Origin of the sequence: Pseudomonas sp. NFX224 (genome assembly GCF_048565165.1) — a bacterium.
In the GTDB taxonomy this organism is placed as follows: Bacteria; Pseudomonadota; Gammaproteobacteria; order Pseudomonadales; family Pseudomonadaceae; genus Aquipseudomonas.
Genome location: NZ_CP183416.1, coordinates 5875451 through 5932966 on the forward strand (window position 1 = coordinate 5875451; position 57516 = coordinate 5932966).

Sequence of the window (57516 nt, forward strand, 5' to 3'; positions counted from 1 at the left end):
CTGGGTACCGCCGCTCCCGAGCGTGGCGGCAAGGCCTTCGAACCGACCGAGGGCCAGCAATACGAAGTGGGCGTGAAGTACCAGCCGTTCGAGAAAACCCTGATTACCGCGTCGGTGTATGAGATCAAGCAGAAGAACGTACTCACCGGCGACGATGACTATCCGGAGTACATGTCCCAAGGCGGCGAAATGCGTTCGCGCGGCGTCGAACTGGAAGTCAAATCCAGTATCGACAACGTCGATATCCTCGCTGCCGCCAGCTACATGGACTCGTTCTACACCAAGGACACCTGGGGCAACGAGGACAACCGCAACGAAGCGCAGTCACCAGTGTCGGCGTCGTTGTGGGTCGACTATCACTTCACCCAGGCCACCCTCAATGGCCTGACCTTCGGTGCCGGCGCGCGCTACACCGGACGCAAACCGGGTGATGCCGCCAACTCGTTCGACGTGCCGTCGTGGGTCGTCTACGACGCTACCGTCAGCTACGACATGGGCAAACTCGACCCGAACCTGCGCGGTTTGCAGACCCGCCTGAACGTGCAGAACATCTTCGATCGCGAGTACGTGTCGGACTGCAACTACTCGTTCGGTTGCTATTACGGGCAGGAGCGGGTGGCGTCGGTCGAGATGACTTACGACTTCTGATTTTCGCCATTGCGACGGACGCCATCGCGAGCGGGCTCGCTCCTACAGTGCATTTCCTGTGGGAGCGAGCCCGCTCGCGAAGAGGCCGGTACATTCAGCACCCATGTGCCGTTATGATACGCAGGCCCGCAACAAACCCGCCTCCGGAGCCAACCCCCGCAATGCCCCAGATCACGCACTTCAAAACCCCGTGCCCAGAGCACATCAACAGCCAGATCCTGCAGATGGTGGTCGACAACCTGACCGACATCAGCATGGTCGCTATTCCTCCGAGCAACCTGCTGTACAACGTCTACCAGTACGCGATCGGCTACGAGGTGCACCTGTATCTGGAAGCGCTGAACGGGGCGAAAGGGATTGATGTGGAGTTGATCGTCGCCACCGATCTGGATGATCCGGAACACGTCATCGGTTTCTTGCTGTACCTGCCGGTCAAGGACGATCCCGAGGCCTGCGGCGTGGCGTACATGGCGGTTCGGGCTGAGCATCGACGCCAGGGCGTTGCACGCCGGATGCTGCGCGAGATGGTTGGCCGTTACCCGCACGCTGAACTGACCTGCGCTGTGGCCAAGGTGCCGTATTTCGAGGCGATGGGTTTCCAGGTGGTGGGTGCGCGCGCGACCCAGGTGCTGATGAACACCCGCGATCACGGCAGCGACGGCTTGACGGCGCTACTGGATGTGGCGCCGATCTACAGCTCGCTGGAGGTGCGACAGATTCACACGTACTTGCTGCAAAAACATGGCAAGCGGGCGATGGTCGATGCGGAGAAACAGCGGGACCGACACCTGGATCAGTTGACGCACAAGGCCAACGAGTTTGTGCGTGGTCGGTTGGTTTGACCACGATCAATTCAACGCAGCAAGCCCCCTGTGGGAGCGAGCAAGCTCGCGATAGCGGTGAATCAGTCAACATCGATACTGACTGATACACCGTCATCGCGAGCTTGCTCACGTTTGCGTTGGTGTTCAACCCGCCAGCGTAAACACCAACGCCTTCAACCCACACTCCACATCGGCATCCGGAAACTCCGGCGGATTCTCCAGCCGCTGTTCAAAGCGCAGGCTCGGCGCCTCGCGGGTGACGCCGTCGATCAGGAAGTCGGCACCGAACGCCGGGTCGTTCATGCAGGCCAGCACGGTGCCGTTTTCGGCGAGCAATTCCGGCAAGCGGCGCAGCACGCGCTGGTAGTCCTTGGTCAGCAAAAAACTGCCTTTCTGGAATGACGGCGGGTCGATGATCACCAGGTCGTACGGGCCTTTGCCGATCACCTTGCCCCAGGACTTGAACAGGTCGTGGCCGAGGAAAGTGACCTTGCCCAAGTCATGTCCATTAAGTCGATGATTGTCGCGACCACGGCTCAGGGCGGGGCTGGACATGTCGAGGTTGACCACGTGCGTCGCGCCACCTTCGATGGCCGCCACCGAGAAACCGCAGGTGTAGGCGAACAGGTTCAGCACCCGTTTCCCCTCGGCGTTGGCCCGCACCCAATCGCGACCGTAACGCATGTCGAGGAACAGCCCGGTGTTCTGCTTGCGACCCAGATCCACGCGATATTGCAGCCCGCCTTCGGTGATGGTCATTTCTTCTATGACGTCGCCGAGCAGCCATTCGGTGGTGCTTTGCAGCAGGTAGCGATGTTGCAGCAACAGCGTATGCGCACCGGATTGTGCCCACTGCGGCGATTGGGTGATCGTCATCAGCAACTGCTTCAAATCCTCCAGTTGCGCGGCTTCCGGCTCCTTGAACAACGCCACCAGCACCACACCTTGCAGCCAGTCCACGGTCACTTGCTCCAGCCCCGGCCAGCAGCGGCCACGGCCGTGGAACAGGCGACGGGTTTCGGCGGGCGGTGTTGCCAGTGCCGTCAGCAGGTGGTCGTGAAGGGTGGAGAGGGCATTTGTGTTCATGGGTCTGGGTCGGCAATGTGCGGGGGGCGGCATTTAACCATAGTTGCGCGTTTGGCGGGCCACCACCGACCCCTGTAGGAGTGAGCCTGCTCGCGATAGCGGTTTCACATTCAACATCAATGTCGGCTGACTTGACGCCATCGCGAGCAGGCTCGCTCCTACAGGGTTCCGGGTGGCCATGAATGAGCAGTTATCACATTTAATTTAACTTTACGTGAGGATTTGGCGATCTTCCGGCTCCCATACTCGGCTCCAACGAATAACAACAACCGGAGCCGGACATGTCGCAGCCAACTGCTTCACCCAAGGCCAGCCACCCACGCTGGCTGCGGCTCACCCACTGGCTGAACGCATTGGCGGTGCTGGTGATGGTCACCAGCGGCTGGCGCATCTACAACGCCTCGCCGATTTACGATTTCAGCTTCCCCAAATCGATCACCCTCGGCGGTTGGCTCGGCGGCGCATTGCAATGGCACTTCGCGGCGATGTGGTTCCTGGCGATCAACGGCCTGATCTACCTGGCCTTCAACCTGTTCAGCGGACGCCTGAAGCGGCGTTTCTTCCCGGTTTCGCCCAAAGGCGTACTGCATGACCTGTGGGCCGCGTTGCGCGGAAAGCTCGACCACGCCGACCTCAGTCATTACAACCAGGTGCAGCGCGTGGCGTACCTGTTCGTGATCGTCGACATCACCCTGCTGGTGCTTTCCGGGCTGGTGTTGTGGAAGTCGGTGCAGTTCCCGATTTTGCGCGAATTGATGTGGGGTTATGAAGGCGCGCGCCGTGTGCACTTCTTCGCGATGGCGCTGTTGGTGGCCTTTGTGGCGGTGCATTTACTGATGGTCGCGCTGGTTCCCAAAACGCTGTTGGCCATGATCGTCGGCCGCAAGGAGCACGTATGAAAAAGCCCATTCTAGGTTCCGAGCTGGACGAGTCTTCCATCCTGACCGACGCCCGGAAAATCCTCGCGCCGCAAATCGAAGACCGCTCACGCCGCTCGTTCCTGTTGCGCGGCCTGACCCTCGGCGGCGTGGCCATGCTGTCCGGCTGCAACATCACCGACAACGACAGCGTCGAGACCGCGTTGTCTTCCATGTCGCGCTTCAACGACCGGGTGCAAGGCTGGCTGTTCAACCCCAACGCCATGGCGCCCACCTATCCGGCGTCGATGATCACCCGGCCGTTTCCCTTCAATGCCTTCTACGGCATCGACGAAGCGCCGACGGTGGAGGAGGAGAGTTATCGCCTGGAAGTCACCGGCCTGGTCGCCGACAAACGCAGCTGGCGCCTTGAAGAACTGCGCGCCATGGCGCAGGTCGAGCAGATCACCCGGCACATCTGCGTGGAAGGCTGGAGCGCGATCGGCCGCTGGGGCGGTGTGCGTTTCAGCGATTTTCTCAAGCGCATTGGCGCCGACACCGATGCCAAATACGTCGGTTTCAAATGCGCCGATGACTACTACACCAGCATCGACATGGCCACCGCACTGCACGCGCAAACCCAGTTGACGCTGACCTACGACGGTGCGGTGCTGCCACGCGAATACGGCTTCCCGATGAAGCTGCGCATGCCCACCAAGCTTGGCTACAAGAACCCCAAACACATTCAGGCGATTTTCGTCAGCAACACCTACAGCGGTGGCTACTGGGAAGACCAGGGCTACAACTGGTTCGGTGGCAGCTGATCAATCCCCGGAAAATTCACCCGCCCGCAACCTGAGCTTCAAGGAGTTTCATCATGAAAAAGTTGACCACCGTTGTTCTGTCCATGTGCCTGGCCGTTGGTGCTGCTAGCGTGTTCGCGGCTGACACCATGAGCAACGACAGCATGAGCAAGGATTCGATGTCCAAGGATGCGATGTCCAAAGACGCCATGAAGAAAGATGCAATGTCCAAGGATTCCATGAGCAAGGACGGCATGAAAAAAGATGCCATGTCCAAGGACGCGATGAAGAAAGACGAGATGAAGAAAGACTCGATGTCCAAGGACGGCATGAAAAAGGACGCCATGTCGCAGTAATTACAAGCGACCCGATACCTGTGGGAGCAAGCTTGCTCCCACAGGTTTTTTGCAAGTCTTGAAAGGGTATGACTTGAAGTCATGCCCCCATGATTTTTTATGGTTACAGCCCCGCCAACCCCCAGTGTTAAAAAATCGCAAACCAGCTCATCAACAACAAAAAAGAGCGTTTGCAACCATGATCAATCATCACTGCCGCGTCTTCGCCAGCCTCCCGCTGCGCTCTTCGAACCCCGACATTTGCCACGTCAAACCCTGTATTTGCGTGCGTTTCTGATCAACCCAAACTCCCTGAAGAGTAACGACTCATGAAAGAACTCGACCTGTACATCGGTGAAGGCTTCGAAGGCCCGGGCGTGAACGCCGCGCACATCAACATCCTGATCGGCCCACGCAACGGCCCGGCCGGGCAAGCGTTCGCCAACAGCCTGGCCTCGCCAAGCCAGGGCCATTGCCCGTTCATGGTGATCGCCCAGCCGAACATCCCGGTCAAGCCGATGACCCTGTATGTGAACAAGGCCGCGATCAGCAGCGACCTGCACGGCAATGCCACCTGGGGCGCGTCCCAGGCCGGTATCGCCAAGGCGGTTCTGGAAGCGCTGCTCGACGGCACCCTGCCGCCGGAAGCCGAAGACGAGTGGGCCATCGTCACCGCCAACTGGGTCAACCCGGCCTGCGACGACCTCGATGCCGTGTACCTGAACAACTACAACGCCTGCCGCACCGCTATCCGCGCCGCCCTGACCGGTAAGCCGGAAACCGCGCAGCTCAAAGATGTGGTCAACCACATCAGCAACCCTTTCTACACGCCAAAAGCCTGAGGTCCACGCCATGCAATACATCCGTTTGGGCAACTCCGGTCTCGAAGTTTCTCGCCTGTGCCTGGGCACCATGAACATGGGCACCCCGGACTGGAAACCGTGGATCTTTGACGAGAAGAAAAGCGAGCCGATCGTCAAGCATGCGCTGGACAACGGCGTGAACTTCATCGACTTGGCCGACTTCTATTCCGCCGGTGTCGGCGAAGAAGTGGTCGGTCGCATCGTCAAGCGCCTGGCCCGTCGCGAAGACCTGGTGATCACTACCAAGGTTGGCTACGGCACCCGCAGCGGTATCAACGCCAGCGGTCACTCGCGCAAGCACATCATGGACAGCATCGATGCTTCGCTCAAACGTCTGGACATGGATTACGTCGACGTCTTCATGCTGCATTACTTCGATGTGAATACCCCGGTCGAAGAAACCATGAGCGCCATGAATGACATCGTACGTTCCGGCAAGGCCCGCTACATCGGCGTGTCGACCATGCTGACCGGGCAACTGGCAAAAATCCTCATGGCCTGCGAGCGCAACTCCTGGGTCAAGCCGATCAACATGCAGCTGCAACTGAACTGCGCCTACCGCGAAGAAGAACGCGAGATGATTCCGTTCTGCCGCGATCAGGGCCTTGGCGTTTCGGTGTTCAGCCCGCTGGCTCGCGGCTTGCTGACCGGCGATGCAAAGTCCACCCGCAACCAGACCGACTTCTTCACCCAGCAGATGTACAGCGACGAAGCGTCCTTCGAGATCGCCCATTCGGTGCAGCGAGTTGCCCGTGCGCGTGGTGTGTCCAACGCGCAGATCGCTCAAGCGTGGGTGGCCAACCATCCGGGCGTGGATTGCATGCTGGTCGGCGCCGACACCACCGAGCAATTCGACAGCGCCCTGGCAGCCCTGGAGACCAAACTCGACGCCGAAGAGCTGCATGAACTGGAGCGCAACTACACCCCGTGCGATGTCATCAACGATTACACCGCCGGCAAACGAATCCTGCGTTCGGCCCGCCCGGGTCTGGAACGTTTCAACCTGATCGAGGCTGTGGCATGAGCGCGTTGATCCGTCACGGCAATTTCATCGATGGGCACTGGTTTACCGGCGAGGGGGCCAGCGGTGGCGCCACTTATCCGGTGCTGAACCCGGCCACCGGCGAGCTGATCGCCGACGTCCAGAAGGCCGGCGCCGAAGAAACCAACCTGGCCATTGCAGCCGCCAACCGCGCGTTGCCGGCGTGGCGCAAGTTGACCGCCAAGGAACGCAGCCAGCGCATCAAGCGCTGGGGCGAATTGATGCTGAGCAACCAGAAGGATCTGGCGACGTTGCTCAGCCGCGAACAGGGCAAACCGCTGGCCGAAGCCATGGGCGAAGTGGTCTACGCCGCGAGCTTTCTGGAGTGGTTCGCCGAAGAAGCCAAGCGCGCCTATGGCGACGTGATCCCGAGCCATAAGGCCGATGCGCGGATCATCGTGGTCAAGGAAGCGATCGGTGTGGTTGCCGCGATCACGCCTTGGAACTTCCCGCTGGCGATGGTCACCCGCAAAGTCGGCCCGGCGCTGGCGGCGGGATGCACGATGATTCTCAAGCCTTCGGAAGAAACCCCGCTGTCGGCCTTCGCTTTGGCGGTGTTGGCTGAACAGGCCGGGATTCCGGCCGGTGTGTTCAACGTGGTTTCCGGCGACGCCGTGGCGATTGGCGGTGCACTGCAAGCCTCCGGCATCGTGCGCAAACTGTCGTTCACCGGCTCAACCCGAACCGGCAAATTACTGATGCGCCAGGCCGCCGACACGTTGAAAAAGGTCTCGCTGGAACTGGGTGGCAACGCGCCGTTCATTGTCTTCGATGACGCCGATATCGATGCCGCAGTGAAAGGCGCAATGGCCTCGAAATTCCGCAACACCGGGCAGACCTGCGTCTGCGTAAACCGCTTCTTCATTCAGGACGGCGTCTACGAAGCTTTCACCGGCAAACTCGCCGAAGCGGTGGCGGCGATGCGTGTGGGCAATGCGCTGGAAGGCGAAACCGAGCAAGGGCCGCTGATCAACGCCGCGGCGCTGGCCAAGGTCGAACTGCATGTGAGCGACGCACTGGAGAAGGGCGCCAAGGTACTGTGCGGCGGGCGCCGTCATGCGCTGGGCGGCACGTTTTACGAGCCTACCATCCTCGCCGAGGCCAGCAGCGAAATGCTGATCGCCCAGGACGAAACCTTCGGCCCGGTGGCCGCGTGCTTCCGCTTCACGGACGAAGCTGAAGTGCTGCAGCGGGCCAACGACACGCCCTACGGTTTGTCGGCTTACTTCTACAGTCGCGACATCGGCCGCGTGTGGCGCATGGCCGAAGGGCTGGAAGCAGGCATGGTCGGGATTAACGAAGGGATCATTTCCACGGAAGTGGCACCGTTCGGTGGCATCAAGGAATCGGGCCTGGGTCGCGAAGGTTCGAAGTACGGCCTGGATGACTACCTGGAAATCAAATACCTGTTGATGGGGGGTCTCTAACCCCACCCAAAACCCTGTGGAAGCGAGCCTGCTCGCTCCCACAGGTAAAGCATCGGTTTCTCCTTAAATAACAACAATTGGAGACTTACATGTCCGTACAACCGGTAAAAATCGACGACCTGCCCATCGGGCGCTTTCACATCAAGATCGCCGGCCTGACCTTCGGCGCGCATTTCACCGACGGCTACATCCTCGGCCTGATCGGTATCGCTTTCACACTGCTGAGCCCGCAGATGCAACTGGATGCCTTCTGGCAGGGCCTGATCGGGGCTTCGGCGCTGATTGGCCTGTTCCTCGGCAGCCTGTTTTTCGGCTGGATCTCCGATAAGGTCGGCCGGCAGAAAATCTTTCTCGTCAGTTTCATCCTGATTACCATCGCCTCGGTGATGCAGTTCTATGTCGAGTCGGCCATGGCGCTGTTCCTCTGTCGGGTGCTGATCGGTATCGGTCTGGGGGGTGACTTCAGTGTCGGCCACGCCATGCTCGCCGAGTTCGCCCCGAAGAAACATCGCGGTGTATTGCTCGGTTCCTTCAGCGTGATCTGGACCTTCGGTTACGTCGCCGCGACTTTCGTCGGCACCGCGATGCTCAGCCTCGGTGACGATGCCTGGCGCTGGATGCTGGCGTCGTCGGCGATCCCGGCGGCGTTGATTCTGATCGCCCGCATCGGTACGCCGGAATCACCGCGCTGGCTGGTCAATCAGGGGCGCATTGCCGAAGCCCGAGCGATCGTCAAAAAGTTTTTGGGCGACAACGTCGAACTCGACGAAACCCGCTCCACCGAAACCCGCTCCGGTTACGCGGTACTGTTCAGCCCTGAGTACCGCAAGCGCACGGCATTCAACTGCCTGTTCTTCGTCTGCATCGTGATGCCGTACTTCGCCATCTACACCTTTTTGCCGTCGATCCTGCAGAAGATGGGGTTGGCCGAGGGCTTCGGCACTGAGCTGATGCTGAACATGCTGTTGATTCTCGGCGCGCTGATCGGCATCTGGTGCACGATCAAGTTCACCCGGCGCGGGTTCCTGATCAACTCGTTCATCATCCTCGCGGTGGCGTTGTTCCTGCTCGCGGTGTTGCCGAGCAGTGCGGCGTGGCTGATGGTGTTGGTGTTCGGCTTGTTCACGTTGGTGTTGTCGGCGGTGAGCAATCTGGTGGGTGTGTTCCCGGCAGAAAGCTTCCCGACCGAAGTGCGCGCCAGCGGCATTGGTTTGGCCACGGCGGTGAGTCGATTGGGCTCGGCGGTCAGCACTTTCCTGCTGCCGGTGAGCGTGGCCGGCATCGGCCTGAGCCCGACCATGGGGATTCTCGCGGCGATCCTGGCGATTGGCGCGTTGCTGTCCTGGGCCTGGGCGCCGGAAACCAAATCCCTGACCTTGAGCCAGGCGTGCAAGGCGCAGAGTCCGGTGGAGGGGGGAGCCGTGGTCGGCGTGAAAACCGCCGCACCGATCTGATCAACCAAAACGTGTAGCAGCTGCCACGCAGGCTCAGCAGCTGCTACGGCACGGGTGGGTCAGGGATTGCTGACCAATCCCAGCCACTCGGTGAACAACCGCACCTTCGACAACCCCCACTTGTCGTTCGCCACATCCAGCCAATAGCCATACGGCCCGATCACCTCGACAGGTGTGATCGGCAACAGGCTGCCATTGGCCAGTTCCTTTTCGATCATTTGCCGGTCGATCACCGCCAGGCCGCCACCGGCCAGCGCGGTGTGGATCACCTGGTCCAGGGTGCTGAATTCCAGACCTTGCCCGGCGTCGACATCCTCGCGGCCCATCGCCGCCAGCCAGTTTTCCCAGACCTTCAGGCGCTTGCCGTTGTGCAGGATGTGCAGCAACGGTAAATGCTGCAGGTCCGGTGGCTGACCGTCGATGAACAGCTCGGGGCTGGCCACCGCGATGTGCCGTTCCATCACCAGCAACTGACTGTGGCAATGGCTGTCCGCTTCGAGGCCGAAGCGAATGTGGCAGTCGATCTCGGCGAGGCTGTCGTGACTGGCCTGGTGGGTCACGCTCAGGCTGATGTCGGGGTAACGCTGGCAGAACGCGCGCAAGTGCGCCGACAGCCAGCGCGTGGCCCAGGTCGGCGGTGCGACGATGCGTAAGCGCTGACGCAGGTTGGGCACGCGCACGGCTTGCAGGGCACGCTCGATATGGTCGAAAGCATCGCTCAAGTGCGGGGAGAGGGCGGTGCCGGCTTCAGTCAATGACAAGCCCTGAGGGGTACGGATAAAGAGCGCCACGCCGAGGTAATCTTCGAGCTGCTTGATCTGCCGGCTCACCGCGCCCTGGGTCACATTCAACCCCAGGGCTGCCTGGCTGAAACTGCGATGCCGCGCGACCTCTTCGAAGACGCGCAGCATGTTGAGCGAGGGCAGTTGACGCATGGATAAAGCTCGTTTTTGTGTGTTGTGGTGCCTATCTGACTATTGGTAAAGGGCCGATGCAAGTGTTGTTTGGGCTGATGCTTTCGCGAGCAAGCCCGTTCCCGCCATTATTCGAGTTTTGCTAAATCGGCTGGTGGTGGCTGCTGCCATCAACCAACCGTGCAATCCCCAGCGGATTTCCATTCTTCAGCGCGTCGGGCAACAGGTCGTCCGGGCAGTTCTGGTAGCACACCGGGCGCAGGAAACGCTCGATGGCCAGGCTGCCGACCGACGTCCCACGCGCATCTGAGGTGGCGGGATACGGGCCGCCATGGACCATGGCATCGCAGACTTCTACCCCGGTGGGGTAACCGTTGAACAGCACCCGGCCAACCTTTTGTTCCAGCAGCACCAGCAGATCAGCGTGGGTGTGCAAGTCTCGCGCCTCGCCGATCAAGGTGGCGGTGAGCTGCCCGTGCAGGCTGTCCAGTGCCTGGCGTAGCTCAACCTTGTCGGCCACTTCGACGACAATCGTGGTCGGACCGAACACTTCTTCCTGCAACAACGGATCGTCTTCGAGCAGCAGGCTGACGTCGGCCTTGAACAGTTGCGGCTGCGCTTGCTTGCCGTGCTGTTCCTGACCTGCCAGGCGCGTCACGCCCGGATGTTCGAGCAAGGCCCGCACGCCCTTTTCGTAGCTGGCGAGGGTGCCAGAGTTGAGCATGGTTTGCGCCGGTTGTTCGGCCATCAGCTGGTTGAGCCGGGCAATGAATGCCGCTGATTCAGGAGAGCGAACAGCAATCACCAATCCCGGATTCGTGCAGAACTGACCGCAGCCTTGCACTACCGACGCCAGCAGTTCGGCGGCGATTTTCTCTCCACGCACGCGCAAGGCTTCAGGCAAGAGCAGCACCGGGTTGATGCTGCTCATTTCGGCGAACACCGGGATCGGTTGCGGCCGTGCGGCGGCCATGTCGCACAACGCGCGTCCGCCCTTGAGCGAGCCGGTGAACCCCACCGCCTGAATTGCCGGATGCCTGACCAGCGCTTCGCCCACGCCGGCACCGTAGATCATGTTGAACACACCCTTGGGCATATCGGTCTGTTCGGCGGCGCGGATGATTGCATCGGCCACCCGCTCGGCGGTCGCCATGTGCCCACTGTGAGCCTTGAACACCACCGGGCAACCGGCAGCCAGGGCGGCTGCGGTATCGCCGCCGGCCGTGGAGAACGCCAACGGAAAATTGCTCGCGCCGAACACCGCTACCGGCCCGACGCCGATCCGGTACTGACGCAGATCGACCCGCGGCATTGGCTGGCGCTCGGGCATGGCGCGATCGATGCGCGCGGCGTAGAAATCGCCGCGCCGCAGGACCTGGGCGAACAGGCGCATCTGGCCGCTGGTGCGAGCACGTTCGCCCTGAATGCGCGCGGCGGGCAGGGCGGTTTCCCGGCAAACCAGGGCGACGAATTCGTCATCCAGAGCATCCAGTTGTGCGGCGATCGCCTCAAGAAATTCTGCGCGGTGGGTTGCCGGCAAGTTGCGAAAGGTCGGGTAGGCGGTCGCGGCAGCCAGAGCCGCGGCGTCCACTTCATCGACAGTGGCTTGCACGAACGAAAAGGGCAGCGCCTCACCGGTGCTGGCGTCGTGGCTGTGTAAGACGATGCTGCCGGCAGCACTGCGCGTGCCGCCGATGTAGTTATGGCCGAGCATGAAAAAGCTCCTGTCGAGAAAGTGGAATAGAACCCCTGTAGAAACGAGCAAGCTTGCTCCTGCAGGTCATGGGTTCACGCCAGTGAGTCCCGGGGCGGCAGGTGAGGCGTTATCGTTGGCCGCCACCCGCGCCGCCGCTTCGGCATCCACCTGGCGCAACGACTTGCCACGGGTCTCGCGGGTCAGGCCGACGGCCACGATCGAGATCAGGGCGGCGCCAACCAGGTACCAGGCGATCGGTGTCGAGCTGTTGTACTTGTTGAGCAAAGTGATGGCGATCAGCGGTGCGAGGGAACCGGCGAAAATCGGCGCGACCTGGTAGCACAGCGACAATGCGGTGTAGCGCACGTGGGTCGGGAACAGCTCGGCCATCAGCGCCGAGTACGGCGCGTAGGTCATCGACTCGATGGCCAGGCCCAGGGTAATCGCGGCCATGATCAGCCAGTTGTTGCCGGTGTCCATCATCGGGAAGCCGATGAAGCCCCAGAACGCGGTGAGCACTGCGCCGGTCAGGTACACCGGTTTGCGCCCGACGATGTCGGACAGATAGCCCATCAACGGGATCAGGAAGAAGTGCAGCAGGTGCGCACCGAACATCAGCAGCAGAATCTGCGACGTGTCCTTGTGCACCACCAGTTTCAGGTAAGTGATCGAGAACGTGACCACGGTGTAGTAGAGGATGTTCTCGGCGAACCGCGCGCCAATCCCCACCAGCACCGCACGCCAGTGATGACGCAGCACTTCCACCACGCCCAGTTGTTGCTGGCGGGTCTGCGCCTGGCGTGCCTGGCTTTCCTTGAAGATCGGTGCGTCATCGACACTGGTGCGAATCCAGTAGCCGATCAGTACCACCACGGCCGAGAACCAGAATGCCACGCGCCAGCCCCAGGCGAGGAACTGCTCCTCGGACAGGTTCGACGACAACAGTAACAGGGCGACCGTGGCCACCAAATTACCGGCCGGTACGCCGGCTTGTGGCCAACTGGCCCAGAAACCGCGGCGATTGTCCGGGCAGTGCTCGGACACCAGCAAAATCGCGCCGCCCCATTCTCCGCCAAAGGCAAACCCCTGGATCAGCCGCAGCAGCACCAGCAATAGCGGCGCCGCATATCCGATCTGGTCGAAGCCGGGCAGGCAGCCCATCAGGAAGGTGGTGATGCCGACCACCACGAGGCTCAGTTGCAGCAGGCGCTTGCGGCCGAATTTGTCACCGTAGTGACCGAACACCAGGCCGCCCAGCGGGCGGGCCAGAAAGCCCACGGCGTAGAGGGCGAAGGCGGCGATGATGCCGTCGACCGGGCTGTCGGTCTGGCGAAAGAACAACTGGCCGAAGACCAGTGCCGAGGCGGTGCCGTAGAGAAAGAATTCATACCATTCGGCGACGGTGCCGGCCATGGCGGCGGCGACGACGCGTTTGAGTCCCGAGGGGGTGGTTGCGCTTGAACTGTGTTGAGGATTGGGCATGCTGGCGTTTCCTGTAGGGGCGCAAAAAAACAGGCAGCCGGGCCGGACCCGCAAGGGCCCGCCCGGCAATCACTCAGAGACCGACGTCCGGCAACTGCGGACGGTTGGCCAGGGCCTTGGCCATGATCTGCTCGACGAACAGGCGATCGGCATCCGGCAGGGCCAGGCGCGGTGGACGGGTCAGCGCGCTGCCGCGACCGGCGATGGCTTCACAGAGCTTGATGCACTGCACCAGGTCGGCGCGGGCGTCCAGGTGCAGGATCGGCATCAGCCATTCGTAGATCGGCATGGCTTCGGCAAAACGGCCGGCATTGGCCAGGCGGAAGATGGTTTCGCCTTCTTTCGGGAACACGTTGGACATGCCCGAGACCCAGCCTTCGGCACCCACGGCGATGCTTTCCAGCACCACGTCGTCGAGACCTGCGAACAGCACGAAACGGTCGCCGACTTCGTTGCGCACATCGATGAAGCGACGGGTGTCGCCGGAAGAGTCCTTGAAGCACACCACGTTGTCGCAATCAGCCAGGGAAATCAGGATGTCCGGGGTGACGTCGTTCTTATAGATGGGCGGGTTGTTGTAGACCATCAGCGGCACGTCGGCATTTTTCGCCACGTAGCGGTAGTGCTCGGCTGTCTCGAACGGCTTGGAGCCGTAGACCAGCGCCGGCATCAACATCACACCGTCCACGCCAACCTTGCGCACTGCGTTGGCCACCTTGGCCGCTTGCACGCTGGTGAACTCGGCCACGCCGCAGATCACCGGTACGCGGCCGCGCGAGGCATCGACTGCGACTTCGGTCACGGCGATTTTCTCTTCAGCGGTGAGCGAGGTGTTTTCACCCACCGAGCCGCACACCACCAGGCCCGAGACGCCATCGCGGATCACGTTGGAAATCACCTGATGGGTCTTGTCCAGGTTGATGGTGAAGTCGTCGTTGAATTGCGTGGTCACCGCAGGGAATACGCCACTCCAGTTAATGCGCTTGCTCATTTGTTATCTCCAGTTCGTCTAGTATTTCGTATACGATATTTAAAATGACAATGTTCGGCTAGTGCTTTTTTCGGTTTCAGGGGGTTATTTGTGCCCGTTGGTCCGGTGCTCAGGCGCCGGGCCAGGTGTCGGACAGGCGATAGCCTTGTGGCCATGGGTCGCTCGGGTCGAGCAGCAGCTGGTGGGTGCCGGTGATCCAGGCCCGGCCGGAAATGCACGGGTAAATGGCGGCGCGACCGGCCACTTCGGTCACTGAATCGATGCGGCAGTGGAATTCGGAACCGATGATCGAGCGCCCGACAAAGCGCTCCCCGACCTGCATCAAGCCTTTTGCGTGCAGCACGGCCATGCGCGCCGAACAACCGGTGCCGGTGGGGGAGCGGTCGATCTTGCCCGGCTGGATCACCACGGCGTTGGCGCCGGTGGCAATGCCGTTCTCATGGACGAGGGGCGCGGCAATCTGGCAGAAGGAAATGTGCGACCACTCGGGATTCAGCGGATGGACGAAGCCCAGTTGCTCGTTGGCGGCACGGGTGATTCTCAACCCGGTCGCCACCAGGTCGGCGGCCTCGTCGGGACGGATGGCAAAACCCAGGCCCTTCGCATCGGCAATCACGAAACTGTCGCCACCGTAGGCCGTATCGACCTTGAGCGAGCCGATGCCTTCGACTTCGATCCAGGCGTCGAGACGGTCGGCGAACGACGGCACGTTCTTGATTTCTACCCGCTCGACCTTGCCGTCGCGGCAGTCGGCCACGGCTTCGATCAAGCCTCCGGGCGCTTCCAGCACGAGGCGGGTTTGCGGCTCGGTCATCGGCAGGATGCCGCTGTCGAGCAGCACGGTGGCCACGCACAACGAGTTGGAGCCGGACATCGGCGGGGTGTCGGCCGGTTCCATGATGATCCAGGCCATCTGCGCCCGAGGGTCCTTGGCCGGCACCAGCAGGTTGACGTGACGGAACACGCCGCCACGGGGTTCGTTGAGGACGAAGTTGCGCAGGGTTTCGTCTTTGGCGATCCAGCGCGACTGTTCCCACACGGTGGCGCCGGGCGGCGGGGCGACACCACCGACGATCACGTCGCCGACTTCGCCTTCGGCGTGGCAGCTGACGACATGGATGACTTTTGATGAGCGCATGGTTTGCTCCTTGTGTTGTCTGTCAGGGCCCCATCGCCAGCAGGCTGGCTCCCACAGTGGTTTTGGGTTGATTGAAATTTCAAGAACAACCCATACCCCTGTGGGAGCCAGCCTGCTGGCGATGGGGCCATCGTTTATTTCACTGATTTGAGAAACGCCGCGGTCTCCGCATGAACCGGATTGCCAATCACCTGATCCGGCGAACCAATTTCATGCACCAACCCATTGCGGAAGAACGCCACGCGGTCGGACACGTCGCGGGCAAAGCGGATCTCGTGGGTCACCAGGACCATGGTCATGCCGTCTTCGGCGAGCATGCGCATGGTGTCCAGTACCTCGCCGACCAGTTGCGGATCGAGGGCCGAGGTGGCTTCGTCGAACAGCATGTAGTCCGGCGACATGGCCAGGGCGCGGGCGATGGCCATGCGTTGCTGCTGGCCGCCGGACAGTTTGCCGGGGAACGTCTTGAGCTTGTCGCCCAGGCCAACGTGGGTCAGTTGTTGTACCGCCAGTTCCTCGGCTTCGCGCTTGCTTTTGCCGAGCACTTTGCGCGGTGCGAGCATGACGTTTTCCAGTACCGTCAGATGGGGGAAGGCGTTCCATTGCTGGAACACGATGCCGATTTTCTGCCGCAGGCGATTGAGGTCGGTGGCGCTGTGATGGACTTCCACACCGTCAACGCGGATGTTGCCTTTCTGGATCGGTTCCAGGCCATTGATGCACATCAGCAGGGTCGACTTGCCGGAGCCGGAGCCGCCGATGATCGACACCACTTCGCCCTTGTTCACCGTCAGGTTGACGCCCTTGACCACTTCGAGGTTGCCGAAGGATTTGTGTACGTTGTCGATCTCAATCATTTTCTTGCCACCTTCTTTCCAGACGAGCGCCGAGGCGTGCGACCACCAGGCTCATGACGTAGTAGATAAGGCCCGCGATGCACAGCACCAGCAGCGGTTCCTGAATGCGCGTGACGATGGTTTGCGAGGCGCGCAGCAGTTCGACAATGCCGATCCACATCACCAGCGCGGTGTCTTTCATCACCCCGAGCACCAGGTTCAGCCAGCCGGGGAACGCCACCCGTGTGGCCATCGGCAGGACGATCCAGCGTAGGTCCTGGAAGAAGCTCAGCCCCAGCGAACGACTGGCCCGGCGCACGCTGAACGGCACCGCCAGCACACCGCCACGGACGATCTCGGTGAAGTACGCGGCGGTGTACACCCCCAGCACGATGCAGCCGACACTGAAGGCGCTGATGTTTAGGCCAACGATGCTCTTGAGCGAATTGAACAGCACGAACTGGATCAACAACGGCACGCTGCGAAACACATCCAGCACCCAGGCCAGCGGCAGGCTGGTGCGCGGCAGCAACGCTCGCAGCAGGCCGAACAGCAAACCGGCCAGGGAGCCGAGCATGATCGACCAGAAGGTCAGTTGCAGCGTGACCCACGCGCCGTCGAGCAGGAACAGCAGGTCATTCGAGGAAAAATCAGTGGAAAACATGCACAGCTCCTCAGTAACGGAACAACCGCCAGGCCATCAGCCGGGCTGCCGCGACGATCGCCTTGGCGATCAGGTAATACAGCACCGCAGCGAGGGCGAAGTACTCGAAGGTGCGGAACGTCTTGACGTTGTATTCCTGGGTCACGCCGGTCAGGTCATTGTTCAACCCGACGATCACCCCCAGCGAGGTCATCAGCACCGCCCAGACCATCTGGTTGGTCAGCGGGTAGAAGACGATGCGCAGCAGTTGCGGGACGATGATCATGCGGTAGGCCTGGAAGGCACTCATGCCCAGCGAACGCGCCGCGCGAACCTGCGTGTGAGGCACCGCCTTGAGGCCGCCGCGAAAGTTTTCCGCCAGGTAACCGGCATTGTTGAAGGTGATGCCCGCAAGCAGGGCGAACCATGAACTGACGTGCAGGCCCAACGAGCCGAGGCCGAAGTAGAGGATGTAGATCTGGAACAGCGACGGCGTGTTGCGCGCGATCGACACCCAGCCATTGCCGATACCGCGCAGCAGCGGGTGCTTGGCCTCGCGCATCACGGTCAGTGCGAGGGCGATCAGCACACCGAAGATCATCGACAGCGCGGCGGTTTCGAAGGTGACGAGGGCGCCGGCGAGCATGTCCGGCAGGGCGCGCAGGGCTGAGCGCCATTGGAAGCTGTAGTCAAACATGCGCGGGGCTCTCCAGTTGGACGGCAGGTTGAAGCCAGACCGGCAGACGGCCGCTGGCCGTGGCGGAGCAGGCGGCGTCGACGCATTCCTTGAGGCTGGCGAAGTGCACCTTGCGACCGACCAGGCCGGGTGCGTAGTGGGCGAACTTGCCCGAGTTGGTCATCAGGTTTTTTGCTGCCGGCGGAATAACCGGCTCGCCGAGCATGCACCAGCAGGTGTCGGTCACCAGTGTCGCGCCGAAGGCTTCGATCACGGCGATATGCCCCACGCTGTGGGCTTGCTCCAGCACCGCACGGCCGCAGGTGATGGCGAGTACCACGTGCGGATGTTTGTGGCGACCCAGGCACAGCGTTGCCAACTGTGCGAATTCACTGAGGGAGAAGTGCGGGTTACCCAGCGAGACCACATCCACCCGGTTGTTCCGGGCACTGTTGAGTTCGCGCCAGCTAAGCAATAAGTCTTCGAGGCGGATTTTCTCCACGGGGATGCAGGTGTCCGGTTCCAGTACCTGCAACGGATCGATGGCCTCCGGGGTGACGCCGGCGATATGGAACAGCGGTGCGGCGGAGGTCGTGGCGAAGGCCGCGCCAAAGGACTTGAGGTCATCAAGGCTTGGCGAGTATTGCTCCAGCCCGTACACCAGCGGAATCCGGCTGCCGGCCAGCGCACCGATGTGGTAACCCAGCAGCGGATAGAAGGCATCGTCCAGTGCACCGAGGGCAGGCAACTCGATCTGCAGCCGGGCCTTGCGCTGTGTATCCAGGTGGCAACCGATCAGTGGGGCGCGGCCGGTGAGGGCGATGCAGATGTCGAGGTAATCCGGATACTTCAGGGTCCGTGCACCGAGCACGCTGTTGGCGTAGACCACGGCGTTGGACTCGGCCCAGACGATCTGCTCTCCAGCCTTCGGCGCACTGTCGAGCAGGTACGGCGCGCAGGTAAAACTGAGCTGCGCGCCCATGGCCATGTAGGCATCGCCCAAGGCACTGGCCGGTTCGCCGAGCGCCGGATCGACACCCAGTTCCCGCCAGCGGCGCTGGTCCACGGAAATCGAATTGAGGGTGGTGGGCACACTGACGTTCGCCCCCCATTGCACCAGTTGTTCGGCAAAGCGCAGGCTCGCCGGGCCGGTGTAGATGCAGCCATCGATGTGCGCCTGGGTGACATCGACCAGATTGCGCGCACCCTGCAGTTCGGCCATGCGCAGGACAATCTGCATGGCCATTTGCGCGGCCTTGCCATGTCGGCCGTCGAGCAGCGCCCGATCGTGCTCGGTGAGTTCGATCGAGGCGCTGGCGACGGTGTCGGGCAAAGGATTGTCGAGTGGTTGCCAGGCATCGTCGGGCAACTGTTTGAACAAACTCAGCGCTGCATTTTCAACCCGTGCGAAGGCCTGGCCACGCAAGGCGGCAAAGGCCTCCCGACCGATGCAGAGTACCGGCAGGGAACGTTGAAAAATGGTTTGCGCCACCAGCACGCCCAGGGTCAGAATCTCGTCGGGTTCGACCAGCACCAGAGCCGCCGGTGCATGCCCGTTGCTGATCAACTCCATCAACACGCTGCTGCCGGTGCACGAGCCGCGACCGCTGGGAATGGCCAGCACCCGGCCGGACAGATATTCACCGCTGAGGGGATGGTGGCGATCGATGACCTCGCCGGTGCCGGGCTCGACCCCGCCCCAGAAACTCAGCCCGACATCGGCGAACAGCAGGGGGCCTTGCGCGGCGCCCCCGACCAGGCTGCGACCGCTCAGAGAAATGGACCTGGGCATGCCGGACACCTTAGTAGTAGACCTGTGGCACGGTCAGGTTGGCTGGCTGGATATCGGTGCCGACCCATTTGACGAACAGCTCGTTGTAACGCCCGGTGCGCACCTGCTGGTTGACGAACAGATTGAGGTAGTTGAGCAGGCCGTACTCGTTGCGCTTGGCGCCCAGCGACACGTAGTCGATGACATACGGAGCGTTGCCGGCGACTTTCAGGTTTTTGTACTTGCCCGACTTGAGGGTGGCGGCGGCCACGGTGTTGGTGACGACGGTGGCGTCGATATGGCCCTGGGCGACTGCCAGCAGGGTGTCGTTCTGCGATTGATAGGCGCGGAAGCTGCCGGTGCCCCAGTTCTTCACGTCTTTTTCCAGGGCAATGGCCTCATAGGTGCCGCTGGTGTTGCCCACCGGTTTGCCCTTGAGGTCATCGAAGTTGTTGATGCCGGTGTTGTCGCGGGTCAGCACCACCATCTGGAAGGCGAAGTAGGGCACGGTGAGGCCGACGGTCTTGGCCCGTTCGAGGGTGTCGGAGGTGGAGGCGACAATCACATCGGCGCGCCCGGAGACCAGCGCCGGAATGCGGTCCGGGAACGGCGTTTCCACGACTTCGGCTTCGACGCCGAGGATCTTTGCCAGGTCATGGCAGTAGTCCACGTCGAACCCGGCCGGGCTGTTGCTGCCATCGCGAAAACCCATGGGCGGGAAGTCGAGGGTCACGGCGCAGCGCAGTTTGCCGGAACCGATGATGTCGTCGAGTTTGTCGGCTTGGGCGGTGGCGATGAAGGAGGTGCTTAGAACAGCGCTGAGGGCTACGGCAAATGCTGGGTTTTTCATAGATGCCTCGTTGGTGGGTGGCTGTTGGATATTGTATTGAGGATTTCGTATACGATATTAACTGTAGCAAGCAGTGTGCCTGTTTCCAGTTTTTTTGAAGATTTAGGAGGTGGGGCCTGAGTTAGAGGTACTGGGGTTGGGGATCGTCGTATTCGGCGGTGTTGCAGCTATTACGGTGGTGTTACATATAGGAGCATTTGATGTGTGGGCGCGCCTTTTCGGAACACCGGGGACATATCCGTTTCTTCGGTAACGGCGGCTTATGGTTTCGCCCTTACGGCGAGTCACTTTTTTTACAAGCGCCTAAAAAAAGTAACCAAAAAAACGCTCGCCCCGAGCGTCCGGCCCCTCGCTGAGGCTCGGCGTTCCTTCGCTCCGGCATTCATCCGGGGACACTGCCCTCCGGTCTGCTTCGCGACGACCTACATGCAGCGTGTTCGACTGCGTCGAACGGCGCTGCGCGCCACTCCCCGGATGAACGCCTCCACTCAGCCTCCCGAAGGGGCGGGTAGATCAAAAACAACCGAGGCGGTCTACCGGCCGGCCTGTTTGTTTGGTTCGTACGCATTTCAAACTGTGGGAGCCAGCCTGCTGGCGATGGCGGCCTGACAGCCGACCTGATGTCGTGGCTATACAGCGCCCAATGTAGGAGTTGCCGCAGGCTGCGATCTTTTGATCTCGCTTGTAAAAAACAAAATCAAAAGATCGCAGCCTCGTTGCACTCGACAGCTCCTACAGAGAAACGCGCACGAACCAAACAAACAGGCCGGCCGGTAGGCCGCCTCGCTTTTGCTTTTGATCTTTTGCCCCTTCGGCAGGCCGAGCGTAGGTGTTCATCAGGGGGTTAGGCGCGTAGCGCCGTGCGGCGAAGCCGCACACATCGAGAGGAGGTCGTCGCGAAGCAGACCGTAGGCGATGCCCCCTGATGGACACCGTAGCGAGGGAACACCGAGCCCCAGCGAGGTGCCGTACGCCGGGGCAAAGCCTTTTGGTTCCTTTTTGGCGTTTGAAAAAGGGACTCGCTGTAAGAGCGAAACCGCCAGCCGCCGTTACCGCAGCAACGGATATGTACCCCGACCAAAACCCCCCAAAAAAAAGGTTCTCCACGGAATCCCGGGAAACACAGAAACAAGAACGCCGATTTGATTGATGATGTTCGTGCGAGCAAACACATCTAACAAACCGGCGTTCTTATGCGCGATATTAATACTTTCCTTCCGTTTTGGGAGGGCTTTTCTGTCGTCACGATCAAGCCTGAGGGTGATGCCCTACGGATCGAACTGACTCCTCACGCCACCCGATTTCCTTCCTGTGGCGGCTGCCAAAAGCCTTGTTCAACCACTCATGAGTATTGCGAGCGAACCGTTCGCGATTTGCCCATTCTCGGCCGCGCGGTACGCCTCAGCGTGCTGCTCAGGCGCGTTGGCTGCCGCGACTGTGGCAAACGCATGGAGGCCGTGAGTTGGCTGGATCGCTATGCGCGCATGACACGCCGCTTGGCTGATGCGGTTATTCAGGCCAGCGAACGCCTTCCCACCCTGCACGTGGCCCAGATGTTTGGGCTGCATTGGGACACCGTGCGGTTGCTGGAGCGTCGGGCCTTGCAAGCGGCATTGAGCGAGTTGCCGACGGCTCAACCACGACGCCTGGTGATGGATGAATTCGCGCTGTTTAAAGGGCATCGCTACGCCAGTGTTGTGTTGGATGCCGATACGCGACGAGTGCTATGGATCGGCGAAGGTCGCAGCCGGGCGGCAGTTCGGCCCTTTTTCGAAGAGCTTGGGCCAGAGGGATGTGCTCGAATCGAAGCGGTGGCAATGGACATGAACACTGCGTTTGACCTGGAGGTTCGTCAGCACTGCCCGAAAGCGCGTGTGGTCTACGACCTCTTTCATGTGGTGGCCAAATATGGCCGAGAGGTCATTGACCGGGTCCGCGTCGACGAAGCTAACCGATTGCGTCATGACAAGCCGGCTCGCAAGGTCATCAAGCAGGCGCGATGGCTATTGCTGCGCAATCCACAGAATCTGAAAACGCCGGAACAGCAGGTTCGCTTGCAAGATTTGTTGGCGGCCAACCAATCGCTGATGACGGTGTATTTGATGAAGGCTGAGCTCAAAACACTCTGGACACCGAGTGCTGCCTGGGCTTGGCGATCGGCCTGGAAGCAATGGCTGCGCCATGCTCATGAAAGCGAACTACCGGCACTGATCCAGTTCGCCAATCGGCTGAAGGCTTACTGGCGAGGCATCGTCAGTCGGGTTCGCTGGCCGATGCACACAGGGCAGTTGGAAGGTATAAACAATCGAATAAAGGTCATCAAACGGATGGCGTACGGTTACCGGGATAGCGAATTCTTTTTCATGAAGATCAAGAGCGTCTTTCCCGGTAATCCGTGAAGAACCAAAAAAAACCTACCCCCGATTCCCCCGATACTCACTCGGCGAAACACTGGTCAACGCCCGAAACTGCCGGCTGAACGCACTATGGTCGGTATACCCACAGAGCAAAGCAATCTCGGTAATCGGCAAATCGCTATGCAACAACAACCGCGATCCCTCTTCGAGCCGCGCCTTGTGAATCATCTGCCGCGGCGTGAGCTGAAACACCCGCTTGCAGTGCCGCTCCAGTTGCGCCACGGAATACCCGGCAATCGCTGTCAGTTCGGCGAGGCTGATGGGACGGGCAAAGTGACGGCGAATATGCGCATCCACCGCCGCCAGTTTCTGAAACGCCGGATGATTCGACTGCGGTGATTGCAGGTCACGGGAGATACCGGCCAGACCAACGATCCGGCCTTGTTCATCGTGCAGGGCGAGTTTGTGGGTCAGGCACCAGATCGGCTGATTGCCGTAATACAGGTGCAGTTCCAGTTGATCGGCCAGTTCCCGGCCGCTGGCCAGCACGCGTCGGTCCTGCTCGGTGTACAGCGGGCCGAAACGTTCCGGGAAGACCATTTCGGCGGTGCGCCCGAGCAGCTCGGCACTCTGTTTGAAACCGCAGCGCCGGGCCAGGGTCTGGTTGACGAAGGCGTAGCGGGCATCAACGTCCTTGATAAAAAACACCACGTCCGACAGGGTATCGAGCAGCGGCGCAATCGGTTGCAGACTGCTTAGCAGCGTCGGCAAATCGCATGGCTTAAAAGAAGTGAGCGAGGGATACATGGCGCCGCAGGTCTGAGGGGGACCCTCGGGATCATAGTGACTTGGCTGCATCGCCGAAACCCCCGCCGCGCGCGTCACGCTGGCGGGGTGTCGTCGAGGCTCATCAAGGTTTCGATTCGCGCCGGGCTGTACGGTGGGCGCGGTGTCGAGGGTTGCCAGCCGAACAGGTGCTGCGTCGCACCACCACACACGCGCCCCTGACAGGCGCCCATGCCACAGCGGCTGGCGAGCTTGGCTTCGCGCCAGTCGGCATGGCTGGCCAGTGCCGCGTAAGGCACATCTTCGCAACGGCAGACCAGGGTATCGGGGCGGGCCAGGGACTTGAGTCGCGGGTCGAGGGCGAACGCCTGATTCAATACCCTGGCGAAACCCTGCCAACGTGCCCGTTGCGGCCACCACCGACGAGCGGCTTGCAGATCGCCGACCGCCGCGTGTCCGGCAATGGTGCCTTCCACGAGGGCCAGTTCACTGCCGCCGAACCCAGTGCATTCGCCAGCGGCAAAGTGATCGGCGCGGCTGCTGGCCTGCCAGGCATCCACCGCCAGCGCCTGCTTTTCGACGGCACAACCCAGCGCCTGACCCAACTGCGTATTGGGGATCAGGCCGAAACCGCAGGCCAGGCGATCACATTCCAGTTCGACGATCTTGCCGTTGTGTTGCAGGCGCACGCCTTCCAGTCGGTCGCTGCCGAAGGCAGCCAGCACGTGGCTATCAGTGCGGTAGTGGCGGTCGAACAGGCTGAACGATTGCAACCATTTGCCGGGCCAGCGCGGCAGTTGTGCGGCGAAACCGGCGACGGCCGAGAGGGATGCCTGTTCGGCGATACGCATGACCTTGGCACCGTGTTTTTTCGCGGTGGCGGCGCTGGCGAGCAGCAGTGGTCCGCTGCCGGCGATGACCACGCGCTCATTCTGCACCGGCAGCCCGGCCTTGATCAGCGCCTGCAATCCACCGGCCCCGGTCACGCCGGGCTGGGTCCAGCCAGGGAAGGGCAGCAGCAATTCGCGGGCACCGGTGCACAGGATCAGTTTGTCGTAGCGGATCAGCCAACCGTGTTCATCGTCTTCGACCAGCAATTGTTTTGGCGCAGGGTTGGCGATCACCCGGGTGCCGGGATGGTGGTGGATGTTGCTGTACGAGGCCAGACGTTCGCGCAGCCGTCGTGCCTGATCGGGCACGTTCGCTTGCGGACCGTCTCGCCAGATTTGCCCGCCCGGCAGCGGGTTGTCGTCGAGCAAGACGATGCGTGCACCGCTGGGAGCGGCGGCGACAGCTGCCGCCATGCCGGCGGGGCCGGCACCGATGATCAGCAGATCGGCGTATTGATTCATCGGCGGGTCTCCACGTGCATGCCGTCACGGCAGAGGGTCTGGCAGGCCAGCCGTCGGCGGCCATCGATGGTCACCCGGCATTCCTGGCAGATGCCCATTCCGCACAGGGGTGCACGGCGCTGGCCACTCACCGAGGTGCGGCTGCAGCCGTCGCTGCCCAGGGTCAGGGCGGCGGCGACGCTGGTGCCCTCGGCGACTTTCAGGGCGTGACCGTCCAGGAACAATTCAGGCATGGGCGGGTTCTCCGAGGAAACGCTGGGGCAGATAAGGTTGTGCAGCCAGTGGCGGGGTTTCGTTGAACAGTTGGGCGACCAACAGGTCGGCGGTGCCGGGCGCGGTGGTCACGCCCAGTCCTTCGTGACCGACCGCCAGCCACAAGCCCTGGCGTTGCGGATGCTGGCCCACCAGCGGCAGGCCATCGGGGCTGGCGGCGCGAAAGCCGGTCCAGGCACGGATGCCGTTGAGCCGGCTCAATCCCGGCATGTAACGGGCGGCGCGCTTGAGCATTTTGGCGAGCATCCAGCCTTCGACCTGCGGGTCGGTGGTGCCGAATTGCCGCGAGGCGCCGATGAACAATTGCCCTGTGGGGCGTGGCTGGATATTGCAGGCTGTGGACGGTCCGGTGGCATTGTGGGCGCTGGTGACATAACCCAATTCCACCAGTGTATGGGTGACGGTGCCGGGGTAGCGGTCGGTGATCAGCAAGTGGCCTTTCTTCGGCTCGATGGGTAGTTCCGGGCATAACTCGTTGGCCTGGATGCCGTTGGCCAGCACCACGGCGGCGGCGCTCAGCCAGTGGCCGTCATCGAGACGCACGCGGTTGCCGTCGACTTCGCAAACCCGTGCCCGGCGCTGGCGGATGTTCGGCGTCTCGAGCATCCAGTTGGCCGTCGCCGGGGCGTACAGAATGCCGTCACCGTTGATCAGCAGGCCGCCCTCCAGACCCTCACACAACTCCGGTTCGCGCTCGCGCAGGGCATGGGCGCCAATCAGTTCGCAGGCCACACCCTGGGCTTGCAGGTTGAGGTATTTGCTCTGCGCCACGGCCATTTCCTCGGCGTTGGCCGCCAGCCACAGCGTGCCGTTGCAGCGATAGGCACAGGCATCGGGCAAGTCCGCAGACTGTTCGCGCCAACGTTGCAATGAATATTGACTGAGGGCCAGTTCCGCCGGGTTGTCGTCGAGCACCAGCAGATGACCCATGCCCGCTGCCGTCGCGCCGTGCAGGCCGGCGTCCAGCACCAATACCTGCAAACCGCGTCGAGCCAGGGCCTGGGCGCAGGCAGCGCCAATGATGCCGGCGCCGATCACGATCACATCGGCCACCTGGCCCTGGTTCACGGGCGGATGCCCCAGGCGAAAGGATCGTCCTGTTCGATAATCAGGCTGGCTTCGGCGCTGATATGGGCACGGCCGCGAATGGTTGGCACAATGCGCTCGCCCTGCCATTCGAAAGAGCCTTCGAACTCGCTGCCGATGACGCTGGCCTGGCGCCAGATCTGCCCCGGTTGCAGTTTGTCGTCCGCCGCCAGGCACGCCAGTTTGGCGCTGGTGCCAGTGCCGCAGGGCGAGCGGTCATAGGCCTTGCCGGGGCACAAAACAAAGTTGCGGCTGTCGGCGTGATCGTCATCGGAGAACAGCTCGACATGGTCGATCAGGCCGTCGTCTTCACCGCGAATACCCTGGACTTCCAGCGCTTGCTGCACGGCGTAGGTGTAGGCGGTCAGAGCGTCAAGATTGTCACCGGCGACCCGCAGGCCATGGTCGGCGATCAGGAAAAACCAGTTGCCGCCCCAGGCGATATCGCCGCTGACCTGGCCGATTCCCGGCACCTGCAATTGCAGCGCCTTGCGATAACGGTAGGCCGGCACATTGCGCACGCTCACCGAGTGGTCGTCGTGCAGAGTGGCCTGCACCGTGCCGACCGGCGTCTCGATGCTGTGCACGCCGGGCCCGATCTTGCCCAGGTGCGCCAACGACGCCACCAGGCCGATGGTGCCGTGGCCGCACATGCCCAGATAACCGCTGTTGTTGAAGAAAATCACACCGGCGCAGGCATTGGGGTCCACGGGTGTGCAGAGCAGGGCCCCCACCAGCACGTCGCTGCCCCGTGGCTCCAGCACGCAGGCGGCGCGCCATTGATCATGCTGCTGCGCGAGGATCTTGCGTCGTTCGGCCATGCTGCCGTCACCCAGATCGGGAAAACCGGCGGTCACCAGGCGGGTCGGTTCGCCGCCGGTGTGAGAGTCGATCACGGAGATGCGTTTCATCGGAGGGCCACGTCCATTCGGTTGAGTGAACGCAAGAGTGGCCCGGATGGCGAGATGTCGGCTTGATGGATTTAACCTGCACCGATGACGAAATCGGCACAGTAGACGTTGCGTCAGTGGGCGTGGGGCAGGTGTTCGAACAGCGTCTTGCACACCCCGGCAATGTGCTCGTCCAGCAGCGTCACCGCCCGGTCGACATCCCCGGCGCGACAGGCCTTGATGATCTCGCGGTGTTCGTGATCGGCGCGTTCCTTGCCGGCCGACAGGCTCATCTGCATGCGCAGGTAACGCTCCAGCTTGTCGTTGACCGAACGGATCAGGCTCACCAAAAACGGCCGTTGCGCCGGCTCATAGAGGCAGGCGTGCAGCTCCCAGTTGAGTTCGGCCCAGCGCCCAACGTCGTCTTCGCCGATGAACTCCTCGCAGATGCGCTCTGCACGGGCGAAGGTTTCTTCGGTCATGTTGGGGATGGCCAGCCGCAGGATCTTGTCCTCCAGCAACATGCGCACCTCGAACATCTGCGCCAGCTCCGCATCGGACACCCGCGTGACCATCGCTCCGCGGTTGCGCTGGAACATCACCAGGCCTTCGGCTTCCAGACGCTTGAGCGCTTCACGCACGGGGATCTTGCTGACGTTGAACTGGCGGGCGATTTCGTCCTGGCGGATCGGCTCGTCCTCGGCAAAATGCCCGGCGACGATCGCGTCCCGCAGATGGCGGGTGATGATTTCCGACGTTGAAGGGGTGTTGCCAAGGTCGGGGGCGTTGAGTTTGGTCAGGTTCACGGCGGCGATCGTTCGGAGTGGGATAGCGCTAGGGTATACGAAATTCTTTCGCCGATCTTCTCCGGCCTCAGGCCAACGGTCAGTACACGAAACCTGTGGGAGCAAGCGCGCTCCCACAAGTAATGATGATCAGGCTTGTGCGGCCCCCACTGCGCCATTTGCCGTGGATTTACTGCGCACGGTCTGATACAGCACGCTGGACACCAGGAACCCGAGAATCGCGAGCACACTCATCAGACTGAAGACGTAGTTGTAACCCTGCTGACCGGGGAAATGATCGAGGATCGCACCGTAGATCACATAGGCGAACATGCCCGGCGCATAACCGATCAGGCAGCCAATGCCGAACGCCGAGCCGGTGATGTGTGGCGCGATGCCGACTTCGCCCATCGGCGCCCAGAACACACCGCGCATTGAAAACACGATCAGCGCGAAGGACAGGGTGGCGGCCATGCCGGCGTAGATGAAACCGGGGCTTTTCGGGATCAGCATGATCACGCCCATCAGCGGTAACAGCGCCAGGAACGCCCACTTCAGGTAGCGGCTGGTGCTCTTGAACTGTTTGTCGGCAATGAAACCACCGGCAGGGCCGCCGAGAATCTTCAGGAAGTATTGGTTGATGATGCCGTAGGCACCCACCAGCGCCACGGGCAAACCGTACATTTCCTTGAGGTAGGGAATGAAGTAGGTCAGGCCGCAATACACGATGTAGACCATGAACACGTTGAGGCTGACCAGCCAGATCCCCGGTACCTTGATGGCTTCGAGCAGGTTCGACAAACCGTTCTTCGGCTTGGAAATCGACGGCGTGTTGCCGCCCTTGAGCAGGAACCAGGTCAGGGTGCCGGCGAGAATGTCGATCACCGAGTAAAACAGGATCGCCGATTTCAGACCGGACTCGCCGGAGCCCATGGCGACGAAAACACCCAGTGCGCAAAAGGCCACCAGCGTATCGATGACGCCACGTCCGCCTTCCAGCAAGCCGAACAGGCGACCTTGCTCCTGATCATTGCCCAGGTTGCGGATGGCCTTGAGCAGCGAAGGCCAAAAGATGCAATCGGCACACACCGCCAGCAGGCTGAACACGATCAGCAAGTTGCTGAACGGCGGAAAGGTTGCCAGATAGAGGCCCAGGCAACCGGTGCCGAGCAGGCCGACAGGGATCAGTTTGCGGGTGTCGAAACGGTCCGCGAGCAAGCCGCCGACAACAAACAACGCGGTGGCGATGATGGCGTTGGCGCTCAGCAGCACGCCGATTTCAGTGTGGCTCAAGCCCATGAATTCCTGCATGGGCACATAGAAGGCGTCCTTGAGGTTCGCCAGTTTGTAGATGGTGCCGCCACCGAGAATAAGGATCAGGAATCTGAGCCATTTGGCCTTGTTTTGGATTGTCATTGTTGTTCTCCACGTCAGGTTCAGGCGTTGCTGCGGTTGTCCAGGGCCAGTTCGGCGAGGGTGCGAAACTCCGCCAGCACGCCGCGGACATAGGCGACCTGGTTGTTCGCCCAGCGGTGTTCATCGGCCAGCATGCGTTCCAGCGAGTAGCCGACCGGAAGTGGCGTGTCGCTCATTTCCCGGTAGGCAATGAACGGGTCGGCCGCTTCGTCGGTCTGGCGGAACGCCGGCGCCACGTAGTGGTTTTCCTGCTCAAGAATGAAGGCGATCACTTGCGGGGTGGACTCACCCAGCATCAGCAATTCGAACAACATACGGGCGTTGGGCAGGTCATCTTCATCACTGCCTTGCAGCACCCCGTAGTGACCGAAACCGTTTTGCTCGGGAACCACGCGCACGCCTTTGAGGTGGGTCTGGCGGATGTGCGGCGCCAGTGTTTGCAGGGCTTGCAGCGGTTCTTCGCAGGCATTGATCATGTTGCCGAAGTCAAATAAGGCGTGCAGACGCGGGTGGTCGAGGCGGTTCAACAGCTCGGCGATTTCCGCGCTCTTGAGTTCTTCATGCTGTTCGAAGTCGAAGTACAGGTCGTGTTCGTCCGCCTGCTGCGCGAGGTAGTGCAGGTCGGTTTCGATGATGTCCATGACCCGCGACAGCGTGCCTTCGTAGCGCGAGTAAACGCGGATGTTGCGCACACCCAGCGCCCGCGCAATGGCGATCACTTGATCGACATCGTTTTTGCGCGTGCTGCTGATCTCCAGATGCACGTCCAGCTGCAGCGCCTTGGCCTTGGCGGCAAACGCCTGTAGCTGTTCGGGTGTCATTTGGCTGAGACTGTTTTCCTCACCGTCGAGCAAATGCAGGCTCAAGCCTTGCAGTTCGTGGCGATAAGCAAAATCCAGCATGTCGGCGGGCGTGACACGGCCATGGGTCAGGTTGGTCAGCAGGGGATAGGCGTGGGCAAACAAGCGCAACTGCTTGAGGCGCTCGAGCAGTTGCCGGGCCAGTGCTTGCGTCAGCACTGGGGGCGCGTCGGCCCCGGTCGCCTTGTGGCTGAGCAAGGCGTTGAATCGTTCCTGGATCTTATTGTTCATTCGAGTGATTCCTGGTTCAGACGCCGGGTCTCCCGGCGCAGCCTTTATCGCGCCAGTCAGGAACTCTCGATAGATCCATTACTATTTAATTGATAAGACCACTTTGCCCCTTCAGCGGGGCTGTTGCAGATGCCCCATGCGGATCAATGCCTGTGCCAGCGCCTCAACGCGAGCTTTGGCCTGGTCCTCTGGCGTGCCGGCAAAACCGATCAACAGCGCGGGCGGCAGGTAGTTTTGCAGGCAGTAGTCGCTCAGGGCATAGGTGTGGATATTGTGCCGGGCCAGCTCCTTGGCGATGGTGTCGGCATCGAGCTCTGGTGGAAGCCAGGCGATCAGGTGCATGCCGGCTTCAACCGGGGTGATGGTGAAAAAATCACCCAGCTGTTGCTGCAACTGCTCGATCAATGCGTGCTGGCGGACCTGATACAGCGCCCGCATGCGGCGGATATGCCCGAGAAAATGGCCCTCACTCATGAAGTCGGCGGTCACCGCTTGCAGGAGTGTCGGCGGGCTGCGATCCATGACTGCACGCAAGGTGCAAAAGGGTTCGATCAAGGCGTGGGGCAGTATCACGTAGCCCAGGCGCAGCGAGGGGAAAAGCACCTTGCTGAACGTCCCGACGTAAATCACCCGGGCGCGCTGGTCCATGGCATACAGCGCGGGTAAGGGGCGGCCGCTGTAACGGAACTCGCTGTCGCAGTCGTCTTCGATGATCCAGCTCTGCTGATGCGCGGCCCAATCGATGAGCGCCTGGCGTCGCGCGTAGCTCATGGTCACGCCCAAGGGATGCTGGCGCGCCGGCGTGGTAAACACCAGTCGGGCATCAGGGCATTCGGCCAGGCCTTGCTGGATGTCGATGCCCTGATCGTCGATGCGCAACGGCACCACCTGGCCACCCTGGGCCTGGAACGCGATGCGCGCGGCGATGTGCCCGGGGTCTTCCATCCAGACGCTGTCGTGCGGATTGAGCAGCAACATGCCCAGCAGGTTGAAGGCCTGCTGGGCACCGGAAACGATCACCACCTGCTCGGCCGTGCAGTCGATGCCTCGGGCGTCGAAGACGTACTCGGCAATCGCCGTGCGCAAGGCCTGCAGCCCTTGAAGTTCGCCATAACCGAGCATCGCCTTGGTTGGTTTGTGCAAGTGGCGACTCATCAGGCGCTTCCAGATAGGTTGCGGGAACGCGTCATAGGTGTTGTGGCTGGGCAGAAACGAGGTGGGGCTTGCGGGGTCCCAGTCGGCATAGGACACCCCGCGAAAATGCTCGCTGCGCAGCGACAGCATCGACTGGCTCAGGTCCGACAGGCGCGGTGGCTGGCGCTGTTGCTCATCGTCGGCGAGGCCACGGCTTTCCCACTCGTCACCGACGTAGGTGCCCGCTCCGGTGCGCGAAGCCAGAAAGCCTTCGGCAATCAATTGGTCGAAGGCATTGAGGATAGTGATCCGCGACAGCGCCAGTTCCTGGCTCAAGGTCCGGGTCGATGGCAGGCGGACGCCGCCTTGAAGCCGTCCGGACAATATCTGTTTGCGAATCTGCAAATAGAGCTGACGGTAGAGGGGAACGGCACTGGTCCGGTCCAGATCGATGCCCGACAACAGCAGGCCGGCAGGGGATTTCATGACAGGCTCGTCTGGATGGCGTGAGGAGATGAGCGCAAGGGTATCCAGAGGCACCGGATAAGTCACTCTGCCGACATGGCGGATGGGCGAACAAAAAACTTGCGGTAAACTGCCCGCGCAGAAGGCGTCGCAGCGTTGCATCGCCACGGCGCCCCCATTATCTCCTCCCGTACGAGAGTCCCATGGCAAACCAAGACATCACGTTCACTCCCGATCCCGATGCGGATTCCATCTCCTCCGACGTCGCCGGTTTCGGTGGGTTGCTGGTCTCTACGCAAATCCCGACCCGCGCAGACGGCAGCCTGGAGCTGGGCGATATCACCGTGCAAAGCGAGTGCACTTTGCAGGCGCTCAAGGTTGCGCTCGAGCGCGCCGGCAGCTCCATGGACCGCGTGCTGCACCTGACCATCTACCTCACCGACATGGCCGACCGCGCCGCGTTCAATGAAGTCTACAAGCGCTTCTTCGCCAAACCGTGGCCGGTGCGCGCCGCCGTGGGTGTGGCGGCGCTGGCGGTTGAAGGCATGCGCGTGGAAGTCACCGCGATGGCCGCCAAGGCCTGAGTCAGGCCTGCGCTGCCGCCGCCACCACCGGGCGCCCCGGTTTACGCAGAGGGTCCAGGCGTGAGCCGGTGTAGCGGGTTTCACGGAAGAAGCGCCAGCGGCCGAACAGACCATAGACATGGGTGACGCGGCCCTGTTCGTGGTAGCCCATGCGGATGTGCAGTTTCAGCGCCGGGATGTTGTGGGTTTCGCAGACGTCCACCACCTTGTTGCAGCCTTGCGCCGCCATCGCTTCCCACAGCGCGACCTGTACGTCCACCGACAGGCTGGTGCCGAAGTAGGCGCGGGTCATTTCACCGCCGAACTCGAAAAACTCGCCGGGTTTGACCGGGAACCAGCAGCCGTAATAGTGACGGTCGTGGTAGTCGCGAACGCTGCCCCAGATGAACCCGATCGCATGACCTTCTTCGTCCAGGTACATGTGGCCGGTATGACCTTCGGCGGCCAGTTCGGCCATGGTTTGCACCCGGTCACCGAAGTGTTTGGTAAACGCGACGGCGTTTTCCGGAGTGATGATTACCTGACGCACGCCGGAGTAGGGGCGCAATTTGTGCGGCGGCACCGGGCTGACCAGGTCGCGCTCCATCCAGAGCAACTCCCAGTGGAAAAACACATAGCGTTTCCACAGTGTGCTGAACGTGCGGCTCAGGCCTTTTTGTTTGATTCGTTCGCGGAGTTTGTCGATCAGGTTCATGAAGCCCTCCTTGGCCGGGATTGGCCGTGCTTTGGGTGAAGGTACTGATGGGTATAGATCACCATGGCCTTTGCATGGCAGCTCCTTTACCAGCAATTTGTTTCAATATGTGTTTCAGTATTGACACAGTTTTTCCGGCGTCAAAAAGCCGCGCTCCGGGGTATCCGGAGGGGCTTTTTGAGGGGGAATCCGAGGGTTGAAAGAACCCGGAATGATTACTCCATCACAGTCTCTGCACGCCTGTGGATGGCATTGCCGGCGACGCTGTAGGCGACCCTAGGCACACCCGGCAATCGTTGCTCCAGCAGGGCGCTCAACGATTCGCCCTGTTCCAGATAGGCATCGCCAAAATCGGCGCCGAGCTGGTTGGGGTGGGCGACGATTTCCAGCAAACCGTCAGTGGGCGGCGCCGCGTTACGCAAATCCACCGGGGTGCAGACATAGTCGGCGGTGGCGCCGGCCAGACTGTTCAAACGGTGGTTGAGCAATTGTTTGAACAAGCGCTTGGGCAGGCTCAGGTTTTGCCCGAGGTTGCGCGCCAATCGCACCGGCACACCCTGGCGCGCCGCGAACCGCGCGACGATTTCGCCGATGGGCCAGATGTTGTGCACGTGTTGATGGGAATCCAGATGGCTGGGGCGCACGCCGTTGTCCACGCAGCGTTGCCATTGGGCTTCGAGTTCTTCTTCCACCGCGAGTCGATCCTGACGACCGAGCCACAGGCGGGTACGCGACAGGTTGAGGTCGAACACGCCGGCGCTGTCGCAGAAGGTCCGGCGCGTGAGAATGCGCCGGCTCAAGGGGCGGCCGTAAGTGAGGTTGAAGTGCAGGCCGATGCGTCCCACCAGCAATGGATGTTGAGCCAGCGCACACGCCGCTTCGAAGGCCGGCATGTTGGCCATGGCGGTAGCGGAACTGATGATCCCGGCCTGGAACGCGCCGAGGATCACCGCGTTCTCGCAGGCGCTGAGGCCGAAGTCGTCAGCGTTGACTATGACTTGCTGTGGCATGTTCGCCCTCCATGAGTGTGTCGGTGGGTGCAGGTGCTCTGGTTACGGGGGGCGTAACGGGGACAGGGACGCTGGCCGCTGCCGCACGCTTGGCCCGCCATTGCTGCACCACGGGTTTGAGCCGTTGCCAGAAGCGCAGGGCCAGGCCTAGCGCCAGGCCGCTCGGACGCCAGGAGTAGAAACTCCAGCGCCAGTGTTCCATTTGTCCGGTCATGCGTTCGTGCAGCTGATGACTGGAGTTTTCCAGGCTTACCCGCGATGCATCGATCCAGCGCCAGTTGTCGTCCAACCCCCAGCGAATCCATTCTTCGAGCAACACCCGACCGCTGCCGAGGTCGGCAAATTGCGGCAGGAATGCCAGGTTGTAATCGTACAGCCGTCCCTGTTCCAGCAAGCCGAGGCGGTAGCTGATGCAACGTCCGTCCAGCTCCAGTACCACCACGCGCACCAGGCCTTGGGCGGCGAGGGCGGTGAAGGCCTGGTCCATCCATTGGCGGTGGCGTTCGTCGGCGAAAATGCCCACGCCTTCATCGCCTTTCCAGCTCACCGCTTCCACCTCGGCGATGGCCTTGAGCAATGGCCCCATGGTTGCCGCATCGGGGGTGATACGGCGCACCTGCGCGCCACACGCGGCAATGCGCTTGCGGGCCCGGCGCAGTTTGTAGCGCGGATCGCCGGAGACTTCCAAGCGGTCCGCATCGGTGATCAGGTGCACCGGCGCGCGACAACTGAGGCGGCGCTCGGCGGTCGAACTGCGGGAGGTCCAGTGCGCCAGTGCGCTGTCCTCGCCTGCCAGTTCATTGAGTTGCAGCACGGCATGGGGCAGTCGACGGCGAACCTCGGTCAACGCCTTGCGCATGTCCGTGGCATCCACGCACGCGAGCAGCGCGAGGCGATCGGCGAGGGGATAGCCCAAGTGATGCAACACCCGAAACGGCAATCCGCCGAACCGCTCGACGGACGCCACTAACGGCAGGCACAGAATCAGTTCACCAGCCTGCCAGCCGAGCAGCACGTGCAAGCGTTCACCGGCCGTCAATGCCTGTTGTGACGCCACCATCCAGGCCAGGGCGTTGAACGGCGTGTGGTCCATCACTCGCAGACGCAGCGCTTCATAGGCCGCTGCGGGAAAGTCAGCGGTGCACAGCGAAGTACGCCATTCAAATCGCACGGTCATAGGTTCAGGCCACCGAAGCTGTCGCAGGTGAACGTTCCGGTTTGCGCAAGGTATCCAGGCGCGAGCCGGTGTAGCGCGATTCACGATAAAAGCGCCAACGGCCAAACAGTTCGTACACGTTCATGATGCGCCCCTGTTCCTTGTATCCGGTGCGAATGTGCAGTTTCAGCGCCGGGACGTTGTGCCATTCGCACACATCCACCACCTTGTTGCAGCCCTGGGCGTGCATGGCCTTCCACAGCTCCGTTTGCAGGTCCATCGACAGCGACGTGCCCCAGTAGCCCCGGGTCAGTTCGCCGCCGAATTCGAAGAACTCGCCTTCTTTCACCGGGAACCAGCAACCGTAGTAATGGCGGTCGTGATAGTCGCGTGCGGCGCCCCAGATGAACGCCACCGCGTCGCCTTTTTCGTCCAGATGCATCTGTCCGGTATGACCTTCGCGGGCCAGTTCGGCCATGGTGTCCACCCGGTCACCGAAATAGCGGGTGAACGCCACGGCATTTTCCGGGGTGATGCTGACCACGCGCAGTGGCGGGTAGGACTTGAGTTTATACGGTGCTATGGGGCTGACCAGGTCGCGCTCCATCCACAGCAGTTCCTCGTGGGAAAACACGAAGTGTTTCCACGCTTTTTTGACGGTGGCCCGCAGGCCTTTCTGTTTGATGTGTTGGCTGAGCTTCTGCAGTGCACTCATGTTATTGGCTCCTGACGGGTTGACCCGCAAGTGGAGTAAACCAGCGCGCGGCGAAATGCCTGCGCGGCCAAGCAGTCGAGCGGCGGTCATGAGGCGTTCCAGCTCAGGGCGAACAGGGTTTGCCCTGGCAGCTCAAAGCTCACGCGACCGTCGTTGCAGTGTAACGGTGCGTCGCGGCTGCGGTTGTCCGCGCCGAAATAACGCAATGAGCCATTGGCCAATGGGCACGCCGCGCCGTTGAGGCTGACATGCTGCAAACGCGAACCTTTGTTGACTCCCAGCAGGCTGCGTTTGCTGTCGTCGGCCATGGCCAGGACGTCGACTTCAAAGGCATCGTTTTCCAGGTACATCACACTGTGCAGCCAGTGCTGGCCGATGAATTGCTGGGCCAGGCCGACCGGTTTGAGTTCGAACTGATCGTTGCCCTTCACCCGCAGCATGCCCTTGGGGTACTCGGGCTCGTCGGCGGCCTGGAACCAGTTGAGCATCTCCAGCAGACCGTCCTGGGACGAATTGATAACCACCGAGGCCCACCACAGCGAGGCGAAGTGGGTTTCCTGATCGTAAGGGCTCAGGCTCGAACCGCTGGACATGTTGGTCTGGTCCAGCAGCAAGGCCTTGCGCGGCCGGCCGTTGGCGTCGAGTCCGACGAGATCGGCGGCGCGACGCACGCTGTCGCGGTAAACCCGGGTCGCCAGCAAATCGCGAATCATCCACTCGTGCCAGGCCAGCGCATCGACCTGATCACCGGATTCCTTCAGCAGTCGTTTGGCCCAGTCGATGCCGCGCTTGTCGGCCGCGTTGTCAGCGAGCGGGCCATTGATCAGCCGTGAGCTGGCGGGCATGGCGATGCGCACACCAGCCTTGGCGTTGTCGGGGTTGCTGCGCACCTGCCGGGCCATGCTGGTGAAAATGCTTTGGTAGCTGGCGTAGTCCGGGTAGTTGAGGTTCGGCTCGTCGGCAAAACCGATGTAATGGGTGCCTTTGCCGCCGAGGGCACGGGTCGCGGCCAGCCAGGCGTCGAGGCCGGCATTGCTCGTGGTGTCGGCGCGCAGGTCAGCCTGACGCTGGCTGCCGGCGAGCAGGGTGATGTCCTGGGTAATGCCGAAGCGATCCTGATACAACTGGCGGAACGCGTCTTCGTAGTGCGGCTGTTTCGCCGTGATATCGACGAGACTGTAATAGGCACCCGCCTGCGGTTTGATCGCGTCGAGCACGGCGTAGCTTGAAGGCGGCGGCATCACGTAGGGGAGGGCGATCCCCAGGTTCGGCGTGTTGCCGAGGACTTTGTCGTGCAAGGTCAGGCGGGTCTGGCCGTCGTCTTCACGCAGCGGTTTAAGCTGCTGCGGATTCTGCGCGAACAGGTTGGCCGTGCCGTCAAGCCAGAATGCCGCTTTGCCGCTGCCTTGCAGGCGTAGGCGCCAGACCTGATCGGCTGTGGCCACGGGCAAAGCGACCTGATCGAACTGCCAATAAGCGCGGTAGGGTTTCAGCGCCAGCGACACTTGTTTACTGTCGCCGACCCGTTGTGCTTGCAGGGCGCCGACGCCCCCATGGAACTTGCCCGCCAGCACGGCGTGTTCGCCGGCCGCCACCTTGAAAAACAGCTCGTCGCCGTCGCGGGTTTCCGCGCTGAAATGCACCTTGGCCGGAGCAAACAACGCCACCGTGCGCTCGTCGTGCTCGACCGTGTAGCGGCGGAAACTGTAGCCGGGAATCTCCAGTCGATAACTGCTGGCGCCTGGCGCCAACGGCCAACTCTGGCTGCCCCGGGTTTCACTGGCGGCAATCGGCCGGTCGCCTGCCAATTTGCCCTGGCCATCGAGCAAGTACAGGTGTTCTTCGTTGGCGTCCGCCTGCCACGCCGGCACCCAACGCACGATCACGTTGTCGGGGCGATCCGCTTGCAGGTAAAGACTGCCGTCACGGATGTCGGCCCAGCGCATCGGCCCGGCATAAGTGTCGAGCGACAGTCCCAGGCTCACCGCCAGCGCGAAATGTTTCATGCTGACTTCCGTTGCAGGATGTACAGCATCGGCATCACATCGCGGGGCAGGATGATCAGGGTTTGCCACAGCGGAACGTGGCTCAAGCGGCAATACATCACCAGCAGCGCGACGGTCACCGCCAGGTAAGCGATGGACGAAGCCGCCGCTGCGCCGACGATGCCGTAGGCGGGGATCAGCAACAGGTTCAGCGCCAGGTTGAGCAGGGCGCCGAGGCCCATCAGCAGGGAAATCGAACCGGGACGATCCTTGCCCAGCAAATCGAGGCGCAAGATGCTCGCGTAGCACAAGCCGAGCAGCCCCGGCAGCAGCGCCAGCAAGGCCGGATACGCCGACTGATAGGCGACACCGAACAAGGTGACGATCAGCCATTCGCCGATCACCGCCATGGTCAGACACGCGCCGAGCATCACTGTCGCGGTCAGGCGCAGGGCCAGTGGCGTGACTTTTTCAATGCCTTCTTCCTGTTGCAACAGGCGTTTCATCAGCGGCGTGGTCACCGCTTCCGGCACGATCAGGAGCAATTCGGCGGCGGCGCTGGCCATGGCGTAATGACCGAGCGCGGTGCTGCCGAGCAGGGCGCCGATGAACAAATAATCGGAACGCAAAATCACTTGTTGAAAGAGCAGGTCCGGATGACTGCGGGCACTGAAGCGCAGCAGTTCGTTCTGGCTGGCGCGGTCCCATTGCAGGGTCAGCGGTTGATTGCGTTTAAGCCAGACCCAGCCGACCAGCACCACCAAACTGATGCCCGCCAGCCAACTGATCAGCGCCGCTTCCAGCGCGGCACTTTTCCACATCCAGAACAACGCGAGGAACAGCAGCAGCGGTGCCAGCGATTCGATCAGGCGCAAGGCGTTGAAAGCCACCACGCCGCCCGAAGCGTTGTGCAGCGTCAGCAGTCCGCTCTTGAGCACGGTCAACGGCACCGCCAGCAACAACAGCCAGGCGAGCAAGCCGAGTTGGGTGGTGATGTCCAGTTCGCGGCCGAATTCACGGGTCAGTGCCACCACCAGCAAGGTCAGCAAACCCGCCAGCAGACAACCAAAGACCAATACCTGACTGAGCAACAGCCCCATCGGTCGTTGCTTGGCCGCCTGGTAACCCACTGCCGAGTTCAGCCCACCACTGGTGGCGGCGCTGATCAGGTCGGGCAGGGTGCTGAGCAGGGCAAACAGGCCGCGTTCGCTCGGCCCGAGAATCCGCGCCAGCAACACGTTGCGCAGCAAGCGCAGGCCGATCATTGCCAGTTTGGTGCCCATGCTCAGGGCCAGGTGTTTAAGGTATTGGCTGCGACTCATGGGCGCGCCCCACGGTAGATGCGCCAGGACAACAATTGCGGGTTACGCGCAGTGCGTTGGCTGACACCGAACCGAGGCAGGGACAGCGCATCGCTGGTGCCCCGATAAATGCCGGTGCCGGTGCCCAGGGCAAACGGGAAGTCGTGCTCGGCCACGTGTTGCCGCACCCGTTCGTCGTTGTCGCCGTTGGGGTAGCAGTAGACCGGCAGTGGGCGATTGCAGCCGTTCAGCAATGCCTGGCGACTGCGGCTCAATTCTTCATCCAGGGTTTGATCGTCGAGCCCGGTGAGGATCGCGTGACTGGCGCCGTGGGGGCCGAAACGGATCAACCCGCTGGCTTCCAGCGAACGCACTTGATGCCAGTCCAGCGCTTGCGGCAACGAGTCTTGCGGGCACTCGTCTGTCAGGCGATTGAGCTCTGACGGCGACAGGGTTTTCAGGTTCTGTAAAAAGTGCAGCAGTGCCAGGCTACGCCGTTGCACATCCGGGTCATTACACAGCACCGGCAACGGCCGATCCAGTTGCTGCAAGCATTCGATCAAGTGCAAGCGGGCCTTTTCGCCGTGGCTGTTCCACAGGGTTTCGCCGATGCTTTCCCACCAGAAACGCTGGCGGCTGCCGATGAAATCGGTGGAGAGGAAAATACTCGCCGGCACCTGGTTTTTTTGCAGCAGCGGGAAGGCGTTCACCGCGTTGTCGCGCCAGCCGTCATCGAAGGTCAATGCCACTCTGGGCCGCTCGGACCTGAGGTTGCCCGGTTGCAGGATTTCCATCAGCGGCACGCAGTCGAAGTGCTTTTTTAGCCAGACCAGCAAGTGTTCAAAAGCCTTGGGGCCCACGCACAGTTCATTGCGATGGGGCAGTGCGGCGGCACGGTCGTCCGCCAGCACCCGATGCAGCATCAGGATGACCCCGGCGCCATGCAGTTGCTGGCGTCCGACCGAGGAGTTGAGGTACAGCCAGCCACTGGTGCGTTTTAATAGTTGTTTGATCGCCATGGCACGTGCCTCTCATCGATTTTGCTCAGGGTTCCATTGCGCATAACGCTGACCGCGCAGGAACTGCCACAGCCCGATGCTCATCCCGGCGAGGGTTACCAGGAGGAACGCGGCGAGGCGAAAGGGTTTGGGCAAGCGGTGTTGCGAATCCAACAGGCCGGCGATGGCCGCCGAGTAGCCCAGCAGTTGGGCGATCAGGCTCAGGCGATAAAAACCGTGGTCGTCCCACAGCCAGAAATTGCTCAGCAGCAGCGGCAGCAACAGGATGGGTGCCAGGCGCCGGATCAATTTGTGGCTGATCAGCGCAATCGCATACAGGCCATGTTTCAGCGGATTGAGCAGTTCGCGACGCTGGGCCAGGCTTTGCAGGCCGCCGACAGTCACACGCTGGCGGCGCCGGAATTGCTTGTCGGCTTCATCCACGCCGGTGTCGATCACCCGGGCTTCGGGCACGTAGATGATTCGCTTGAACGCCACCGGCGCGCAGGTGCTGATAAAGAAGTCATCGTTAACCTCCGCCGGCACGTTCTGGAACAACTCGCGGCGCAAGGCGAGCAGTGCGCCGTCGGCGGAGACCATGCAACCGGTGCGGTTTTCAACGTAGCGCAGCCAGCCTTCGTAATGCCGATACAGGCTGTCGCCGATGCTCAAGCCCTTGCCGGTCACCGGGATCAGCATGTGCCCGGCGCAGGCGCCCACTTGCGGATCGGCCAGCGGTGGGAGCAAATGGCCCAGGGTGTCGTGGGACCATTGATTGTCGGCGTCGGTGAACACCAGAATTTCACCGGTACTGAGCGCGGCACCGGCATTCAATGTCGCCGCCTTGCCCTGGCGCGGCAGGTCGAGCACGGTGATGCGCGGATCGACAACCTTGCGCGCGCAGGCCACGGTGTCGTCGGTGGAACCGTCGCTGGCCAGAATGATCTGCAGCGAGCGCGCCTGATAATCCTGGGCCAGCACGGTGCGCAGTTTCTCCTCGATGTGCCGTGCCTCGTTGTGCGCGGCAATCACGATGCTCACATCCATTGGCGCCGCCGGACCATGGCGCCGCGCGGCGAAAAACGGCGCGAGCAAGGTCAGCAGCAACGGGTAGCCGAGGTAGGCGTAGACCGGCAACAACAGGCACAACCAGAAAATGAATTCAGCCACGGGCAGGCCTCCTGGCATTCCAACGACATAGACTGAGAATAAATGCAGCGCCGGCCAGGTGCAGACGCACCCAGTGCAGGCCCCACAGTTGCAGGGTCAGGCCGACGTCGTGGTGCCGGGCACTCTGGCGCAGGCTCAGTCCCAGTGCGGGCAGGACCGTCAGCATCATCATGAGCGCCGCATGATGGGGGAAGCCATCGAGCAGGGCGGAAATCGCCATGAAATCAATGATCCAGGCAGCGATCGACAGCAACGGAAAGCGCAACAGCCGCAGGCTCATGCCGTGGGTGCGTAACAGCTGCAGATGACTGCCCTGACGCCACATCTCTTTGCCCATCCACTCGCGCCAGTTCATTTCGTAGCCCCAGTGCAGGGCGACGTTTTCATTCACCGACAGTAAGCGCGCACCTTTGGCGCGCTGGCGCAGGGTGAAATCCTTGTCCTCGCCGGTGCGCAAGGTTTCGTTGAAACCGCCGACGTCGTCGAACCACGAACGGCGCATCAGCAGGTTGGCGCTGGGCAACCAGTCCACCACTTGCACGTTATGACGCAGTGGGCGCGAGGTCCGCCGTTGCCAGGCCGTGGCGTACCAGGGCGCTTGCGCCGGCGTATGCAGGTCCAGGCCAAACACGTCGGCGACGTCTGCCGATTCCAGCTTCAGCAAGTGAGTGAGCCAGTCTTCGGGCATTTCGATGTCGGCGTCGATGAAGGCCAGCCATTGACCCGTGGCCACTTCGGCCCCGCGATTGCGCAACGCGCCGATCAACAGGCCAGGCATTTCCAGCACCTGCGCGCCGAACTGCCGGGCAATCTGCGGGCCCTGATCGCTGGAGCCGTTGTCGACCACGATCAACTCGCACTCCACGCCTGCCGCATCGGCAGAGTGTTGGGCTGCGAACAGGGTCCGGGCGATGTGCCGGGCTTCGTTGTACATCGGGATGATGATACTGACGCGGCTCATGCCCTGGCCTCCGGGATTGGATTTTCTTCGGCTTTGAGACGCAGCACGCTGGTCAAGGCGAGCATGATCCATACGTACTTTTGGTTCGGTGCGCTGAGGAACATCAGGAACAGCGTCAGCGACAGGAAACTCATACCCAGGTGCGTCATCAGGTCGGCCTGCTGCCAGTTGCGGCGCTGCATCCAGGCCCGTCGGGCACGCATCAGGTTGTACAGGCCCAGAGCGAGCATGCCGACGAACAGCAGCCCGGCGGGAATGCCCAGCTCGCTGAAAATTTCCAGGTAGGTGTTGTGGGCACGGCGGTACAGGTCACCGATTTTGCGATTGGCGGAAAACGCCTTGGCATATCCGGTGGTGGCGTAGTGCAGCGGGAACGTTCCGGGACCGGTGCCCAGCAGCGGGTTCTGACGGATCATCTGGCTGCCGACCACGATGTACGAGGCGCGACGGCCAAGGGATTCGTCCTGGGCCTTGGCGCCCGAGCTCAGGATGCTCAAGGATTGGATGCGTGCGACGTAACCGGGCGGCATTGCATAAATGGCCAGCGGAATGACGATGGCGAACCCGAGCATGGCAAAACCCAGGTGGCGCGGGCGAATGCGCGTCAAATGTGCGCGGTAGTGCCAGGCACCGATCATCACGCTGAGAAACAACACCACCAGCCCCGAGCGGGATTCAGTCTTGGTCATGCCACCCAGCAGCAAAACAAAGCAACCCAGCCAGAACAGGCGCTGCAACAGGTTTGGGCTGCGGATCACCAGCAGCAGCGCCATCGGCACGGCGAAGGCGATCAGCATGGCGAAGGCGTTCGGGTCTTCCAGCAGGCCGGCGGCGCGACCCTGGTCCTGATATTTGCTGGAAAACATTGCCAGTGCGCAGGTCAGGGTGACGCTGAGCGTTACCAGTTTGGCGAACAGATCCATGTTCATCTCACGGCCGATCAACAGCGTGATCACAAACAGGATCAGACCGACGCTCAGTTCCCGCAGATGACCCAGCGACATGCCCATGTCATCGGTGTTCAACAGGCTCAGCAGGTACAACGCCATGAACCCGATCAGGTAGCGCCAGAGGTTGCTGCGCAACCGTTCGGACGGAATCTGGTGCAGGGCCAGTTGCAACATCAGGATCAGCGCCAGTGATGCACCGATCAACTTGGTGCCCGACAGTGCGTTGTCCTTGAAGAAACCTTCCAGCGGTATCAGCGCCGCAATGCCTAACAGGCCCCAGGCCGGTTTGCGGTACAGCACCGCGACACCGACCAGGCCCACCACTGCTCCCGGCGCCAGAAACGGATAAGGGCTGGCCAGCAACACGAGGCAGACCAGGCCGAGCAAACTGACGATCGAGAGCGGAAAAATCACGCGCGTGCCTCCCGTGCGGTATGGATATAAAGCTGCGACCAGCGTTCGGCCAGGGCCTTGAGGTCGTAGTGATCCAGTTGCGTGCGTCTTGCGTGGTCGCTCAACTCTTGTGCCAGCGTCGGATCACGCAGCAGGGTGCCGATCTGCCGGGCGAGGGCGGCGCTGTCGGCGGGTGGCGCCAGCAGGCCGTTGTGCCGGTCTTCCAGCACATCGGGAATCCCGCCGACACCAAACGCCACCACCGGCACGCCAGCTTGCATGGCTTCGAGCAGAATCATCGGCGTGCCTTCAGTGCGCGAGCTGATCACCAGTGTGTCGAGTTGCCGCCACCATGGCCGCATGTCGGTCTGATAACCCGGCAGCGTGATGCGCTCCTGCAAACCCGCTTCGTTGATTCGCACCAGCAGATTGTCGCGTTCCGGGCCGTCGCCGAGCATCACGGCATCCAGTTGCGGGTACTGCTGACACAGTGGAATCAGCGCGTCGAGAAACAGGTCCGGGCCTTTTTCACTGCTCAGGCGCCCGACGTAACCCGCCAGCCAACGCTGACGTGCTGCGCTGTGGTCCTGCAGACCGTTGGTGGCCGGCAAGCCGTTGGGGATCACTTGCAGTTTTTCTGCCCGCACACTGGCCTGGCGGTGCAGCACGGCGATGCTTTCGGCGACGCACACCACACGATTCACCGACGCGGTACGGCACAGTTGCAGGCTCAGCCAGGTGTAGAACTTCTGCTTGCGGCTGCGCGGGGTGAAGCCGTGCTGGGTGATCACCAGTGGCAGGCGCAACAACGTCGCGCCGACCCAACCGAATAGCAGCCCCTTGAAATTGTGCGTGTTGATCAGCGGCCCCTCGGCCCGCCGCTGACGCAAATGCGCCAGCAACGCCCCCAGTCCCGTGCAGCCGCGACAGTCCACCCCGGCCTCGCGAAACCGCGCGAGCAACTCGTACGGTGCATCAAGAAACAGCACCTGATGTTGCCCCGGCGTCGCCAGACAGTGGTCGAGCAACATGCGCTCGGCCCCATAGAAGCCGCCACTGCTGAGCAAATGAATGATCGGCAGTGATGGCCTGCTGTGTCCGGAAGGCAGGGGCGCGTTCAATTGCGCACCCAATGCATGAAGCTCGGCACACCCCAATTCTTGTGCGGATTGCCCTTTTCCGCGTGTTGATCGTTGATCACCAGCAGCACCGGCAGGCCCAGTTCATGGGTGATTTGCGCCGGATGCTTGAAGCGATGATCGAAGAACTCACGCACGTAGACGAAGGCAATCGCCAGCAGCAGACCGGTGAACATGCCGAACGGAATGATCAGCAACGGCTTGGGGAACGCCGCTTCGGTCGGTTCGAAAGGCGGGCTCAGGATTCGGGCGTTGGACAGATCGTTGTCCAGCGAACGGGCGGAGCTGCTTTCGGCAAAGCGTTGGGCATAGGTGGAAAACGCCGCGTGCAAGGCGTCGATCTCGGTGTCCATCTGCCGCAGCTTGCTCTGGGTTTCCTGCAACTGGTGGATACGGTTCTTGAACTCGGCGATGCGCTTGGTCTTCTGGTCGATCACCGAGCTGACAATGGCCAGGTCGTTGGTACGCTCCTGAATCCGGTTGCTCACCACCTTGAGGAACTGCTGGCGGGTACGGGCGATTTGCTCGCGGGTCAGCAGCATCGGTTCGCTGCCCGGCTGGAAGATCGCCAGGTCGTTCATGTAACGGTTGACCTGAGTGGTCAGCGCCTCACCCATCTGTTTGATCTCGCGATCTTCGAAAGCGACGTTGTCCACAGTGGTGGTGAAGGTATAGGGGAAGGTGTAGTCGTTGAGTTTGGAGTTGCTGGCGGCGGCCAGGCTGGTTTTCAGGTATTCGAGCCAGCGCTGGTTTTGCAACAGGCGGTCCTGATACAGGTTCAAGGCCTGTTCTTCAGTGTTGATCGCATTGAGGCGGAAGGTGATTTCCTCTTTCGGATCGGCCGCGCCAACACTTTCCAGCAACGCCTGCCGGTTGCCTTCCAACCCATCGAGTCGCACCTGATACAGGTGTTTCTTGGTTTCGTAGAACGACTGCGGCAAGTCGATCGATTGCAGCGCCTGACGGCTGACCAGGTAGTTTTGCAGCAGCGCTGCGACAAATTTGGTGCCCTGGGTCGGGTCGGGGAAGCTGTAGATGATCGAGATCACGTTGGAGCCCGGCAGCGTTTCAATCTTCAGGCTGTCGATGGCTTGTTGGGTCAAGCCGTCGAGCGCGGTGTCGCGCACTGGATCGGTTTCCATGCCCAGCGCGGCCCTCATCGGGTTGATCACGTGTTCGCGCAACGGTGTAGTGACATAGCGTTTGAACGGCTGGGCCAGCAGTTTGTTGAGCGCACCGGGAGGCGGGGTGTATTCACCCTTGTCCCGCAGCTCGCTGATGGTCTGCCGAATCAGCGCCGGCGAGCGCAGGATATTGCTCTCGGTTTCCATGTCGGCCAGTGACGGCGGAATGAATTGCGCGTTTTCCTGATTCAGCGACGTGGTGGCGTCACCTTGTGAGAGTTTTTTCGACTGCACGATCACCTGGGCGGTGATATCGAAGCTCTGTTTGAGCACCAGCGGCAGCACCAGGGCAATCACTGCAAAGACCAGGAATACCCGCTTCACCAATTGCTTGTTGGCGAAGAAGATCCTGAAGAACTCGTGCAGGTAGTTTTCCTTTGGATTCATGTCGGGTCACCTGAGAGTTAGTTGCTGTCACTGTCTTTGTTGTCGACGCGGTAGCCGAAGCTGAAGCCCACACCCTGGAACAGCACTACATCCGCCAGTTGCCGTGCCAGATCACCGGCGCTGGCCAGTTTGGTCTTGGGCACGTAGAGCATGTCGTCCGGTTGCAGGTAGGCGATCTGCGAGGCATCGCCGGACAGGGCTTTTTCCACGTCATAGCGCCGGGCTTCGACCTGGTTGCCGTTGCGGCGCATGATCACCACTGAGTCCAGGCGCGCCTTGACGTTGGAGCCTCGGGCCAGGGTCAGGGCTTCGAGCACCGAAACCGGGCGACGGATCGGGTAGGAGCCCGGTTGGCCGACTTCGCCCAACACATAGATCTCGTTGCCTGCGGTGGACTTGAGCAGCACGTCGACGGTCATTCGCCCCGGCAGTTGCGCGTACCTTTTATTGAGGAAGGTTTCCAGTTGATTGACGGTCATGCCTTGCAACGGCACGGCGCCGATTTCCGGAAAACTGGCGTAGCCGTCGGTGCCGACAGTGATCTCGCGGCTCATGCCGGTGGCCGGGTGGTTCAGCGCGCTCTTGAGGTTCGACTCGTTGCTCAGCGGGCTGATGACCTGCACGGAGAGTTGGTTGCGATTAGGCTGGAACAGCTGTTTGCGTTGATAGGCACGCTGGATTTCCTGACGGGCCTGCTCGGACGTCAGCCCGGCAATTTTCACCGAGGTGTTGGCGCCAGGCAGTTCAATGGTGCCGTCCGGCAGCACCAGCTGACTGCCATTGAGCTGGCTGGCGGCGGTGAAATTCAGGCCGACCTGGTCACCGGACTGAATGCGATAGGCATCCGAGCCGCTGGTGCTGATGTGGAAGATCACGTCCAGCACATCCTGCGGGCGCAAGGTCTGTTCGACCTTTGGCATGTCGGTGGCCTGGGCGTTGGCCGGTGCGGCCGTGAGGATATTCACCGGCATGTTCTGGGTTTCGGAAGTGCTGGAGCAACCTGCAAGTGGCAGCAACAGCAGGACAAGCATTCTGGCGTTCATCGCGTCATCCTTTTCTGGTTGCTTACAGGTTTTTGTACAGCCACTTGGGCATGTAGTACTTGCGCCGGTTGAACACGCTGCCGACCAGTTTCGCGCCGGCCTGGGTCAGGCGCTGGACCGCGGCCTGGGCCACTTCCCAACGGGTGTCTTCGGAGCGCACGACCATGATTACGCCGTCCACCTGGGTGCTGAGGACCAGTGGGTCGGCGGCCGAATAGACCGCATCGCCGTCAATCACCACGAAGCGATAACGACTGCCGAGTTGGTCGAGCAACGGGCTCAGGCGCTCGGGGGTCAGGTGTTCGCTGCCGCGGGAAAAACGCCCACACGGAAGCACGTGAAAGGGCAGACTGGACACGTCCACCACACAGTCCTGCAGCAGCGGAGGGCTCTGGGTGTTGAACAGCAGGTCGCGAAAGCCGCGCTCCTTGGTCAGCCCGAGCTGATGGCTGAGGTTGGTCGAGGACTGGCTGCTGTCCACCAGCAACACTTTGCCGCTGCTCATTTGTGCCAGTTGACTGGCCAGCACCAGGGCGCTGGTGGTCGTGCCCGCGCCGGGGTTGGCGGCTGTCAGGAACAGGATGCGCAGATCCTGATCGAGCACGGTCGAGGCCAGGTTGGATTCACTGGGATTGGCGATGCTGAGACTTTTAGTTGTTGAACCGTCCATTAGCTTGCTCCGTGGCCGCTGAATACTTTGAAGGGGGTTTTCAACAGGATCTTCAGATCAAGCAGCAGGCTCTGCTCGGCGATATAGCTGAGGTCCAACTCAACGCGCTGGTCGAAGTCGATATTGCTGCGCCCGGAGATCTGCCAGAGGCCGGTCATGCCGGGGTAGATGCTCAGGCGCGCGAGGTGATTGTCCTTATAGCGATAGGCGTTGAACGAAGTAGGCCTTGGGCCTACCAGGCGCATGTCGCCAGTCACCACATTGATCAGGTTGGGCAATTCGTCGAGGCTGGTGCGTCGCAGGAAACCGCCGATGCCGGTGATGCGCGGGTCCTTGTCGATCTTGAAATCGATGGCGTCGGCACCGTGCTTGTTCAGGTGGCGCAGCGATTCCTTGAGTTCCTCGGCGTTGGCCACCATGGTGCGGAACTTGTACATGCCGAACATGCGGCCGCGGTAGCCGGTGCGTTTTTGCACGAACATCACAGGGCCCGGGCTGGTGAGCTTGATGGCCAGTGCCAAGCCCAGCAGTACCGGGGAAATCAGCAGCAGAATCACCAGCGCGCCGAGGCAGGCGAGCACGCGGTTGGTTCGCGACAACGTCCACGGCCGACCACCATCACGGCCCGTCATCCAGCCGCGACCCTGCATGTGGATCGCTGCGTCGAGGCGCATTCGGTGCTCGGGATCCAGCCGTTTATCACGACGTAGCAGTTGAATCGGTACACCTTTTTCATGTCCTGTCATTGGGCAGTCCTCCGCTGTAGTTCAGCCGCGTGCGGCGCATGTGCGATAGGCAGTGGGTAGTAGTCGCGGAACCAGGCGATGAAGCGCCCGAGTCCTTCATCCAGCTCGATACAAGGCTGGAAACCGGTGGCGCGGGCCAGATCGCTGGCATCGGCGCAGGTGTTGAGCACATCGCCGGGTTGCAGAGGCAGCAACTCGACCCGGGCTTTTTGCCCCAGGTGTTTTTCCAGCAACGCCAGGTAGTCCTTGAGTTCCACCGGGTGCTGGCCACCGATGTTGTAGATCCGCCAGGGCGCCATGCTGCTGGCCGGGTCCGGTTGGTCACGGTCCCATTCAGGGTTGGCTTGCGGCGCGCGGTCAATCAGGCGGGCGATGCTCTCGATGATGTCGTCGATGTAGGTGAAATCCCGTTGATGCTCGCCGTAGTTGAACAACTTCAACGGCTTCCCCTCGGTGATCGCCCGGGCAAACTGGATCGGTGACATGTCGGGCCGGCCCCAGGGACCGTACACCGTGAAAAAGCGCAGGCCGGTGCAGGGAATGCCAAACAGATGGCTGTAGCTGTGGGCCATCAGTTCATTGGCTTTCTTGGTCGCGGCGTACAGCGACAGCGGGTGATCGACGCCGTCCTGTACGGAGTAGGGCGTGTGCTGGTTGGCGCCGTACACCGAACTGGACGAGGCGTAGACCAGGTGCTTGACCGGGTGACGACGGCAGCTTTCGAGGATGTTGAGAAATCCGCTCAAATTGCTGTCGAGGTAGGCCCGGGGGTTGTCCAGTGAATAGCGGACACCGGCCTGGGCCGCGAGGTGGATCACCACTTCGGGCCGTTCACGGGCAAACAGGGTCTCGATGGCCGAGGCATCGGCCAGGTCAACCGTTGCGAGCTGGAAATGGCCGACCTGCTCCTGCACCCAGCGCACGCGATCATGCTTGAGTTGCGGGTCGTAGTAGTCGTTGAAGTTATCCAGGCCGACCACCTGATGCCCGTCGCGCAACAGCCGCAACACACAATGGGCACCAATGAATCCGGCGGCTCCGGTCACGAGAATCTTCATGGGCGTGGCGCCTCGGGTACGACGTGACGCAAGCCGATGCCGCTGTAATGCAGACCCGCCGCCGCGACGTGTTCGGGGTTGTACAGGTTGCGCCCGTCGATGATCACCCGTGACCGCAGCTTGCTCGCCAGCAGGTCGAAGTCGACCACGCGGAAGTTCTTCCATTCGGTGCAGATCACCAGCGCGTCGGCATCTTCCAGGGTGTCGTCGCGGGTGGCGCACAGATGCAGGTCGTTCCGGTAGCCGTAGATGCGCCGGCATTCGGACATGGCTTCCGGGTCGTAGGCCTGCACACTGGCGCCCTCGGCCCACAGCGCCTCCATCAGGTAACGGCTGGGCGCCTCACGCATATCGTCCGTGTTGGGTTTGAACGCCAGGCCCCAGATCGCGATCGACTTGCCGGCCAGCCCTTGGGGGAACTGCGACTTGAGCTTGCTGAATAGAATGTGGCGCTGGCTGTCGTTGACGTCGGTGACGCTGCGCAACAGACGCATTGGCATGCCGTTGTGTTCGGCGGTGTGCAGCAGGGCACGCAGGTCCTTGGGGAAGCATGAACCACCGAAGCCGCAACCGGGATAAATAAAGTGATAACCGATGCGCGGGTCCGAGCCGATGCCTTTGCGCACCGATTCAATGTCGGCCCCCAGCAGTTCGGTGAGGTTGGCCAGTTCGTTCATGAAACTGATGCGCGTGGCGAGCATTGCGTTTGCCGCGTACTTGGTCAGCTCGGCGCTGCGGTTGTCCATGAACATCAGCTTTTCATGGTTACGGCAGAAGGGCGCGTACAGCTCGCTCATCTGGTTGCGGGCGGTGTCGTCGCCAGTACCGATGATGATCCGGTCGGGACGCATGCAATCGGCCAGCGCACTGCCTTCCTTGAGAAACTCCGGGTTGGACACCACCCGCACCTGCAACGACCCCTTGTCGCGCCGGTGCAGTTCTTGAAGGGCGGTCGCCGCTACCTGGTCCGCGGTGCCGACCGGCACGGTGGACTTGATGATTAGGGTGCGATCGGCCTCCATGAAACTGGCGATCTGCCGGGCCACATTCAGCACATGGCTGAGGTCGGCGGAACCGTCTTCATCGGCGGGCGTGCCGACGGCGATGAAGATCAACTCGGCGTGTTCGACGGCGTCGCTGGCCTGGGTGGAGAACAGCAAACGACCGGCCTTGATGTTCTCTTCCAGTGTTCCGGACAGGCCAGGTTCACTGATTGGTGGAACAGCTTGTTGCAACTGCTTGATCTTGTTCGGATCGATGTCGACACATAAGACACGATGTCCGACATCGGCCAGTGCCGCTGCTTGTATCAGGCCAACATAGCCCGTACCAAATACGCTCACGTCCATATTGGCGTGCCTCGTAAGTTCGCTGGAAAGATCAGAAGTGGGACTGTCAAATGGGGTATAGCCCAGCCTTGGGAAACCGTGTCAGCAAAATGACATGTTAAAAGAGTAAGACACCCCCAGATTCGGGGGGCCAAATGCCATCAAGTGCTTGCCCCATCTCGATTTAGCGAATTTTTGCAGGCAGACAAAGATTCTGAAGAATGCGATAAACGGTCGTAAGGCTTTAAATTCAACGGTTGTAGGCACTCGAGTGTGTCAGATTTGAGACGATTTTTTTTTGACGCTTTCTTCTCATTTACGCCAATTCTTGCGCTTTGATGGCCCAGTGCTAGTGTCAAAAAATGACCGACAAACTATTGGCCGTCCGCGAGAATGAGTGCCGGAAAGATAATGATTGGATATCTCAAACAAATTTTAATTGCTGTCTATTTGATTACCCAATACGACTATTACTTTGGGCGTATTAGCGCGATCGGAATGGGCTTGCCGTTGTTATTATTTGTCGGAATGTTTGCCGTACTAACTATTGCTTTATTTATGACGGCGAACATTCGTCAGACGCTTGTTCGGCATTTTTTCGCCTTGACGATGTTTGGCTCGGCGGTGTTCTTTGATGTTTATTCGCGGGTCACCGCTGACTACCTGACCTACAGCAGTTTCGTCTCGCTGGTGTACTCCGGTGGTTTCATCGAAGAAGCGCTGTACCAGTACCGCGATGCGATCATCAGCGGCGTGCTTGGTGGATTGCCGCTGTTGTTGGGCATCGGCCTCAAGCCGCGTCGACAGACGCCAGTGCCGGAAGCGTTGTTGGTGGCGGCGCCGGTGTTGGGGATGCTGTTGCTCAGTGCGGTGTTGTTCGTACGGGCGGGCGAGGGCGCGCGCGGGTTACCACAGATGTACACGCCATTGGCCTACCTCAACCTGTTCGCCTACGAGGCCCTGCACAATACGGTCGGCCCGCGTGAGCGGGTGAGCCTGGCGCGTATCGAGCAACCGGTGAACCACGATATCGTGCTGATCATCGACGAAAGCATTTCCGGCAACTACCTGGACATCAACGCGCCGTTCGGCGTGCACAGCAATCTCAAGGAGTCGCATCCCGGGGTTGATATCTTCAACTATGGCTACGCCGCCTCGATCGCCAATTGCAGCGTCGATACCAACGTCACCCTGCGCTATGGCGGCACGCGCGCCGACTACGTACGAATCAACAGCACGCTGCCGTCGATCTGGCAGTACGCGAAAAAGGCCGGCTTGCACACCGTCTACATCGATGGCCAGCGCACCGGCGGCAGTTTGCAGAACCTGATGACCGAGACCGAAAAAAAGGACATCGACGAGTTCGTGCAATTTGATCAAACCAGCGTGCGCGATCGCGACATGGCTGCGGCGGCAAAGTTGATCGAATTGCTCAACGACGGCAAGCCGCAACTGGTGGTGATCAACAAGGTCGGCGCGCATTTTCCGGTGCACGATAAATACCCGGATGGCTTCATGGCCTATCGTCCGACGCTGCCTCGCGGGCAGTTCGTCGAGGTTGCGGACACCGGCGAGCGTAATGGTTTCAATGGTCAGTCGGACGATTGGGTGCTGTACCGCAACGCCTACAAGAACACCTTGTTGTGGAACGTCGGCGAGTTTTTTTCACGGGTGTTTGCCCAGGCCAATTTGAACAACGCCTTGCTGATCTACACCTCGGATCATGGCCAGGATCTGCACGAACGAGGCAATCCCGGTTTGAACACCCATTGCGGTGGCGACCCGGTGGAGGAGGAAGGGTTGGTGCCGTTGGTGGTCATTCAGGGCAGCGGCTTGAAGACGCTCGACTGGCAGGCGCAACTGGCCGGCAACAAGGATCGCTCCAGCCACTACAACATCTTCCCGACCTTGTTGCAGTTGATGGGGTATGACCTGGCGGGTGTGGAGGCGGTGTACGGCAAACCGTTGAGTGTGCCGACGGCGGACGAGTTCACGTTCAACTACCGGTTCAATGCGCGGTTGGGGGCGAAGCCGGAGTGGAAGCATATTGATTTGAACAGCATTGTGACGCCGGAGCAGGCGCCTGGCAGTGTGGCGGTGGGGCAGTGAAATCCTGATTGCCTGAACTGGCCTCATTGCGAGCAAGTCCCTTTAGGGGGGGGCGCCACCGGGCCGCGGCGTTCATCGTCAACGGACAAAAACCATTCAGGGCCGCTATTCTTGGCCCACGCTCATCGAATGGGTTCTTCCATGCTTGAAGTCCGGGGTGTGTTCAAAAGCTACGCCACGCCGCAAGGGCCGTTGCCGGTGCTGCAAGGCGTCGACCTGAATTTGAAACCCGGCAGCAGCCTGGCGTTGATGGGCGAGTCGGGCAGCGGCAAAAGCACCTTGCTGCACCTGATCGCCGGGCTGGACAAGGTTGATCGCGGCAGTATCCGCAGCGGCGAACATCGACTGGAACAGATGAACGAAGGGCAACTGGCGAACTGGCGACGCAGCGAGATCGGCCTGGTGTTCCAGCAGTTCAACCTGATCGGCAGTTTGCGGGTGGAAGACAACCTCGCGTTCCAGGCGCGGCTCGCCGGGCGCCATGATCCGCGCTGGCAGGCGCATCTGGTGCAGCGCCTGGGGCTGGGCGAGTTGCTCAAGCGCTATCCGGAACAACTCTCTGGCGGCCAGCAGCAACGGGTCGCATTGGGTCGAGCCCTGGCCCCGCAACCGAAACTGCTACTGGCCGACGAACCCACCGGCAGCCTGGATGAAACCACCAGCGACGAGGTATTGAGGTTATTGCTGGAACTGCTCGATGACAGTGCCACGACGTTGTTGATGGTCACCCACAGCCCCGGCGTCGCCGCGCGACTGGCGGAGAAAGTGGTGCTGCAGGGTGGGCGTCTGGCCGCTGTGGACGAGCGCTGAAGTGCGCATCTTTCGCGAAACGATGCGGGCGCTGCTCAGTCACTGGCGACAGCACCCGGTGCAGTTTTTCAGTGTGTTGACCGGGTTGTGGCTGGCTACCAGCCTGCTGACCGGTGTGCAGGCGTTGAACAGTCAGGCGCGAGAAAGCTACGCCCGCGCCAGTCAATTGATCGGCGGTGAACCCCAGGCCAGCCTCAGTGCAACCACTGGCGGGACGTTCCCTCAGCAATGGTTTATCGACCTGCGCCGCGCCGGTTGGCCGGTGTCGCCGGTGCTGCAAGGGCGGGTGACGCTCAAGGGCCATGAGGATCAGCGGTTGCAACTGATGGGCATCGAGCCGGTGTCACTGCCGGCTGGTAACGAGGTGGCAGGGCAGACACTGGCGATCGAACAGGTCGTCGAATTTTTCACCCCGCCCGGCAGCACCTGGATTTCGCCGTCAACCGTGCAGGCGCTGGGTCTGCGCGAAGGCGATCGGCCCTTGAGTGTCAGCGGTGCGTCACTGCCGCCGCTGCATGTGCAAACCGACATGGCCCCCGGTGTATTGCTGGTGGACATCGGTTTTGCCCAGCGGATTCTCGGTTTGCCCGACCAGCTCTCGCGCCTGTTGTTGCCAAAGGATTTCACCGCGACCTTGCCCGAGCCGTTCAAGGGACAACTGCAATTCAAAAGCAGCGCTGAAGAAAACAACCTGGCGCGCCTGACCGAGAGCTTTCATCTGAACCTCAATGCGCTGGGTTTTCTGTCGTTCGTGGTCGGGCTGTTTATCGTGCATGCCGCGATCGGGCTGGCGTTGGAGCAGCGTCGAGGTTTGCTGCGGACAATGCGCGCCTGCGGCGTCAGCGCGCGAATGTTGATTGCTTGCCTCGCGGTCGAACTGGGCGGGTTGGCCTTGATTGGTGGCGTGGCCGGGGTTGTCAGCGGCTATCTGCTGGCGGGCGTTTTGCTGCCGGATGTCGCCGCCAGCCTGCGTGGTTTGTACGGCGCCGAAGTGGCGGGGCAGTTGAGCCTCAGTCCGCTGTGGTGGCTCAGCGGGATTGACTTGAGCCTGCTGGGCGCCTTGCTCGCCGGTGGCCACAGTTTGTGGCGGGCGTCGCGTTTGCCGTTGCTGGCGCTGGCCGACCCGCAGGCCTGGCATCAGGCCCATGCGCGATGGTTGCGGCGTCAGGGATGGGTGGCGGCGCTGGCCTTGGCGATTGCAGGGCTGTCGTTAGTGTTTGGCGACAGCCTGATCAGCGGATTTGTCTTGATGGCAACGCTGTTGGTCGGTGCGGCACTGGCGTTGCCGGTGGTGCTCGATGCGCTGCTCAACCTGCTGCTGCAACGCAGCCGCTCGGTACTTGGCCAGTGGTTTCTCGCCGATTGTCGCCAGCAATTGCCGGCCCTGAGTCTGGCCCTGATGGCGCTGCTGTTGGCGCTGGCGGCGAACATCGGTGCCGGCAGCATGACCGCCGGTTTTCGCCAGACGTTCAGCGATTGGCTCGAACAACGGCTGACCGCCGAGCTTTACCTCAATCCGCAAAACCCGGTCCAGGCCCGGGAACTGCTCGCCTGGCTCGAACAGCAGCCGCAGCCCACGGCGGTGCTGCCCAACTGGCAAGTGTCGATCCAGCTGCAAGGTTGGCCGGCGGATATCTTCGGCGTAATCGATCATCCGACCTATCGCCAGCACTGGCCGCTGCTGGAAGCCTTGGGTGACAAACCCTGGGATCACCTGGCCACGGACGATGTCGTGATGCTCAGCGAGCAACTGGCCCGGCGCTTGAAAGTGCAGTTGGGCGATCAGCTGTCGATCGCCACGCCCAATGGCCCGTGGTCGCCACGTATCGTCGGGATCTATGCCGACTACGGCAATCCGAAGGGTCACCTCCTGGTCAATGTCCGTCACCTGCTGCGCGGCTGGCCGCAGTTGACGCCGAATCGCTTCAACCTGCGCATTGAGCCGGCGTCGATTGCGCCGTTCGTGAAGGCACTGCAAGAGCGTTTCGCCCTGGAAGACAGTCGCATTGTCGATCAGGCTCGGCTCAAGGGCTGGTCCACGCAAGTGTTCGAACGCACCTTCGCCGCCACCGCCGCGCTCAACAGCCTGACGTTGTGCGTGGCCGGCGTAGCGTTGTTCATCAGCTTGTTGACCCAGAGCCAGAGTCGCCTTGGGCAGCTGGCACCGTTATGGGCACTGGGCGTGACACGCCGGCAATTGATGCTGCTCAACCTCGGACAAACCTGGCTGTTGGCGGTGCTGACACTGGTGCTGGCGTTGCCGTTGGGCATTGCATTGGCCTGGTGCCTGGACACGGTGATCAACGTCCAGGCGTTTGGCTGGCGCCTGCCGCTGCGGGTGTTTCCGTTGCAACTGTTGCAATTGATGGGGTTGGCGCTGGTGGCGACGTTGCTGGCTTCGGCATGGCCGTTGTATTCGTTGTATCGCACGCAACCGGCGGACTTGCTGAGGACGTTTGCCCATGAGGATTAAGTTCGCCGTGTGGCTGTCGGTGTTGCTACTCAGCGGTTGCGATCAATCGGCACCCGTGGAAAAAGGCTTTGCGGGCCTGGGTCATCAAGCGGCCGCGTTCACGCCGGTGGTGCCCGGTCGAGTGTTCAGTTTCCCGGTGGATCACGGCCCCCACGACGGCTTTCGCATTGAATGGTGGTACGTCACGGCCAACCTCAAGAACGAGCAAGGCCAGGAATTTGGTGCGCAGTGGACGCTGTTCCGCAGTGCCTTGAAAGCTACGCCCGAAGTGGCCGGTTGGGAAAACCAGACAATCTGGCTCGGTCATGCGGCCGTGACCTCGGCGACGGTGCATCACGCGGCCGAACGTTATGCCCGGGGTGGCATCGGTCAGGCCGGTGTCAGCCTGGCGCCATTCAATGCGTGGATCGATGACTGGCGATTCAGCAGTCAGGCTACGGCAGAAAATCCGTTGGCCGACTTGCAACTCAGCGCCCACGACAAATCCTTCAGCTACCAATTGCGGCTGACCTCAACCCGTCCGCTGGTGCTGCAAGGTGACAAGGGTTTCAGCCAGAAATCCGAACAGGGTCAGGCCTCGTACTACTACAGCCAACCGTTTTTCCAGGCCAGCGGCACCCTGATAATCGACGGCCAGCCGCATCAGGTCAGCGGCCCCGCGTGGCTCGACCGCGAATGGAG

General features: G+C 61.5%; 52 protein-coding genes (2 of these 52 only partly in view). 15 read left to right on the forward strand and 37 right to left on the reverse strand.

Translation table 11 applies throughout. The annotated features are described in order from the left end of the window. Both ACNYC6_RS26905 and ACNYC6_RS26910 read left to right on the forward strand, forming a co-directional pair. Positions 1-648, forward strand: partial view of a TonB-dependent siderophore receptor gene (locus ACNYC6_RS26905; RefSeq protein WP_419709946.1) — the end only. 1836 nt of this gene lie to the left of the window's left edge; only the last 648 of its 2484 coding nucleotides appear in the window; the start codon falls outside the window, past its left edge; it ends in the stop codon at positions 646-648. A 161-nt stretch (positions 649-809) separates the two neighbouring features. Continuing rightward, positions 810-1490 (forward strand): GNAT family N-acetyltransferase, encoded by a 681-nt coding sequence (locus tag ACNYC6_RS26910; protein WP_419709947.1) that lies wholly within the window; start codon positions 810-812, stop codon positions 1488-1490. Between the two features lie 126 nt (positions 1491-1616). On the opposite strand, the gene ACNYC6_RS26915 is transcribed toward ACNYC6_RS26910, so the two are convergent. Then, complete coding sequence (locus ACNYC6_RS26915; RefSeq protein ID WP_419709948.1) at positions 1617-2558, reverse strand: class I SAM-dependent methyltransferase; 942 nt, start codon at positions 2556-2558, stop codon at positions 1617-1619. A gap of 281 nt (positions 2559-2839) precedes the next feature. On the opposite strand from ACNYC6_RS26915, the gene ACNYC6_RS26920 reads away from it, so the two are divergent. The 7 genes from ACNYC6_RS26920 to ACNYC6_RS26950 all read left to right on the forward strand — a co-directional run bounded on the left by ACNYC6_RS26920 (position 2840) and on the right by ACNYC6_RS26950 (position 9339). Further along, positions 2840-3457, forward strand: coding sequence for a cytochrome b/b6 domain-containing protein (locus ACNYC6_RS26920; protein WP_419709949.1), 618 nt, complete (start codon positions 2840-2842; stop codon positions 3455-3457). Continuing rightward, the gene (locus ACNYC6_RS26925; RefSeq protein WP_419709950.1) at positions 3454-4239 is read left to right on the forward strand and encodes a molybdopterin-dependent oxidoreductase; all 786 of its coding nucleotides are present in this window, start codon (positions 3454-3456) and stop codon (positions 4237-4239) included. The genes ACNYC6_RS26920 and ACNYC6_RS26925 overlap by 4 nt, the downstream gene beginning before the upstream one ends. A 53-nt stretch (positions 4240-4292) precedes the next feature. Beyond that, positions 4293-4574, forward strand: a complete 282-nt coding sequence (locus tag ACNYC6_RS26930) for a pentapeptide MXKDX repeat protein (protein ID WP_419709951.1) — start codon at positions 4293-4295, stop codon at positions 4572-4574. Between the two features lie 308 nt (positions 4575-4882). Then, on the forward strand, positions 4883-5395 hold the full coding sequence (fae, locus tag ACNYC6_RS26935) for a formaldehyde-activating enzyme (protein ID WP_007950493.1): 513 nt from the start codon (positions 4883-4885) through the stop codon (positions 5393-5395). A 10-nt stretch (positions 5396-5405) separates the two neighbouring features. Continuing rightward, a complete protein-coding gene (locus tag ACNYC6_RS26940) occupies positions 5406-6440 on the forward strand; it encodes an aldo/keto reductase (RefSeq protein ID WP_419709952.1) in 1035 nt (344 codons plus the stop codon). Beyond that, entirely contained in the window at positions 6437-7885 is a 1449-nt protein-coding gene (locus ACNYC6_RS26945; protein ID WP_419709953.1) for an NAD-dependent succinate-semialdehyde dehydrogenase, read from the forward strand. The genes ACNYC6_RS26940 and ACNYC6_RS26945 overlap by 4 nt, the downstream gene beginning before the upstream one ends. An 89-nt stretch (positions 7886-7974) precedes the next feature. Continuing rightward, positions 7975-9339 (forward strand): MFS transporter, encoded by a 1365-nt coding sequence (locus ACNYC6_RS26950; RefSeq protein ID WP_419709954.1) that lies wholly within the window; start codon positions 7975-7977, stop codon positions 9337-9339. 59 nt (positions 9340-9398) lie between these two features. On the opposite strand, the gene ACNYC6_RS26955 is transcribed toward ACNYC6_RS26950, so the two are convergent. The 10 genes from ACNYC6_RS26955 to ACNYC6_RS27000 all read right to left on the reverse strand — a co-directional run bounded on the left by ACNYC6_RS26955 (position 9399) and on the right by ACNYC6_RS27000 (position 20336). Next, positions 9399-10274, reverse strand: coding sequence for a LysR substrate-binding domain-containing protein (locus ACNYC6_RS26955; RefSeq protein ID WP_419709955.1), 876 nt, complete (start codon positions 10272-10274; stop codon positions 9399-9401). Positions 10275-10395: 121 nt separating this feature from the next. Beyond that, complete coding sequence (locus tag ACNYC6_RS26960; protein WP_419709956.1) at positions 10396-11967, reverse strand: aldehyde dehydrogenase (NADP(+)); 1572 nt, start codon at positions 11965-11967, stop codon at positions 10396-10398. A gap of 66 nt (positions 11968-12033) precedes the next feature. Continuing rightward, positions 12034-13431 (reverse strand): fosfomycin efflux MFS transporter AbaF, encoded by a 1398-nt coding sequence (abaF, locus tag ACNYC6_RS26965; RefSeq protein WP_419709957.1) that lies wholly within the window; start codon positions 13429-13431, stop codon positions 12034-12036. Positions 13432-13504: 73 nt separating this feature from the next. Beyond that, positions 13505-14422 carry a dihydrodipicolinate synthase family protein gene (locus tag ACNYC6_RS26970; RefSeq protein WP_419709958.1) on the reverse strand — a complete coding sequence of 306 codons (918 nt, stop codon included), beginning with the start codon at positions 14420-14422 and terminating at the stop codon, positions 13505-13507. 109 nt (positions 14423-14531) lie between these two features. Beyond that, positions 14532-15560 (reverse strand): trans-3-hydroxy-L-proline dehydratase, encoded by a 1029-nt coding sequence (locus ACNYC6_RS26975; protein ID WP_419709959.1) that lies wholly within the window; start codon positions 15558-15560, stop codon positions 14532-14534. Positions 15561-15694: 134 nt separating this feature from the next. Further along, positions 15695-16417: an amino acid ABC transporter ATP-binding protein gene (locus ACNYC6_RS26980; RefSeq protein ID WP_419709960.1), complete on the reverse strand. Its 723-nt coding sequence runs from the start codon at positions 16415-16417 to the stop codon at positions 15695-15697. Further along, positions 16410-17060 (reverse strand): amino acid ABC transporter permease, encoded by a 651-nt coding sequence (locus tag ACNYC6_RS26985; RefSeq protein ID WP_419709961.1) that lies wholly within the window; start codon positions 17058-17060, stop codon positions 16410-16412. The genes ACNYC6_RS26980 and ACNYC6_RS26985 overlap by 8 nt, the downstream gene beginning before the upstream one ends. A 10-nt stretch (positions 17061-17070) precedes the next feature. Beyond that, entirely contained in the window at positions 17071-17736 is a 666-nt protein-coding gene (locus ACNYC6_RS26990) for an amino acid ABC transporter permease (protein WP_419709962.1), read from the reverse strand. Continuing rightward, positions 17729-19507 (reverse strand): aconitase X, encoded by a 1779-nt coding sequence (locus ACNYC6_RS26995; protein ID WP_419709963.1) that lies wholly within the window; start codon positions 19505-19507, stop codon positions 17729-17731. Before ACNYC6_RS26995 ends, ACNYC6_RS26990 begins: the two co-directional genes overlap by 8 nt. Before the next feature lie 10 nt (positions 19508-19517). Continuing rightward, complete coding sequence (locus ACNYC6_RS27000) at positions 19518-20336, reverse strand: transporter substrate-binding domain-containing protein (protein WP_419709964.1); 819 nt, start codon at positions 20334-20336, stop codon at positions 19518-19520. 1193 nt (positions 20337-21529) lie between these two features. Between ACNYC6_RS27000 and ACNYC6_RS27005 the strand changes: the two genes are divergently transcribed. Continuing rightward, positions 21530-22735 carry an ISL3 family transposase gene (locus tag ACNYC6_RS27005; protein WP_419709226.1) on the forward strand — a complete coding sequence of 402 codons (1206 nt, stop codon included), beginning with the start codon at positions 21530-21532 and terminating at the stop codon, positions 22733-22735. A 15-nt stretch (positions 22736-22750) separates the two neighbouring features. Here the strand turns inward: ACNYC6_RS27005 and ACNYC6_RS27010 are convergent, their stop codons facing one another. The 9 genes from ACNYC6_RS27010 to ACNYC6_RS27050 form a co-directional block, all read right to left on the reverse strand. Beyond that, positions 22751-23500: a helix-turn-helix domain-containing protein gene (locus ACNYC6_RS27010; protein WP_419709965.1), complete on the reverse strand. Its 750-nt coding sequence runs from the start codon at positions 23498-23500 to the stop codon at positions 22751-22753. Positions 23501-23574: 74 nt separating this feature from the next. Then, positions 23575-24831 (reverse strand): FAD-dependent oxidoreductase, encoded by a 1257-nt coding sequence (locus ACNYC6_RS27015; RefSeq protein ID WP_419709966.1) that lies wholly within the window; start codon positions 24829-24831, stop codon positions 23575-23577. After that, complete coding sequence (locus ACNYC6_RS27020; RefSeq protein ID WP_419709967.1) at positions 24828-25064, reverse strand: (2Fe-2S)-binding protein; 237 nt, start codon at positions 25062-25064, stop codon at positions 24828-24830. Before ACNYC6_RS27020 ends, ACNYC6_RS27015 begins: the two co-directional genes overlap by 4 nt. Next, entirely contained in the window at positions 25057-26172 is a 1116-nt protein-coding gene (locus ACNYC6_RS27025; RefSeq protein ID WP_419709968.1) for an NAD(P)/FAD-dependent oxidoreductase, read from the reverse strand. The genes ACNYC6_RS27020 and ACNYC6_RS27025 overlap by 8 nt, the downstream gene beginning before the upstream one ends. Then, positions 26169-27101: a 4-hydroxyproline epimerase gene (locus tag ACNYC6_RS27030; protein ID WP_419709969.1), complete on the reverse strand. Its 933-nt coding sequence runs from the start codon at positions 27099-27101 to the stop codon at positions 26169-26171. The genes ACNYC6_RS27025 and ACNYC6_RS27030 overlap by 4 nt, the downstream gene beginning before the upstream one ends. 113 nt (positions 27102-27214) lie before the next feature. Beyond that, positions 27215-27886 carry a GntR family transcriptional regulator gene (locus ACNYC6_RS27035; RefSeq protein ID WP_419709970.1) on the reverse strand — a complete coding sequence of 224 codons (672 nt, stop codon included), beginning with the start codon at positions 27884-27886 and terminating at the stop codon, positions 27215-27217. A 129-nt stretch (positions 27887-28015) separates the two neighbouring features. After that, entirely contained in the window at positions 28016-29281 is a 1266-nt protein-coding gene (locus ACNYC6_RS27040; RefSeq protein ID WP_419709971.1) for an MFS transporter, read from the reverse strand. Positions 29282-29301: 20 nt separating this feature from the next. Further along, a complete protein-coding gene (locus ACNYC6_RS27045; protein ID WP_419709972.1) occupies positions 29302-30372 on the reverse strand; it encodes a sugar phosphate isomerase/epimerase family protein in 1071 nt (356 codons plus the stop codon). A gap of 111 nt (positions 30373-30483) precedes the next feature. Beyond that, complete coding sequence (locus ACNYC6_RS27050) at positions 30484-31992, reverse strand: PLP-dependent aminotransferase family protein (protein WP_419709973.1); 1509 nt, start codon at positions 31990-31992, stop codon at positions 30484-30486. Positions 31993-32174: 182 nt separating this feature from the next. On the opposite strand from ACNYC6_RS27050, the gene ACNYC6_RS27055 reads away from it, so the two are divergent. Beyond that, positions 32175-32555, forward strand: coding sequence for a RidA family protein (locus ACNYC6_RS27055; RefSeq protein WP_338581726.1), 381 nt, complete (start codon positions 32175-32177; stop codon positions 32553-32555). Between the two features lies 1 nt (position 32556). Here ACNYC6_RS27055 and ACNYC6_RS27060 read toward each other — a convergent pair whose 3' ends face one another. The 17 genes from ACNYC6_RS27060 to ACNYC6_RS27140 all read right to left on the reverse strand — a co-directional run bounded on the left by ACNYC6_RS27060 (position 32557) and on the right by ACNYC6_RS27140 (position 51464). Further along, entirely contained in the window at positions 32557-33249 is a 693-nt protein-coding gene (locus tag ACNYC6_RS27060; RefSeq protein ID WP_419709974.1) for an N-acetyltransferase family protein, read from the reverse strand. A gap of 215 nt (positions 33250-33464) precedes the next feature. Beyond that, a complete protein-coding gene (locus tag ACNYC6_RS27065; RefSeq protein WP_419709975.1) occupies positions 33465-34259 on the reverse strand; it encodes a ChbG/HpnK family deacetylase in 795 nt (264 codons plus the stop codon). Continuing rightward, positions 34231-35436, reverse strand: a complete 1206-nt coding sequence (locus tag ACNYC6_RS27070; RefSeq protein WP_419709976.1) for a GNAT family N-acetyltransferase — start codon at positions 35434-35436, stop codon at positions 34231-34233. Before ACNYC6_RS27070 ends, ACNYC6_RS27065 begins: the two co-directional genes overlap by 29 nt. Positions 35437-35440: 4 nt before the next feature. Then, positions 35441-36130 (reverse strand): N-acetyltransferase, encoded by a 690-nt coding sequence (locus ACNYC6_RS27075; RefSeq protein ID WP_419709977.1) that lies wholly within the window; start codon positions 36128-36130, stop codon positions 35441-35443. Positions 36131-36216: 86 nt separating this feature from the next. Continuing rightward, positions 36217-38136 carry a hypothetical protein gene (locus ACNYC6_RS27080; protein ID WP_419709978.1) on the reverse strand — a complete coding sequence of 640 codons (1920 nt, stop codon included), beginning with the start codon at positions 38134-38136 and terminating at the stop codon, positions 36217-36219. After that, a complete protein-coding gene (locus ACNYC6_RS27085; RefSeq protein WP_419709979.1) occupies positions 38133-39437 on the reverse strand; it encodes a lipopolysaccharide biosynthesis protein in 1305 nt (434 codons plus the stop codon). Before ACNYC6_RS27085 ends, ACNYC6_RS27080 begins: the two co-directional genes overlap by 4 nt. Next, positions 39434-40435 (reverse strand): polysaccharide deacetylase family protein, encoded by a 1002-nt coding sequence (locus ACNYC6_RS27090; protein WP_419709980.1) that lies wholly within the window; start codon positions 40433-40435, stop codon positions 39434-39436. Before ACNYC6_RS27090 ends, ACNYC6_RS27085 begins: the two co-directional genes overlap by 4 nt. A 12-nt stretch (positions 40436-40447) precedes the next feature. Next, complete coding sequence (locus ACNYC6_RS27095; protein ID WP_419709981.1) at positions 40448-41584, reverse strand: glycosyltransferase; 1137 nt, start codon at positions 41582-41584, stop codon at positions 40448-40450. Next, positions 41577-42545: a glycosyltransferase gene (locus ACNYC6_RS27100; protein WP_419709982.1), complete on the reverse strand. Its 969-nt coding sequence runs from the start codon at positions 42543-42545 to the stop codon at positions 41577-41579. The genes ACNYC6_RS27095 and ACNYC6_RS27100 overlap by 8 nt, the downstream gene beginning before the upstream one ends. Beyond that, on the reverse strand, positions 42542-43909 hold the full coding sequence (locus tag ACNYC6_RS27105) for an O-antigen ligase family protein (RefSeq protein ID WP_419709983.1): 1368 nt from the start codon (positions 43907-43909) through the stop codon (positions 42542-42544). The genes ACNYC6_RS27100 and ACNYC6_RS27105 overlap by 4 nt, the downstream gene beginning before the upstream one ends. After that, positions 43906-45021, reverse strand: a complete 1116-nt coding sequence (locus ACNYC6_RS27110; RefSeq protein ID WP_419709984.1) for a glycosyltransferase family 4 protein — start codon at positions 45019-45021, stop codon at positions 43906-43908. The genes ACNYC6_RS27105 and ACNYC6_RS27110 overlap by 4 nt, the downstream gene beginning before the upstream one ends. After that, positions 45006-46598 carry a GumC family protein gene (locus tag ACNYC6_RS27115; protein WP_419709985.1) on the reverse strand — a complete coding sequence of 531 codons (1593 nt, stop codon included), beginning with the start codon at positions 46596-46598 and terminating at the stop codon, positions 45006-45008. The genes ACNYC6_RS27110 and ACNYC6_RS27115 overlap by 16 nt, the downstream gene beginning before the upstream one ends. A gap of 17 nt (positions 46599-46615) precedes the next feature. Then, positions 46616-47641 (reverse strand): polysaccharide biosynthesis/export family protein, encoded by a 1026-nt coding sequence (locus tag ACNYC6_RS27120; protein ID WP_419709986.1) that lies wholly within the window; start codon positions 47639-47641, stop codon positions 46616-46618. A 22-nt stretch (positions 47642-47663) separates the two neighbouring features. After that, positions 47664-48311, reverse strand: a complete 648-nt coding sequence (locus ACNYC6_RS27125; RefSeq protein ID WP_419709987.1) for a CpsD/CapB family tyrosine-protein kinase — start codon at positions 48309-48311, stop codon at positions 47664-47666. Further along, complete coding sequence (locus tag ACNYC6_RS27130; RefSeq protein ID WP_419709988.1) at positions 48311-49057, reverse strand: sugar transferase; 747 nt, start codon at positions 49055-49057, stop codon at positions 48311-48313. The genes ACNYC6_RS27125 and ACNYC6_RS27130 overlap by 1 nt, the downstream gene beginning before the upstream one ends. Continuing rightward, positions 49054-50115 carry an NAD-dependent epimerase gene (locus ACNYC6_RS27135; protein WP_419709989.1) on the reverse strand — a complete coding sequence of 354 codons (1062 nt, stop codon included), beginning with the start codon at positions 50113-50115 and terminating at the stop codon, positions 49054-49056. The genes ACNYC6_RS27130 and ACNYC6_RS27135 overlap by 4 nt, the downstream gene beginning before the upstream one ends. Further along, positions 50112-51464, reverse strand: a complete 1353-nt coding sequence (locus ACNYC6_RS27140; RefSeq protein ID WP_419709990.1) for a UDP-glucose dehydrogenase family protein — start codon at positions 51462-51464, stop codon at positions 50112-50114. The genes ACNYC6_RS27135 and ACNYC6_RS27140 overlap by 4 nt, the downstream gene beginning before the upstream one ends. 390 nt (positions 51465-51854) lie before the next feature. On the opposite strand from ACNYC6_RS27140, the gene ACNYC6_RS27145 reads away from it, so the two are divergent. The 4 genes from ACNYC6_RS27145 to ACNYC6_RS27160 all read left to right on the forward strand — a co-directional run. Next, a complete protein-coding gene (locus tag ACNYC6_RS27145) occupies positions 51855-53552 on the forward strand; it encodes a sulfatase-like hydrolase/transferase (protein WP_419709991.1) in 1698 nt (565 codons plus the stop codon). A 141-nt stretch (positions 53553-53693) separates the two neighbouring features. Continuing rightward, complete coding sequence (locus ACNYC6_RS27150) at positions 53694-54362, forward strand: ABC transporter ATP-binding protein (RefSeq protein WP_419709992.1); 669 nt, start codon at positions 53694-53696, stop codon at positions 54360-54362. A gap of 1 nt (position 54363) precedes the next feature. Then, on the forward strand, positions 54364-56835 hold the full coding sequence (locus ACNYC6_RS27155) for an FtsX-like permease family protein (RefSeq protein ID WP_419709993.1): 2472 nt from the start codon (positions 54364-54366) through the stop codon (positions 56833-56835). Then, on the forward strand, positions 56825-57516 hold the 5' portion of the coding sequence (locus tag ACNYC6_RS27160; protein ID WP_419709994.1) for a lipocalin-like domain-containing protein. Its footprint extends 382 nt past the window's final position; 692 of the gene's 1074 nt are visible here — the first part of the coding sequence; the start codon lies at positions 56825-56827; the stop codon falls past the right edge of the window. The genes ACNYC6_RS27155 and ACNYC6_RS27160 overlap by 11 nt, the downstream gene beginning before the upstream one ends.

Bases quoted from the DNA above. Each gene is read 5' to 3' on its own strand.
- ACNYC6_RS26970 (WP_419709958.1), bottom strand. From the start codon at position 14,422: ATGAGCAAGCGCATTAACTGGAGTGGCGTATTCCCTGCGGTGACCACG.
- ACNYC6_RS26930 (WP_419709951.1), top strand. From the start codon at position 4,293: ATGAAAAAGTTGACCACCGTTGTTCTGTCCATGTGCCTGGCCGTTGGT.
- ACNYC6_RS26925 (WP_419709950.1), top strand. From the start codon at position 3,454: ATGAAAAAGCCCATTCTAGGTTCCGAGCTGGACGAGTCTTCCATCCTG.
- ACNYC6_RS27090 (WP_419709980.1), bottom strand. From the start codon at position 40,435: ATGGCGATCAAACAACTATTAAAACGCACCAGTGGCTGGCTGTACCTC.
- ACNYC6_RS27005 (WP_419709226.1), top strand. From the start codon at position 21,530: ATGCGCGATATTAATACTTTCCTTCCGTTTTGGGAGGGCTTTTCTGTC.
- ACNYC6_RS26960 (WP_419709956.1), bottom strand. From the start codon at position 11,967: ATGCTCGGCCATAACTACATCGGCGGCACGCGCAGTGCTGCCGGCAGC.
- ACNYC6_RS27115 (WP_419709985.1), bottom strand. From the start codon at position 46,598: ATGAATCCAAAGGAAAACTACCTGCACGAGTTCTTCAGGATCTTCTTC.
- ACNYC6_RS27125 (WP_419709987.1), bottom strand. From the start codon at position 48,311: ATGGACGGTTCAACAACTAAAAGTCTCAGCATCGCCAATCCCAGTGAA.
- ACNYC6_RS27010 (WP_419709965.1), bottom strand. From the start codon at position 23,500: ATGTATCCCTCGCTCACTTCTTTTAAGCCATGCGATTTGCCGACGCTG.
- ACNYC6_RS27030 (WP_419709969.1), bottom strand. From the start codon at position 27,101: ATGAAACGCATCTCCGTGATCGACTCTCACACCGGCGGCGAACCGACC.
- ACNYC6_RS27050 (WP_419709973.1), bottom strand. From the start codon at position 31,992: ATGAAATCCCCTGCCGGCCTGCTGTTGTCGGGCATCGATCTGGACCGG.
- ACNYC6_RS27000 (WP_419709964.1), bottom strand. From the start codon at position 20,336: ATGAAAAACCCAGCATTTGCCGTAGCCCTCAGCGCTGTTCTAAGCACC.
- ACNYC6_RS26975 (WP_419709959.1), bottom strand. From the start codon at position 15,560: ATGCGCTCATCAAAAGTCATCCATGTCGTCAGCTGCCACGCCGAAGGC.
- ACNYC6_RS26980 (WP_419709960.1), bottom strand. From the start codon at position 16,417: ATGATTGAGATCGACAACGTACACAAATCCTTCGGCAACCTCGAAGTG.
- ACNYC6_RS27070 (WP_419709976.1), bottom strand. From the start codon at position 35,436: ATGACCGTGCGATTTGAATGGCGTACTTCGCTGTGCACCGCTGACTTT.
- ACNYC6_RS27120 (WP_419709986.1), bottom strand. From the start codon at position 47,641: ATGAACGCCAGAATGCTTGTCCTGCTGTTGCTGCCACTTGCAGGTTGC.
- ACNYC6_RS26910 (WP_419709947.1), top strand. From the start codon at position 810: ATGCCCCAGATCACGCACTTCAAAACCCCGTGCCCAGAGCACATCAAC.
- ACNYC6_RS26985 (WP_419709961.1), bottom strand. From the start codon at position 17,060: ATGTTTTCCACTGATTTTTCCTCGAATGACCTGCTGTTCCTGCTCGAC.
- ACNYC6_RS27065 (WP_419709975.1), bottom strand. From the start codon at position 34,259: ATGCCACAGCAAGTCATAGTCAACGCTGACGACTTCGGCCTCAGCGCC.
- ACNYC6_RS27150 (WP_419709992.1), top strand. From the start codon at position 53,694: ATGCTTGAAGTCCGGGGTGTGTTCAAAAGCTACGCCACGCCGCAAGGG.
- ACNYC6_RS27075 (WP_419709977.1), bottom strand. From the start codon at position 36,130: ATGAGTGCACTGCAGAAGCTCAGCCAACACATCAAACAGAAAGGCCTG.
- ACNYC6_RS27085 (WP_419709979.1), bottom strand. From the start codon at position 39,437: ATGAGTCGCAGCCAATACCTTAAACACCTGGCCCTGAGCATGGGCACC.
- ACNYC6_RS26995 (WP_419709963.1), bottom strand. From the start codon at position 19,507: ATGCCCAGGTCCATTTCTCTGAGCGGTCGCAGCCTGGTCGGGGGCGCC.
- ACNYC6_RS27130 (WP_419709988.1), bottom strand. From the start codon at position 49,057: ATGACAGGACATGAAAAAGGTGTACCGATTCAACTGCTACGTCGTGAT.
- ACNYC6_RS27045 (WP_419709972.1), bottom strand. From the start codon at position 30,372: ATGAACAATAAGATCCAGGAACGATTCAACGCCTTGCTCAGCCACAAG.
- ACNYC6_RS27100 (WP_419709982.1), bottom strand. From the start codon at position 42,545: ATGAGCCGCGTCAGTATCATCATCCCGATGTACAACGAAGCCCGGCAC.
- ACNYC6_RS27055 (WP_338581726.1), top strand. From the start codon at position 32,175: ATGGCAAACCAAGACATCACGTTCACTCCCGATCCCGATGCGGATTCC.
- ACNYC6_RS26915 (WP_419709948.1), bottom strand. From the start codon at position 2,558: ATGAACACAAATGCCCTCTCCACCCTTCACGACCACCTGCTGACGGCA.
- ACNYC6_RS26990 (WP_419709962.1), bottom strand. From the start codon at position 17,736: ATGTTTGACTACAGCTTCCAATGGCGCTCAGCCCTGCGCGCCCTGCCG.
- ACNYC6_RS27020 (WP_419709967.1), bottom strand. From the start codon at position 25,064: ATGCCTGAATTGTTCCTGGACGGTCACGCCCTGAAAGTCGCCGAGGGC.
- ACNYC6_RS27135 (WP_419709989.1), bottom strand. From the start codon at position 50,115: ATGAAGATTCTCGTGACCGGAGCCGCCGGATTCATTGGTGCCCATTGT.
- ACNYC6_RS26920 (WP_419709949.1), top strand. From the start codon at position 2,840: ATGTCGCAGCCAACTGCTTCACCCAAGGCCAGCCACCCACGCTGGCTG.
- ACNYC6_RS27080 (WP_419709978.1), bottom strand. From the start codon at position 38,136: ATGAAACATTTCGCGCTGGCGGTGAGCCTGGGACTGTCGCTCGACACT.
- ACNYC6_RS27140 (WP_419709990.1), bottom strand. From the start codon at position 51,464: ATGGACGTGAGCGTATTTGGTACGGGCTATGTTGGCCTGATACAAGCA.
- ACNYC6_RS27015 (WP_419709966.1), bottom strand. From the start codon at position 24,831: ATGAATCAATACGCCGATCTGCTGATCATCGGTGCCGGCCCCGCCGGC.
- ACNYC6_RS27060 (WP_419709974.1), bottom strand. From the start codon at position 33,249: ATGAACCTGATCGACAAACTCCGCGAACGAATCAAACAAAAAGGCCTG.
- abaF (WP_419709957.1), bottom strand. From the start codon at position 13,431: ATGCCCAATCCTCAACACAGTTCAAGCGCAACCACCCCCTCGGGACTC.
- ACNYC6_RS26940 (WP_419709952.1), top strand. From the start codon at position 5,406: ATGCAATACATCCGTTTGGGCAACTCCGGTCTCGAAGTTTCTCGCCTG.
- fae (WP_007950493.1), top strand. From the start codon at position 4,883: ATGAAAGAACTCGACCTGTACATCGGTGAAGGCTTCGAAGGCCCGGGC.
- ACNYC6_RS27040 (WP_419709971.1), bottom strand. From the start codon at position 29,281: ATGACAATCCAAAACAAGGCCAAATGGCTCAGATTCCTGATCCTTATT.
- ACNYC6_RS26950 (WP_419709954.1), top strand. From the start codon at position 7,975: ATGTCCGTACAACCGGTAAAAATCGACGACCTGCCCATCGGGCGCTTT.
- ACNYC6_RS26955 (WP_419709955.1), bottom strand. From the start codon at position 10,274: ATGCGTCAACTGCCCTCGCTCAACATGCTGCGCGTCTTCGAAGAGGTC.
- ACNYC6_RS27145 (WP_419709991.1), top strand. From the start codon at position 51,855: ATGATTGGATATCTCAAACAAATTTTAATTGCTGTCTATTTGATTACC.
- ACNYC6_RS26945 (WP_419709953.1), top strand. From the start codon at position 6,437: ATGAGCGCGTTGATCCGTCACGGCAATTTCATCGATGGGCACTGGTTT.